Below are 57,671 nucleotides of genomic sequence, written 5' to 3'. Positions count from 1 at the left end.
CGCCAGTATAAACGGCGATATCCATTGTACCACCACCAATATCTACCACGCAGACACCCAGTTCACGTTCATCTTCCGTCAACACGGAATAACTGGCTGCCAGTCCGGCGAAAATCAGTTGGTCAACTTTCAGACCACAACGTTCAACGGCTTTGACAATATTCTTCGCCATGTCGTTGTGGCAGGTAATAAGATGCACTTTTGCCTGCATACGTACGCCGGAAAGACCTACCGGATTTTTGATACCTTCCTGGTAGTCAATGGCGTATTCCTGCGGAATAACGTGCAGAACACGATGTTCATCGCGCACGCGTACGGATTTTGCCGTATGTACGACGTTTTCCACATCTTCCTGCGTCACTTCCTCTTCGGAAATGGGCACCATACCAATTTCATTCTGACAGCTAATGTGTTTGCCGGAAAGCGCCAGATACACCGAGGATATCTGGCAATCTGCCATCAGCTCAGCCTGGTCAATGGCGCGCTGTACGCATTTCACCACTGACTCAAGGTCATTCACCCCGCCTTTATCCATACCTCGCGATGGGCAACTGCCCACGCCAATGATATTGACCATACCGTCGGGCAGAACTTCCCCTACTAAAGCGGCTACCTTCGCGGTGCCAATCTCCAGTCCAACTACCAGTTTTCTGTCCGTCGCCTTGATCATTGTTGTTCTGCCTGTGCCTGATTCTGTTGCTGATTAGATTCCTCAGGAGGCAAGGGAACCCAGCCTACTGCCGCTCCTGAGTCATAACGCAAATCAACGTAGCTAATCCGTTTGCCATCGGTTTGCGCCTGCTGCTGTAAAACCGGGTAGAGTTCCACAAAGCGAGCCAAACGTTTTATCGTATCGCCCCTGCCCAGATTGAGCTTAATATCGTTATTCAGCGTCAACTGCCAGGAACGACGCGCGGTCATCGCCGCTTCCTTCAGGGTGAATCTATCCTTAGCCAGCACCTGCCCCATATCGCGGAACCCTTGCAGCACTTCACTTGCGCTGCCTTCCGGTCCGTACAACATGGGTAATACCTGCTTATTGGCCCGACCGGATGGGACACTGAACGTATTGCCTTCAGCATCCACCATGTGCTGGTCATTCCAACGCGCAACTGGCACATATTCAACCAGATGAATCTTCAATTCATCAGGCCATTGCTTTCTGACGCTCGCCTGTTTAATCCACGGGAGGCGTTCAATCTGACTCTGGATGATGTTCACATCCTGGGTCATAAAGGTTCCCGGCGCGCCCAGCGCCAGAATGGACTGACGGATATCATCATTGCGCGTGTAATGCCGTTCGCCGGTTAACACCAGTTTTGACAACGGCAAACGCTGCGCATCTTCCATCCATCCCAACACGACCCAGCCGCTGACAAACACGGTGCACAGCACTGTCAGCAGGAACAGTATTCCTGCAAGACGCGTTCCATTATTGCGGCGTGAGGAGTTTACTTCTTCTTCATCACCGTTTCGCGTGTTCAGCGCAGCCTGCGACATATCAGTCCGCCAACTCCAGAATTCTTACCACCAACTGCGAGAAGCTCAGACCCGCCTGACGCGCCGCCATCGGCACCAGGCTGTGGCTGGTCATACCCGGAGAGGTATTGGCTTCCAGCAGATAAAACTGGCCATCGCTGTCCAGCATGACGTCAATGCGCCCCCAACCTTTACAGCCTAAGGCGGTCCACGCTTTCAGGACTAAATCCTGTAATTGGGCCTCTTGCTCGACTTCCAGACCTGCAGGGCAGAAATATTGTGTCTCATCAGAGAGATACTTCGCCTCATAATCATAGAAGGTTCCCGCGGGTTGGATACGTATTGACGGTAAAATTTCTTCGCCGAGTATCGCAACTGTAAATTCCGGGCCACTGAGCCATTTTTCAATCAGTACTTCTTCATCATGCTGAAAAGCCAATGCTAATGCACCCTGCAAAGCATTTTCTTCTTCAACTTTTGACATCCCTACGCTGGAACCTTCACGGCTTGGCTTCACAATCAGCGGCAAACCTAACGCAGAAATTTTTGCAACTACCTCATCGCTAAGACCTTTTTCGAACTCAGCGCGGGTCAACGCAACCCATGGCGCGACGGGTAAACCTGCGCCCTGCCACAGCAGCTTGCTGCGCAGTTTGTCCATCGAAATCGCGGAAGCCATGACGCCGCTGCCGGTATAAGGCAGGCCAATTTGCTCCAGCATGCCCTGCAACGTGCCATCTTCACCGCCACGGCCGTGCAGCGCAATAAACACCTTCTGAAAACCCATTGATTTCAGAAGAGTGACATCAACCTCTTTAGGGTCAACCGGATGGGCATCCACGCCGCCTTCACGCAACCCGGCGAGCACAGCCGCGCCAGAGTTCAGCGACACGTCTCGTTCTGCGGAGGTGCCCCCTGACAGGACCGCGATTTTATCAGCCATGTTGTTCTTCCTCCGGATTTTGCGGCTTCAGTTTGATTTCAGCTAAGGAACGCGCAATTTTGCCGATATTTCCAGCGCCTTGCACCAAAATCAGATCGTTGCCGGTTAATACCGGTGCCAACATTTCTGCCACCTGGGCCGGATCGGATACCAGAATAGGATCGATCTTACCGCGACCACGAATAGTACGGCACAGCGAGCGGCTGTCAGCGCCTGGAATGGCGGCTTCGCCCGCGGCGTATACATCCAGCATCAACAGCGCATCAACCTGAGTCAGCACGTTGGCAAAGTCATCGTACAAATCGCGCGTACGCGTATACCGATGCGGCTGGAACAGCATCACCAGATTTTTGTCCGGCCAGCCTGCGCGCGCGGCTTTAATCGTGGCATCCACTTCCGTTGGATGATGGCCGTAATCATCAACCAGCATCGCGGTCCCGGCTTTACCGTTAACCGGCTCAAGCGGGAATTCGCCGAGGAAGTCAAAACGGCGTCCGGTCCCCTGGAAACTTTCCAGCGCGCGCAGGATCGCGTCGTCTTCAATACCTTCTTCCGTTGCGACCGCCACCGCAGCCGCGGCGTTCAGCGCATTGTGACGGCCCGGCGCGTTCAACGTTACGTGTAGTTCGGCCATCCCCTGACGCACCAGGGTGAAGTGACCCTGCGGGCCGATCTGCTGGTAATCTTCAACGCGTACATCGGCATCATCACTGAAACCATAGGTTGTGGTTTGACGGCCAACTCGCGGTAGCAGTTCGCGGATCACTGGATCGTCAACGCACATCACCGCACGACCATAAAACGGCAAGTTATGCAGGAAATTAATAAACGTCTGCTTTAAATTTTCGAAGTCGCCATGGTAGGTATCCATATGGTCGGCTTCGATATTGGTGACAATCGCCACCATCGGCTGCAAATGCAGGAACGACGCGTCGCTCTCGTCCGCTTCGGCAATCAAATAACGGCTATGACCCAGACGTGCATGAACACCTGCGGCCTTCACCAGACCACCGTTAACAAAGGTCGGATCCAGCCCCGCTTCCGCGTAAATACTGGAGACCATCGCCGTGGTCGTGGTTTTACCGTGCGTCCCGGCAATGGCGATGCCGTGACGAAAACGCATTAACTCCGCCAGCATTTCAGCGCGACGGATCACCGGAATGCGCGCTTCATGCGCCGCAACAATTTCCGGGTTATCCGCAGAAATGGCGCTGGAGACCACTACCACGCTCGCATCGCGTACGTTTTCCGGACGATGGTTGAAGAAAATCGTGGCGCCGAGATTCGTCAACTGCTGCGTCACCGGATTTGGCGCTAAGTCAGAACCGCTGATCTGATAACCTTCATTGGCCAAAACTTCGGCAATACCGCCCATACCAGCACCACCGATGCCGACAAAGTGAATGTGCCGAACGCGACGCATTTCGGGCACGATGGAACGCAGTTTTGCCAGTTGTTGTGTATTCATTCTTTAGCCATTAACTTCTTAGTTCATGCGATGCAAAAGGCATCACCACAATTACGCCCGGGCAGCCCGGCTCACTTCATTTGCAACGCGTTCGGTGGCATCCGGTATGGATGCGGCGCGCGCACGTTCTGCCATGGTTAATAAAGTTTCTCGCGACCACCCGGCAAGGGTGCTGGCGACGGCATCCACAGTAAACTGTGGTTGCTCTAAAATTTTGGCGGCGCCCGCTTTTTCCAGCGGCAACGCATTCCAGTACTGCTGTCTGTCTTTGTGCTGGAACGGCACAAACAGCGCAGGTAAGCCTGCGGCGGCAATCTCACTCACCGTCAGCGCGCCGGAACGGCACACTACAACATCCGCCCATGCATAAGCGGCGGCCATATCATCAATAAACTCAGTGACCTTATGCTGCGGTTGTCCGACCTCGGCATAAGCGTGTTCAACGGTTTGTTGCGCACCTTTACCGCTCTGGTGCCAGATAGTCACCGCCTCGCCAAGCTTTGCGGCAACCTGCGGCATCGTCTGGTTGAGAACGCGCGCGCCCTGAGAACCACCGACCACCAGCACACGAACCGGGCCTTCACGTCCAGCCAGACGCGCTTCGGGTAATGGCAGCGCCAGCACGTCCGTGCGTACCGGGTTCCCGACCACTTCCGCATTCGGGAAAGCGCCGGGGAAAGCCTGCATAACCTTCGTTGCAATTTTTGCCAGCCATTTATTGGTTAATCCCGCAATGCCGTTCTGCTCATGCAGTACGACCGGAATACCTAATGACCATGCGGCCAAGCCGCCAGGACCTGACACGTAGCCGCCCATACCGAGCACCACATCAGGCTTGAATTGCTTCATGATGGCGCGCGCCTGACGCCAGGCGTTAAAAATACGCACGGGTGCAGCAAGCAGTGCGTTAACGCCTTTGCCACGCAGACCGGAGATGCGAATAAAGTCAATTTCAATGCCATGCTTCGGCACTAAGTCCGCTTCCATACGATCGGCGGTGCCCAGCCAACGAACCTGCCAGCCCTGGGCCATTAAATGGTGCGCGACCGCCAGTCCCGGGAACACATGCCCGCCGGTACCGCCTGCCATCACCATTAACCGCTTCGGTTGACCACTCATCGTGCACCTCGTGTAAACGCCTGGGCTTTTTCCAGACGCGTTTCATAATCAATACGTAACAAAAACATGATGGCCGTCGACATTATCAACAAACTGGAACCACCATAACTAATAAGCGGCAGCGTCAGGCCTTTGGTTGGCAGCATACCTGCCGCCGCGCCGACGTTTACTAACGCCTGGAAGCTAAACCAGATCCCGATGGAGCAGGCTAAAAAGCCTGAAAAACGGTGGTCAATTTCCAGCGCTTTACGGCCAATCGACATCGCGCGAAAAGCGACGAAGAATACTATTAAAAGTGCCAATACCACACCGATATAACCCAGTTCTTCCCCAATGATGGCGAAGATGAAGTCGGTGTGCGCTTCCGGTAAATACTCCAGTTTTTGGACTGAGTTGCCTAACCCTTGCCCCCAAACCTCACCACGGCCAAACGCCATTAGCGATTGCGTCAACTGGTATCCGCTGCCGAACGGATCTTCCCATGGATTCCAGAAAGAGGTTACGCGACGAATACGATACGGTTCGGCAAGGATCAGCAGCACGACCGCCGATATCCCCATGCCGATAATCGCAATGAACTGCCACAATTTAGCCCCGGCAAGAAACAGCATCGCCAGCGTGGTGACAAACAGCACCACTACCGTACCGAGGTCAGGCTGCGCCAGCAGTAATACGGCCAGCACCAGGATCACGCCCATCGGTTTCAGGAAGCCGCGCAGGTTGTTTCGCACTTCATCCACCTTGCGTACCAGGTAGTTGGCGAGATAACAGAACAGCGACAGCTTGGTAAATTCCGCAGGCTGAATACGCAGCGGCCCCAGAGCAATCCAGCGCGATGCCCCGTTAACGGAGCTCCCCACCACCAACACGATCAGCAGCATGATGATCGAGGCGATGAGCATCGTAGTGCTGTACTTCTGCCAGAACGCCATCGGCAGACGCAGCGTGACCATCGCCAAACAGAACGCCAGGAAGATGTACAGCGCGTCACGTTTAGCAAACAGGAAGGGGTCGCCCGCCAGACGTTGTCCTACCGGCATTGATGCCGATGTCACCATGATGAAACCAATTGCCGCCAGACCGAAGGTCAGCCACAGCAGCATGCGGTCATACATGATCAGGCTGTCCGCGTCTTTATCGCGCGAAGCCATCACCCAACCTTTGAGTGCCGCGAAGATCCACGCCAGGACACCCAGTCCCGGTAAGCGCGGCATTCTCAGGCGAGGGAGAGATAAACGCATCAACCCAACTCCTTCGCCAGACGCGTAAAGACGTCACCGCGTTGCTCAAAGTTCTTGAACTGATCGAGGCTGGCACACGCTGGCGACAGCAGCACCATATCACCCGGCTTCACGCGCGGCGCGAGCAGACGCATTGCCTGCTCCATGGTTTCGGTTTGTTCGGCAACCTCAGGTCGCAGCACCGCAAGCTGCGCGCCATCACGGCCAAAGCAGTACAGACGGATATTGTCGCCGGTGAGGTAACGTTGCAGCGGCATAAAGTCAGCGGATTTCCCGTCGCCGCCCAGCAGCAGGTGCAACGTACCGTCAACATGCAGGCCATTGAGCGCTGCTTCGGTACTGCCGACGTTGGTCGCTTTTGAATCGTTGATCCAACGCACACCGTTATGATTCAGTACCAACTGGAAACGATGCGCCAGTCCGGTAAAGGTGGTCAGCGCTTTCAGGCTTGACGCCCGCGGCAGACCCGCAGCATCAGCCAGCGCCAGCGCTGCCAGAGCGTTGGTATAGTTATGCTGGCCGCTAAGCGTCATCTCTTTCACGTTGAGAACTTTTTCACCCTTCACCCGCAGCCAGGTTTCGCCCTGCTGACGATTAAGGTGATAGTCCCCCATGTTGACACCGAAGCTCACACAACGCTCATCTGCGCCACGAACCGGCATGGTCAGCGCATCATCCGCATTGACCACGCAGACTTTCGCATTCTCATAAACGCGCAATTTGGCCGCACGATACTGCTGCAAGCCAAACGGATACCTGTCCATATGATCTTCGGTGACATTCAAAATGGTGGCGGCTACGGCCTGTAAGCTGGAGGTCGTTTCAAGCTGGAAGCTGGATAGCTCAAGCACATATAGCTCACGCTCGGCATCCAGTAACATCAGTGCTGGCAGGCCAATGTTACCGCCTACGCCGACGTTAACGCCTGCTGCTTTTGCCATTTCGCCAACCAGCGTGGTAACCGTGCTCTTACCGTTAGAGCCGGTGATCGCGACGATCGGCGCCTGTGCTTCGCGACAGAACAGCTCGATGTCCCCGACAATTTCAATCCCCGCATCGGCGGCGGCGCTCAGTGAAGGGTGCGCCAGGGCAATACCAGGGCTGGCGACGATGAGATCGGCGTCCAGCAGCCAGTCATCATTCAGGCTGCCAACATGACGCTCAACCGCTTCCGGTAATTTATCCAGGCCCGGCGGCGTCGCGCGGGTATCCATCACGCGCGGCGTCACGCCACGCGCCAGGAAGAAATCCACGCAGGACAGCCCGGTCAAACCCAGACCGATAATGACGACTTTTTTACCCTGGTAATCAGCCATGATTAACGTACCTTCAGCGTTGCCAGGCCAATCAGCACCAGCATCAGCGAAATAATCCAGAAGCGCACAATCACGCGCGGTTCCGGCCAGCCTTTCAGTTCATAGTGGTGGTGAATCGGCGCCATACGGAAGATGCGCTGTCCGCGCAGCTTAAAGGAACCGACCTGCAGAATGACCGACAGCGTTTCTACGACGAATACGCCGCCCATGATCACCAGCAGGAACTCCTGACGCAGCAGCACGGCAATAATGCCCAGCGCGCCGCCCAGCGCCAGCGATCCGACGTCGCCCATAAAGACCTGCGCCGGATAGGTGTTAAACCACAGGAAGCCTAACCCCGCGCCGACAATCGCCGTACAGACGATCACCAGTTCGCCGGCATGGCGTAAATACGGAATGTGCAGATAGTTAGCGAAGTTCATGTTCCCGGTCGCCCATGCCACCAGCGCAAAACCCGCAGCCACGAACACGGTCGGCATAATCGCCAGGCCATCCAGACCATCGGTGAGGTTGACCGCGTTACCGGTGCCCACAATGACGAAGTACGCCAGCAGGACGTAGAACAGTCCCAGTTGCGGCATCACGTCTTTAAAGAACGGCACGACCAGTTCGGTCGCCGGGGTATCTTTCCCCGCCAGGTACAGCGCAAAGGCTACGCCCAGCGCAATCACCGACATCCAAAAATATTTCCAGCGCGCGATCAGACCTTTAGTGTCTTTGCGTACCACTTTGCGGTAGTCATCGACAAAACCAATAATCCCGTAACCGACCAATACCACCAGCACGCACCAGACGTATGGGTTCGACGGGTATGCCCACAGGAGCACGGAGATAACAATCGCGGTGAGGATCATAATCCCGCCCATGGTCGGCGTACCGCGTTTACTAAAATGTGATTCCGGGCCGTCGTTACGTACGACCTGTCCAAAGGACATTTTTTGCAGGCGGGCGATCATGCGCGGGCCCATCCACAAAGAGATGAACAGCGCGGTCAGCAGGCTGACGATGGCGCGAAACGTCAGATAGGAAAAGACGTTAAAGCCGGAATAATATTTGACCAAATGTTCGGCCAGCCAAACTAACATGTCCCATTCTCCTGTAATGCGCGTACTACCTCTTCCATGGCGGCACTACGTGAACCCTTCACTAAAATCGTCATGATCTGATGTTCCGCAATCAGCGCCTTGAGATGAGCGACCAGCGCGGTTTTATCCGCAAAATGCTCACCAACGCCGCTGGCGTCGCTAATTGCCTGACTCAGTTTCCCTGTACTCAGTACACGGTCGATGCCCGCGTTTTTCGCAGCAACACCTACCTGTACGTGACATGCTTCGCTTTCCGCGCCAAGCTCTGCCATATCGCCCACCACCAGCACGCGGTAGCCCGGCATTTCGGACAGCACCTGTACCGCTGCGGTCATCGAGCCGACGTTAGCGTTGTAGGAGTCGTCCAGCAGCAGCTGATTTTCTGCCAGTTGAATCGGGAACAGACGCCCCGGTACCGCTTGCAGATCCTTCAGGCCCGCTTTGATCGCCTCAGGCGTCGCGCCTACCGCCATAGAGAGCGCGGCCGCCGCCAGGGCGTTGGCAATGTTGTGACGACCCGGCAACGGCAGCAGAACATCAATGCTTCCGGTTGGCGTGCGCAGCGAAAACTCCGTACCGCGCGAGGTCACGTGAACGTTAGCCGCCGAAAAATCGCTGTTGGCCGCATTCGGGGAGAAGCGCCAGACTTTGCGATCGCCAATGATGCTCTGCCAGTTCAGCCAGTCGTTGTTATCAGCGTTCATGATGGCGATGCCATTCGCTGACAGACCGCCAAAAATCTCACCTTTAGCCTTCGCAACGCCCGCAAGAGAGCCGAAACCCTCCAGATGCGCAGCAGCAAGATTGTTCACCAGCGCCGCTTCCGGACGCGTCAGGCCAACGGTCCAGGCGATTTCGCCCTGATGATTGGCGCCGAGCTCAATCACGGCATAGTCGTAATCGTTGTTTAAGCGCAGCAACGTCATCGGTACACCGATGTCGTTGTTCAGATTGCCCGCGGTGTATAGGGTGTTGCCACACTTGCTCAGAATGGATGCCGTCATCTCTTTAACAGACGTTTTGCCGGATGAGCCGGTTAGCGCGACCACGCGCGCCGGAACCTGGGCGCGAACCCACGCTGCCAGTTCGCCGAACGCCAGACGGGTGTCTTTTACAATAACCTGCGGTAAATCAATATTGAGTGGACGGCTGACTAACAGCGCGCCTGCTCCCCCGTCTTTCGCCTTGTTGGCAAAATCGTGGGCATCAAAGCGTTCGCCTTTCAGCGCCACAAACAGGCATCCCGGCGTCACTTTACGCGTATCGGTTGTCACTGCATCGAGGGTCAGGTCGCCCCCTTTTAGTTCGCCACGGAGGATCTCCGCCAGTTGACTGAGCGTTACGCTAATCATGCGATCACCCCCAGCAGACGCGCTGCCGTGACGCGGTCAGAATAGTCGAGACGCTGTGAACCAACGATCTGGTAGTCTTCGTGCCCTTTCCCGGCCACCAGCACCACGTCGTTTTCTTTCGCCTGCATGATGGCGTTAGTCACTGCTTCGGCGCGACCTTCCATCACCTTCGCCTGTCCGGCATCCAGCATCCCCGCCAGAATGTCGTTGATGATGGCGCGCGGTTCTTCGGTACGCGGGTTGTCATCGGTCACCACGACCACATCAGCAAATTGTTCGGCAATCGCGCCCATCAGCGGACGTTTGCCTTTGTCGCGATCGCCACCGCAGCCAAAGACGCACCACAGTTTGCCGGTACAGTGCAGACGCGCCGCCTGCAGCGCTTTTTCCAGCGCATCCGGCGTATGGGCATAATCAACCACCACGGTGGTTTTGCCCGGCGCGCTGAATACTTCCATGCGCCCGCAAACCGGTTGCAATTGTGTCGCTGTTTTTAGTAAATCAGCTAACGGATATCCCAGCGCCAGCAGCGTTGCCAGCGCCAGCAGCAGATTGCTGACGTTAAACGCGCCCATCAGGCGGCTTTCAATTTCGCCTTCCCCCCATGAGGAGGTAAAGCGAATCGTTGCCCCGCTGTCGTGATACTTCACCTCAACGGCTTTTAACCAACGACCATGACAGTTCGGGTTGATGTGGTCTTCCATCGAAACAGCCACCGCATCCGGAAGTTTGGCCAGCCAGCGACGACCGACCTCATCATCCGCATTGACGATGGCCTGACCGCAATGGTGCGTAGAGTACAGCAGCCATTTCGCGGCTTCGTAATGTTCCATGTCACCGTGGTAGTCGAGATGGTCACGGCTTAAGTTAGTAAACACTGATGCGGCAAACTTCAGCGCCGCGACGCGATGCTGAACCAGACCGTGGGAAGAGACTTCCATCGCGCCAACCGTGGCGCCCTGTGCAACCAGTCCCGCCAGCACATGCTGGACATCAACGGCTGAACCGGTGGTATTTTCTGTCGGGATCACTTTGCCCAACAGACCATTGCCAACGGTTCCCATCACCGCGCTGGTTTCACCCAGCAGTTGGCTCCACTGCGCCAGCAATTGAGTAGTGGTCGTTTTACCGTTGGTCCCGGTCACGCCAACCAGACGCATTTTTTCAGAAGGCTCGTGGTAAAAACGGCCCGCCAGTGCAGATAAACGCTCATTAAGCTGGCTGAGATAGATAACCGGAACGCCGTGCATTTCACGGATTTCACCATCAGTCGCTTCATCTTTTGCTTCTGCAATAATGGCAGCCACACCTTGCGCTATCGCCTGCGGGATATACCGACGCCCGTCCGCCTGATGACCCAATATTGCGACAAAGAGATCGCCCGATGCAGCCACACGGCTGTCGAGCGTCATCTCCCGCAGTACTCGCTCCGGTGCACCCGGCACCCATGGAGCAAGAAGGTCGCGCAAATTACGATCTGCCACCTGTTGCCTCGCCTTGATTATTCACAAATTCACTTTTATCGCCCGTTGCCAGCGCATCCGGTTCGATGTTCATGGTACGCAGTACGCCGCCCATGATGGCACCGAAGACCGGCGCGGAAACAGCGCCACCGTAGTATTTACCCGCCTGCGGATCGTTGATAACAACAACCAGCGCGAAGCGCGGCTGACTCGCAGGCGCAACGCCTGCGGTATAAGCAATGTATTTGTTGATGTAGCGACCATCCGGCCCTACTTTTTTCGCCGTACCGGTTTTGATGGCGATGCGATAGCCTTTAATCGCCGCCTTCACGCCGCCGCCACCGGGCAGCGCCACGCTTTCCATCATGTGCACCACGGTACGAACGGTCGCTTCCGGGAAAATACGCTCGCCCGGGACTGGAGGGTCAACTTTGGTAATCGACAGCGGGCGATAAACGCCATAGCTGCCGATCGTTGCGTAGACTCGCGCTAACTGTAACGGGGTTACCATTAGCCCATAGCCGAAAGAGAAGGTGGCCCTCTCTATGTCAGACCACCGTTGTTTTTGAGGAAATAAGCCACTGCGTTCTCCGACCAACCCCAAATTGGTCGCTTTTCCCAGCCCAAAACGTGAGTAAGTATCTACTAACGCTGAGGACGGCATCGCTAACGCCAGCTTAGAAACACCGACGTTACTCGACTTCTGCAAAACCCCGGTAAGGGTCAATTCGCTATAACGCGCCACGTCTTTGATTTCGTGACCATTAATTCGGTAAGGAATCGTATTGAGTACGGTATTTTCGCGTACCACTCCACGCTGCAGCGCCGTCATTATCACCATTGGTTTGACGGTAGAACCCGGTTCAAACACGTCGGTAATGGTACGGTTACGCATGACATCTTTTTGCGTACCGGAGAGATTATTGGGGTTGTAGGACGGGCTGTTCGCCATCGCCAGCACTTCACCGGTGTTGACATCTACCAGCACGGCGCTGCCGGATTCCGCTTTGTTGAACGCGACGGCATTATTCAGTTCACGGTAGACCAGCGCCTGTAAACGCTCATCAATGCTCAGCGCAAGGTTGTGCGCCGCCTGGCTGTCGGTAGAGGAGATATCTTCAATTACGCGGCCATAGCGATCTTTACGTACGATACGTTCGCCCGGCTGTCCGGTGAGCCACTTATCGAAGCTCTTCTCAACGCCTTCAATCCCCTGGCTATCAACGTTAGTAAAGCCAATGAGGTGAGCGGTCACTTCTCCGGAAGGATAGTAACGACGGGATTCTTCACGCAGGTGAATGCCTGGCAGCTTGAGTTTTTTGATGTAGTCGGCCATGTCAGGGTTAACCTGACGCGCCAGATAGATAAAGCGCCCTTTCGGGTTGGCGTTAATACGGGAAGCCAGCTGGTCGAGCGGGAGATTAAGCGCGGTCGACAGTGCTCTCCAGCGTTCACCAACGCTCACGCCGCCTGCGTCATGCACCTCTTTCGGGTCGGCCCAAATCGCCTTCACCGGAACACTCACCGCCAGCGGACGGCCCGAACGGTCGGTAATCATCCCGCGCGATGTAGAGACTTCCTGTACGCGCAGGGAGCGCATGTCGCCCTGACGCACCAGCATATCCGGCGCGATGATTTGCAGCCAGGCGACGCGTCCCAGCAGGAAACCCAGTGCCAGCAAAATACAGCCGCACAGTAACGCAAAACGCCAACTGACAAAGTTGGCTTGTTCTTCCTGGCGTTTTGGTTTGTGCGTTTTTGCCGCTGCTTTCATGCGTCGCGTTTATCCTTATTTTTGTACTACAATATTTTCTTGTGAGGGATCAACATGCTGCATTTGCAGCTTTTCCGTTGCGATCCGTTCAACACGGCTATGGTCGCCGAGCGCGTTCTCCTCAAGGATCAAGTTGCGCCATTCGATATCCAACGCATCTCGCTCCAGAACCAACTGCTCACGCTGCGCGGTCAGTAACCGCGTATGGTGGGCTGTTGTCACGACGGTAACCGCCGTCAAAATAATGCAAATGAACAGGCAGAGTGGCAGCTTCCCATACCGCAAAAGATCGTCACCGATCACGCCAGGCAAGGCATGGCGCTCGTTGCTTCCTATCGATCCTTTAACTTTGCTAAGGGCTTCTGTCACGCTGCTGATCATGCGTTCGTCCTCTCTGCAATACGCAGAACTGAACTACGGGCACGAGGATTTTCAGCTACCTCTTCTTCACCCGGCATCATCTTGCCTAGTGCTCTTAACTCACGGCCGCCCAGCTTTTTGATCTGCGCTTCCGTCATCGGTATTCCAGCCGGAACCTGAGGACCACGGCTTTGTTCGCGCATAAAGCGTTTCACAATACGGTCTTCAAGCGAATGGAAACTGATAATCGAAAGGCGACCACCTGGTGCCAGCACGCTGAGCGAGCTTTTTAGCGCCTGCTCTATCTCCTCCAGTTCACTGTTCACCCAGATGCGCACCGCCTGGAAGGTACGGGTCGCGGGATGTTTGAATTTGTCTTTCACCGGCATTGCCGCCGCAATCACTTCCGCCAGCTCTTTGGTGCGGGTCATCGGTTCGATGCGATTGCGCTCGACGATGGCGCGAGCAATGCGTTTACCAAAGCGCTCCTCGCCAAAGGTTTTAATCACCCAGGCAATGTCCGCTTCATCGGCGGTTTGCAGCCATTCGGCTGCGGACTGACCGCGTGTTGGATCCATACGCATATCCAACGGACCGTCACGCATAAACGAGAAACCGCGCTCCGCATCATCAAGCTGCGGTGAAGAAACGCCAAGATCGAGAAGAATCCCGTCGATCTTACCGGTAAGTCCGCGCTCGGCGACATAGTCAGCCAGCGCAGAGAATGGTCCATGAACGATGGAGAAACGGGGATCGGTAATCGTCTGTGCAACGGCAATAGCCTGCGGATCGCGATCGATAGCCAGTAAACGTCCCTCTTCGCCAAGCTGGGAGAGGATCAGACGTGAATGACCACCGCGACCAAATGTCCCGTCAATGTAGATGCCGTCTGGACGAATATTCAGGCCGTTGACGGCCTCATCCAGCAACACCGTTGTATGTTTATAATTTTCCATCATTTTATAGAGACAAATCCTGCAATCGTTCCGACAGCGCGCCGGTAACAGACTGCTCAGCGTCGATATCTTCCTTGACCTGTTGATACCAGGTCGTTTCATCCCACAGCTCAAACTTATTGAACTGCCCAACCAGCATCACTTCTTTCGTTAGCCCCGCGTGTTGCCGCAGAATCGGCGCTATCAATAATCGGCCAGCGCTATCCATCTGACATTCGCTGGCATGCCCCAACAACAGGCGCTGTACGCGACGCTCAACTGGATTCATGCTCGACAGACGCGATAACTTCTGCTCGATAATTTCCCATTCAGGCAGGGGGTACAGCAGCAGGCACGGGTGATGGATGTCAATGGTGCAAACCATTTGACCGGTAGCGCACTCGAGCAGTTGATCCCGATAACGGGTGGGCACCGATAAGCGCCCTTTACTGTCGAGATTAACTAACGTTGCTCCCCGGAACATGCCAGTCTCACCCCCGATTACCACTTTATCCCACAAAATCCCACTTAAAGGAGTTTACGGAGCGGAGGAAAACCTTGTCAAGCAAGTCACGGCGCTAAGCGGAGCAAAAAACACATTGTTTACAGCTAATATCAGCGTTGAACAAATTCCGTACAGCAAACGAAGCAAATTAACGTCATGAATATTTGTAAGAAAAAAATCCAACAACTCATGATTGTTTAAAACAACCGAATATCATCAAAAGAAAATATAAAGTGTCAGTTTGCGACGCGAGCGGCATTTTAGGACAATATGCAGCGAGATAACAGTACCAGTTAATCAGTCTGTATGCCGTGCAGGAGCGAGGTAAGCGTGAGGTTGTCGGCATAGGGCAGCAAAGTGTTTGTTAATTCGGCAAATCCCTACAAGCATGTAACAAAATAATACAACCGTAACGCATCTTTACGCTTCAATAACCCAAAAATGGAGAGTTGCATTTTTAATTCGGCATAATTCAAGAATCAATTTCAGATAATTCTAAAGAATATTCTTAATTATAATGAGGTTATTTCTGAGAATAGAATATTTGATGACGTCAGAGGCTTATCCCGTTGACGTCACCAAATGAGGCAACTTAGTTACGGCTCAGAATACCGCGACGGTACAGATTACGCCGTATACGCGTTAACCCAGGTTTGGGTTTACGCGGCTCATCCAGACTTGCCAGCACAATCTCCAGCACACGTTCAGCTACATCGCGATGGCGTTGCGCCACCGCGAGCACCGGACACTGCAGGAAGTCGAGCAGTTCGTGATCGCCAAAAGTCGCTATCGCCAAATCAGACGGCAACTGCCCATCGCGACGCAGGGTCACATCCATCACCCCCTGCAACAGAGCAAACGACGTGGTAAAAAGCGCCTGAGGCATGGGATGCGTTTCCAGCCATTTATCAAAGAGCTGCGCGGCCGCTTCCCGCTCATAGCTGTTGGCGTAAAGGAAATGAACGTCACGCGGATCGTCTTTCCACGCGGTACGGAAGCCCTGCTCACGCAGGAAGCTGACGGATAATTCAGGCAGCGCGCCCAGATAAAGTACGGTTTCTGCAGGGAATTTACGTAACTCCTGCGCCAGCATTTCCGCATCATCCTGGTCCGCGCCCACGACGCTGGTGAAATGTTCGCGATCCAGCGCACGGTCCAGCGCCACAATCGGGAATGAACTGTTTGCCCAGCGCTGATAGAACGGATGTTCTGGCGGCAAGGAAGTCGACACAATGATGGCATCAACCTGGCGTTGTAAAAGATGCTCAATACAGCGCATTTCGTTATCAGGCTGATCTTCAGAGCAGGCAATCAACAGTTGATACCCGCGCTGACGCGCCTGGCGCTCCAGATAGTTTGCAATCCGGGTATAGCTTGTGTTCTCAAGATCCGGGATCACCAGCCCGATAGAGCGTGTGCGTCCAGCACGCAGCCCGGCCGCCACGGCATTCGGGTGGTAATTATGCTCACGCACCACCGCCATGACTTTTTCAACCGTTTTGTCGCTTACGCGATATTGCTTTGCTTTGCCATTAATAACGTAGCTTGCAGTCGTTCGCGAAACGCCGGCCAACCGAGCGATTTCATCCAGTTTCACAATTGCCCCTTGCGTAAAATGTACAAACCATAACCTTTGTGATGGCATGGGTTAAGTTTCTTAACATCTAAGCGCAGAATAATGACTGCGGCAACCGCTTTTGTCTCTGGTTACTGCTGATTTCGCAAAAAAAAGCGCAACAGATAGCATCAGCGAAAACCCTCCATGCCGGATAAGGCGTTTACACCGTCATCCGGCATGGCCTCCGCGATGATGCCTGATGGCGCTGTGCTTATCAGGCCTACAGTCGACTATTAGCGCATGATTTTATCGCCGCGAGAAAGCCCCACCACGCCAGAACGGGCTACCTCTACAATTTTGGCGACTTCACGTAATGTTGCCAGGAACGCATCCAGCTTATCACTGGTGCCCGCCAACTGTACGGTGTAGATGGACGGCGTGACGTCGATGATTTGCCCGCGGAAAATCTCCGTGTTGCGTTTCACCTCCTCCCGACCATAGCCGCTGGCCTGGATTTTCACCAATATGATCTCGCGTTCAACATGGGCGCCCTGCCCCAGTTCGCTCACGCGCAGAACATCCACCAGTTTATGTAGCTGCTTTTCGATCTGCTCCAGGACTTTCTCATCCCCTACCGTTTGAATCGTCATTCGCGATAAGGTTGGATCGTCAGTGGGCGCGACGGTCAGGCTTTCAATATTGTATCCACGCTGGGCGAAAAGGCCTATCACACGCGACAAGGCACCCGACTCGTTTTCCAGCAATACCGATAATATCCGGCGCATAATCAGGTCCTCTCCGTTTTGCTTAACCACATTTCATCCATACCGCCCCCACGAATCTGCATCGGGTAGACATGCTCGCTGCCATCAACGGTGACATCGACAAACACCAGACGACGGTTGCGCACATGCTCCAGCGCTTCACTCAGTTTGCTTTCCAGTTCTTCAGGATGGTTAATCTGGATACCAATATGCCCATAAGCCTCGGCAAGGCGCACAAAATCGGGCAGCGACTGCATATAAGATTGTGAATGACGTCCAGAGTAGATCATGTCTTGCCATTGTTTGACCATGCCGAGATAGCGGTTGTTCAGGTTGAGCACCAGTACCGGCAGCTCGTACTGCAGCGCCGTCGACAGTTCCTGGATGTTCATCTGAATGCTGCCATCCCCGGTCACGCACACCACCGTTTCCTCAGGCAATGCCATTTTTACGCCTAGCGCCGCAGGTAAACCAAATCCCATGGTGCCGAGGCCGCCAGAGTTAATCCAACGGCGTGGTTTATCGAACGGGTAGTAGAGTGCGGCAAACATCTGATGCTGACCCACGTCAGAAGTCACATACGCATCCCCTTTCGTCAGACGCCAGATGGTTTCAATCACCGCCTGTGGCTTAATGCTTTCACTTTGCGTGTCATATTTCAGGCACTGACGGGCGCGCCAGTGTTCAATCTGTTGCCACCAGTCACGGTTATCATCCAGCGGCTGCTGAGATTTTTCCTGCTCCAGCAGTTCGAGCATCTGATCAAGTACCAGACGAGCATCGCCGACAATCGGAATATCCGCAGTGACGGTTTTCGAAATAGAGGTCGGATCGATGTCGATATGCAGCACGGTCGCATTTGGACAATATTTTGCCAGATTATTGGTTGTTCGATCGTCAAAGCGCACGCCGACGGCAAAGATCACATCGGAATGATGCATGGTCATGTTTGCTTCGTAAGTTCCATGCATGCCCAGCATTCCCAACGCCTGGCGATGTGTTGCCGGAAACGCGCCTAACCCCATCAGCGAGGAAACAACAGGCAGGTTAAGAGCTTCAGCGATCTGGCACAACTGCTCATGGCAGGCGGCATTAACGGCGCCACCACCCACGTACACAACCGGTTTTTTAGCCGCGACTAACGTCTGCAGAGCACGTTTTATCTGCCCTTTATGTCCGGTAGTCGTCGGATTATACGAACGCATACTCACCGACTCCGGCCAGCTGTAAGGCAGTTTCCTGGCGGGATTCAGAATATCCTTCGGCAAATCGACCACAACAGGCCCCGGACGACCGCTTGCCGCCAACCAGAAGGCCTTTTTTAGCACCTGTGGGATGTCTTCTGTTTGTTTGACCAGGAAGCTGTGCTTCACCACCGGGCGGGATATGCCCACCATGTCGCACTCCTGGAAGGCATCGTAGCCAATCAGCGACGTTGCGACCTGCCCGGAGAGGATCACCAGCGGAATGGAATCCATGTAAGCCGTTGCAATCCCGGTAATCGCGTTGGTAGCGCCGGGTCCTGAAGTGACTAATACGACGCCCACCTCCCCCGTGGCGCGCGCAAGGCCATCAGCCATGTGTACCGCGGCCTGCTCATGACGAACCAGCACATGATCAATACCACCGACCGTATGCAACGCATCATAAATATCGAGGACGGCCCCCCCGGGATAACCGAATACCTGCTTTACACCCTGATCGATGAGCGATCGGACGACCATCTCGGCTCCAGACAACATCTCCATGGCTTGCCTCACTCTTATAATGAATAACGGTTTAACAACACATTAACCGCTGACGATGACGCATGGCAATTGACTCCGCTGGAGTAGCCTCAGAGCAAATAAGAATAAAACGGAGGAAAGCGTCGATTTAATGGAGAATTAAACCAGGATAAGTAAATGATATGATAAATAATCGCTTAAAAAGGGAGACTTACAGCTATTACTCTATTTTTTTACACGGTTAGCTAATCCTGGAAAGTGGATTTCAGCATAAAATTTTGCATACAAATAAAAAAGCAGAACAAACCAGATGTATTATCCGGCTTGTTCTGCTGAATGCTATTGCTTACAGATGGAGACTAACAGCTCTTCCATCCATTGATGTCCTTTATCCCGGCCTGCAGCTTCATGCCAGGAAAGATAACATGTACGGCTGTTCAATTTTAAAGGTAAAGGTAATATCTGAAGTTCTAAAGAATCAGCGAACTCTTCTGCCAACCAACGTGGCGCAATAGCGACCAGATGCGTTTGCGACACAATATTAAGAACGCTAATTAATGCCATGCCCTGGTAAGCGACGCAGGATTGTTTATCCGGCGTGTCATACCACGGCTGACTGAAAGATGCGAAGCGATCCAGCGAAACCACCGCGTGTTGCTCATTATAAACATCGTTTTCCAATAATGGACCACTAATGCGCGGATGCTTTTTGCTTACCACTAATACCATTTCATCATTGAATAACGGAATACTTGAGAATTCTGGACGACGGAATTCTTCATAGCTAATAACAAACTCTGTTTCCTGATAACGCAGCTGATGCTCGGTATTTTGATTAAGTGAAGATTTAAATATGACATTAATGTTTGGCGCGACCTGTTCAACCCGATTATAAATCAACGATGTCAGGATATTATCTAATGGGCTGCATACGCAGAGATTGAAAACACGTTCACTGCTGGCTGGTTCAAAACCCGATCCAGGCAGTTCGTTTTGCACTAATTGCAATGCCTGACGAATGGAACCAAATAGCTGGAAAGCTCTTGCTGTCGGCTGGATCCCCCGACCATAACGAACAAAAAGCTCATCATTAAACATGACTTTGAGGCGCGCTACCGCATTACTGACCGCTGGTTGCGACATTCCCAGGGTATGCGCAGCGCGGGTAATATTCTGTTCCTGCATCACCGCATCAAAAACGGTTAAAAGATTAAGGTCAACCATGCGAAGTTGCGGTTTTCCTGGCTCTAAAAGATTGGGTTTATCTATTATTTTTACTTCTGGCATAGTTAACTCCACTGTCACTCTAAACTCCCTTTTCCCAGACGGAGTAAAGAAATAACCTCCGCTAATATGATTTACCATGCATATAAAATAAGAAAAAGGAAAAACATTAAAATTAGGAAAACATAAAGGTACAAACCTAAATGAACAAAACAGCAATGCGAGCGCAGTGTGGCAGAGGTCACTGCACGATGATTCATATGTTTAAATTTCAAAAACAATATAACCATAAGCATGGCGAATATACAATCATACACATCATGAATGTATATTTAAGTTTTAATTAAATGTTTATATTATTAATACATTAAAAGTTAACATTAATTTATCAATCATGTCCTTCCGCTGTGCCCCGATCTATTCAGTATTGCTATAAAAACAGACAAATCATAAAGATATAAAATCTTAATCGCGCCATCGACTTCAACGAACCGTTACAATAAATGCGAATAAATATGCTTAAATATGTCAAACCATGAAAATTATGTACAAGCATCAGCAGATTAATTTTATATACGCCAACAAATTCAGCACAATTCGCTTAAGTTTTGCCTAAACTTTTATCTGCTACAGGGGCATTTACAAGGGATGGGGTTGACATCGGAGTTCATATCCAGTACCACTAAAAGCATATCGCATTCGCCTGGAGCTTAATTGATGACTTACATTGCTCGTTTCAACGGTCTACTACTACTAAACGCATCTTCGTTGCGCGGTAGACTGGTGAACGACATTCAGCATTAAGTCAGCTCCAGTTAAGACAGAAACCCGCGCCGTTGCGCGGGTTTTTTTATGCTCGAAGCAAGGCGCCCTAAAGACCAAGGACCTAAACCATGAGCCAGCAAGTCATTATTTTCGATACCACCTTACGCGATGGAGAACAGGCGTTACAGGCAAGCCTGAGTGTGAAAGAAAAACTGCAGATTGCGCTGGCCCTTGAGCGTATGGGCGTTGACGTGATGGAAGTGGGTTTCCCAGTCTCTTCACCAGGTGACTTTGAGTCGGTTCAAACCATCGCTCGTCAGGTTAAAAACAGCCGCGTTTGCGCCTTAGCCCGTTGCGTTGAAAAAGATATTGATGTTGCAGCTGAATCCCTGAAGGTCGCTGAAGCTTTCCGCATTCATACGTTTATCGCCACCTCGCCGATGCACATCGCGACCAAATTGCGCAGTACGCTGGATGAGGTGATCGAGCGGGCTATCTATATGGTTAAGCGTGCGCGTAATTACACGGATGACGTGGAATTCTCCTGCGAAGATGCTGGCCGTACCCCTATCGCAGACCTGGCTCGCGTAGTAGAAGCCGCCATTAACGCCGGTGCCAAAACCATCAATATTCCCGATACCGTCGGCTACACCATGCCTTTCGAATTTGGCGCAATCATTTCCGGTCTGTACGAACGCGTACCGAATATCGATAAAGCCATCATCTCCGTACACACCCATGATGATTTAGGCCTGGGCGTCGGCAACGCGCTGGCTGCCGTTCACGCCGGAGCGCGCCAGGTGGAAGGCGCAATGAACGGTATCGGCGAACGCGCTGGTAACTGCTCCCTGGAAGAAGTGATCATGGCGATCAAAGTACGCAAAGATATCCTGAACGTACAGACCCGCATTAATCATCAGGAGATCTGGCGTACCAGCCAGTTAGTGAGCCAAATCTGTAACATGCCCATTCCGGCTAACAAAGCGATTGTCGGTAGCGGCGCCTTTGCTCACTCCTCCGGCATTCATCAGGACGGCGTACTGAAAAATCGTGAAAACTACGAAATCATGACGCCTGAATCCATCGGCCTGAATCAGGTACAGTTGAACCTGACCTCCCGTTCCGGACGCGCCGCGGTGAAACACCGCATGGATGAGATGGGCTATAAAGAGAGTGAATATAATCTGGACAACCTGTACGACGCTTTCCTGAAGCTGGCGGATAAAAAAGGTCAGGTATTTGATTACGACCTGGAAGCGCTGGCCTTTATTAACAAACAGCAGGAAGAGCCAGAACATTTCCGTCTGGATTACTTCAGCGTGCAATCCGGCTCAAATGACATTGCTACTGCCTCCGTCAAGCTGGCCTGCGGTGAAGACGTCAAAGCCGAAGCGGCGAACGGTAACGGCCCGGTTGATGCCATTTATCAGGCCATCAACCGCGTGACGGAATACAACGTCGAACTGGTGAAATACAGCCTGACCGCCAAAGGGCACGGTAAAGATGCGCTGGGTCAGGTGGATATCGTCGCCAACTATAACGGTCGCCGCTTCCACGGCGTCGGTCTGGCAACGGATATTGTCGAGTCTTCCGCCAAAGCGATGGTCCATGTGCTGAACAATATCTGGCGCGCCGAAGAAGTCGAAAAAGAATTGCAACGCAAAGCTCAGAACAACGAGAACAACAAGGAAACCGTGTGATGTCGAAGAATTACCATATTGCTGTTTTGCCGGGTGACGGTATTGGCCCGGAAGTGATGGCGCAAGCCTTGAAAGTACTGGACGCAATTCGCCACCGTTTTAACATGCGCATTACCACCAGCCACTACGACGTGGGTGGCGCCGCCATTGATAACCACGGTCAGCCGCTGCCGCCGGCTACGGTTGAAGGCTGTGAGCAAGCTGACGCCATTCTGTTTGGCTCCGTTGGCGGTCCGAAATGGGAAAACCTGCCGCCAAACCAGCAGCCTGAACGCGGTGCGCTGCTGCCATTGCGTAAGCACTTCAAATTATTCAGCAACCTGCGTCCGGCAAAGCTGTACCAGGGGCTGGAAGCGTTTTGTCCTCTGCGCGCCGATATCGCCGCTCACGGTTTCGACATCCTGTGCGTGCGTGAACTGACCGGCGGGATCTACTTCGGTCAGCCAAAAGGCCGCGAAGGCAGCGGGCAACATGAAAAAGCATTTGATACCGAGGTATATCACCGTTTCGAGATCGAACGTATTGCCCGTATCGCGTTTGAGTCAGCTCGCCAGCGTCGCCGTAAAGTGACGTCAATTGATAAAGCTAACGTGCTGCAAACCTCTATTCTGTGGCGTGAAATCGTCAATGAAATTGCCAATGAATATCCGGACGTTGAACTGGCGCATATGTACATCGACAACGCGACAATGCAGTTGATCAAAGATCCTTCCCAGTTCGACGTCCTGCTGTGCTCCAACCTGTTTGGCGACATTCTGTCTGACGAGTGCGCCATGATCACCGGTTCAATGGGGATGTTGCCATCCGCCAGCCTGAACGAGCAGGGTTTTGGTCTGTACGAGCCTGCTGGCGGCTCCGCCCCGGATATCGCCGGGAAAAACATTGCTAACCCTATCGCCCAGATCCTGTCGCTGGCGCTGCTGCTGCGCTACAGCCTGGATGCCAACGATGCGGCAACCGCAATTGAGAGCGCCATTAACCGCGCATTAGAAGAAGGCATTCGCACTGGTGATTTGGCCCGTGGCGCTGCCGCAGTCGGTACCGATGAAATGGGCGACATCATTGCCCGTTACGTCGCAGAAGGGGTGTAATCATGGCCAAAACGTTATACGAAAAATTATTTGATGCGCACGTAGTCTTTGAGGCGCAAAACGAAACCCCGCTGCTGTATATCGACCGCCATCTGGTGCATGAAGTCACCTCCCCGCAGGCGTTTGATGGTCTGCGCGCGCATGGCCGTCAGGTGCGCCAGCCGGGTAAAACCTTCGCCACCATGGACCACAACGTCTCAACGCAGACCAAAGACATTAACGCCTCCGGTGAAATGGCGCGTATTCAGATGCAGGAACTGATCAAAAACTGCAATGAATTTGGCGTTGAACTGTACGACCTGAATCACCCGTATCAGGGTATTGTCCACGTGATGGGGCCTGAGCAAGGCGTGACCTTGCCGGGAATGACCATCGTCTGTGGCGACTCCCACACCGCCACCCACGGCGCATTCGGCGCGCTGGCGTTCGGTATTGGCACTTCAGAAGTTGAACATGTGCTGGCAACGCAAACCCTGAAACAGGGTCGCGCCAAAACCATGAAGATTGAAGTCAACGGCAAAGCCGCGCCGGGCATCACGGCGAAAGATATCGTGCTGGCGATTATCGGTAAAACCGGTAGCGCGGGCGGTACCGGGCATGTGGTTGAATTTTGCGGCGAAGCCATCCGTGCGCTGAGCATGGAAGGCCGTATGACCCTGTGTAACATGGCCATTGAAATGGGGGCCAAAGCGGGTCTGGTCGCACCGGATGAAACCACCTTTAACTATGTGCAAGGTCGTTTACATGCGCCGAAAGGCGAGGATTTTGCCCACGCGGTTGAGTACTGGAAAACGCTGCAAACCGACGACGGCGCAACGTTTGATACCGTCGTCACTCTGCAAGCAGAAGAGATCGCGCCGCAGGTCACCTGGGGAACGAATCCGGGTCAGGTGATCTCGGTGAACGATTATATTCCCGATCCGGCATCATTTACCGATCCCGTTGAGCGCGCATCGGCGGAAAAAGCGCTGGCGTATATGGGGCTGAAACCTGGCATTTCGTTAACAGAAGTGGCTATCGATAAAGTGTTTATCGGTTCCTGCACCAACTCGCGCATTGAAGATTTACGCGCCGCGGCGGAAATCGCCAAAGGGCGCAAAGTCGCGCCGGGCGTACAGGCACTGGTGGTGCCGGGTTCTGGTCCGGTGAAAGCGCAGGCGGAAGCGGAAGGTCTGGACAAGATCTTTATCGAAGCAGGATTTGAATGGCGCTTACCGGGCTGTTCCATGTGCCTGGCCATGAATAATGACCGCCTGAATCCAGGCGAGCGCTGCGCATCCACCAGCAACCGTAACTTTGAAGGTCGTCAGGGCCGCGGTGGCCGCACGCATTTAGTCAGCCCGGCGATGGCCGCCGCCGCCGCCGTTACCGGCCACTTCGCCGACATTCGCAGCATCAAATAAGGAAACTACCATGGCAGAGAAATTTACCCAGCATACCGGCCTGGTTGTCCCACTGGATGCCGCCAACGTCGATACCGATGCAATTATCCCGAAACAGTTTTTGCAGAAGGTCACACGCACCGGTTTTGGCGCCCATCTGTTTAACGACTGGCGTTTCCTGGACGAAAAGGGTCAACAGCCAAATCCAGAATTTGTGCTGAACTTTCCGGAATATAAAGGCGCGTCGATTCTGCTGACGCGGGAAAACTTTGGCTGCGGCTCTTCACGCGAACATGCGCCGTGGGCGCTGACCGACTACGGCTTTAAAGTAGTGATCGCGCCAAGCTTCGCCGATATCTTCTACGGCAACAGTTTCAACAACCAACTGCTACCGGTAACCCTGAGCGACGCGCAGGTCGATGAAATGTTTACCCTGGTGAAAGCCAATCCGGGGGTTACATTTGAAGTGGATCTGGTGGCGCAGGTCGTCAAAGCGGGCGATAAGTCCTACAGCTTTAAGATCGATGACTTCCGTCGCCACTGCATGCTGAACGGTCTGGACAGCATCGGGCTGACGCTGCAGCACGAAGCCGCCATCACCGAATACGAAGACAGGCAGCCCGCGTTTATGCGCTAGTCATTGTGACGCCGGATGCGCTGCGCATCCGGCAACATGATTAGACGTCCTTCACCCGCCCGGTCATCACCAGCGTGGCCACCGAAATCGCCGCAATCACCCAGTAAACGGCAAAATGCCCGTAGCTTTGCGCCACCGCTCCCTGAATCACTCCCGCCAGAATCACGCCCGTTGAAATACTGTTGGTAAACAATGTGGTCGCCGATCCCGCACGCCCCGGCATCAGATCCTGAAACCACAGCATTCCTATTCCGGCGATAATGCCGATAAATACCGCGTTAAACAGTTGCAGGACCAGCAGCGCCGTGCGGCTGTGAAAGAAGATCAGACCAAGATAAAACAGTACGCCCGCCGCTACGGCCGCGATCATCATGCGCCGCTTACCAAAGCGTTTCACGTAGTAGCCCGCCAGAATCATCGCCGGAATTTCCAGCCCGGCCGCGGTGCCCATCAGGATCCCGGCCAGCTTGTCCGGCAAGCCCAGCTCAAGGCTAATCCACAGCGGCATATCAATGATGTACATGGTATTGCAGGTCCACATCAGCGTGGAGGCAATAAACAGCATGCGTACATTTTTGTCCTGCCAACCGCTGGCCTGTTCCAGCGGCACATCGACAGGTTGCTCCACCCGAGCCACAGATGGCAGTATCATCGCGATCAGCACCAGGCTAATGGCAAAAATGCCTGCGGCAATGGAAAACATCGCCGTGAAGCCGTAATTCAGCGCCAGCATAAAAGCCAGCGGCGGCCCTATCACCCACGCCAACGAAAGCTGCGCACGCATCACCGAGCTAAACATCACCACTTCACGCGCCGAGCTATCGGCATATTCCCGCGCCAGCGCAAACAGCTGCGGCATGGCGGTATTTGCCAGCGAAGCCAGCAGCACACCGCAGGTGATCAGCGTGAGATAGTGGCGATTAAAGGCAAACAGCAGCGCGTTGCCGATTGCCATCAGACAACAGAACATGATCAGTTTTCGCCGATCGCCCTGACTATCGGATCGTTTCGCCAGACCAAGGCTGACCCCGATCCCGGCAATAGCGTTGACGGTATAAAACAGCCCGACCCAAAATGGCTGCGCCCCGACTTCACGGCTCAGAAACAGGCTCAGCGTGGGGGCCTGCAACGCCCCGGCCACACCCATCATAAAAGCGACCAGCATAAATGCCGCGTAAACGCCGTTAAGGCGCCGTCCCATGGTCATAATCCAGAGCATATCTTTCCTTTTAAGCGCAGCTGAAACGAAAAAAGCCAGCAGATAATACCTGCTGGCGCGGCGATTAACACCAATACTCAGTCACACATGATGTCTGCAACTCGCAATTCGGAGGTCAGGCTGTCACCTCCCACTGCATCAGTTCTTCAAGCATCTTTAAGCGCTGCGGTGCGCTCAGGCAAGCCAACCAGGACGATTTTTCCGTCGCAGTAAAGTACTTCAACCAGAACTGACGCATAGATGACCCCTTCGTTGTCTCATCGCTTCATCGGAATCTATTATTGGCTTAATATAGGGATAATAAAATTGCTGAGTTTTCCGCAGGAGTTCCCCTTTTATGTCTTCTGGTCGTTTGCAACAACAGTTCATCCGTCTGTGGCAATGCTGTGACGGCAAAACGCAAGACACGACGCTAAACGAACTGGCGGAGCTGCTGAGCTGCTCGCGCCGTCATATGCGCACCCTGCTTAATACCATGCAGGATCGCGGCTGGTTAACGTGGGAAGCCGAAGTTGGGCGGGGTAAACGCTCGCGCCTGACATTTCTCTATACCGGGCTGGCGCTCCAGCAGCAGCGGGCAGAAGACCTGCTGGAACAGGATCGTATCGATCAACTGGTGCAACTGGTCGGTGATAAAACGGCCGTCAGACAAATGCTGGTTTCCCACCTGGGACGCAGTTTTCGCCAGGGGCGGCACATCATGCGCGTCCTCTATTATCGCCCTATGCGCAATCTGCTCCCCGGCACGGCGTTACGCCGCTCCGAAACCCATATTGCCCGACAAATCTTCAGTTCCTTAATTCTGGTAAATGAGGAAAATGGGGAACTGGAAGCCGACATTGCGCATCATTGGCAGCAGATTTCGCCTTTACACTGGCGATTCTTCCTGCGCCCGGGGATCCATTTTCATCATGGCCGTGAGCTGGAAATGGAGGATGTCATTACCTCGCTACAGCGCATCAACGCACTGCCGCTGTACTCGCACATTACGCAAATCGTCTCGCCCACCGCCTGGACGCTGGATATCCATCTTGCCCAACCGGACCGCTGGCTTCCCTGGCTACTGGGGCAAGTCCCCGCCATGATCCTGCCGCGAGAATGGGAAACGCTAAATAACTTTTCCAGCCATCCGATTGGCACCGGCCCATATGCCGTGATGCGCAATACTAATAACCAACTGAAAATTCGCGCATTTGATGATTACTTCGGCTACCGGGCGCTGATCGATGAAGTTAACGTTTGGGTATTACCTGACATCGGCGAAGAGCCGGGCGGCGGGTTGACGCTAAAAGGTCCCACGGAGGATGAAAAGGCGATTGAAAGTCGACTGGAAGAAGGCTGCTACTACCTGCTGTTTGATACACGCACCCATCGTGGTGCTAATCAGGAGGTTCGCGAGTGGGCAAGCCGGGTTCTCTCGCCAACCAATTTAATCTGTCACGCCGACGAACAGTACCAGAGACTGTGGTTTCCCGCCTATGGGTTACTCCCCCGCTGGCACCACGCCAAACCCGGGCATGGTGAAAAACCGGCCGGGCTGGAAACGCTAACGCTCACTTACTATCGCGATCACATCGAACATCGGATTATCGCGCAGATCATGAAAACGTTGCTGGCGCAGCATCAGGTACAGCTAAACATTCAGGAGATCGACTACGATCAGTGGCATGCAGGTGAAATAGTCAGTGATATCTGGCTCAACAGCGCCAACTTTACCCTCCCGCTGGATTTCTCGCTGTTCGCTCATTTGTGCGAAGTCCCGCTACTGCAAAACTGTATCTCGCGCGACTGGGAAAACGATGCGGCCCGCTGGCGAACCGGTGAAATGAGCCTGGCGGCATGGTGCCAACAGCTGCTCGCCACAAAGGCTATTGTGCCGTTGATCCACCACTGGCTGATCATTCAGGGCCAGCGCAGTATGCGCGGGCTACGCATGAATACCCTCGGCTGGTTTGATTTTAAATCGGCATGGTTTGCGCCGCCGGATCCCTAAGAGCCAGCTCTTAATTGCTGCCCGGCAACAAAATCACTACACTAACGCCGTTCTCAACGGGGTGCTATGCAATATGCTGGCTGAGAGATACCCGTCGAACCTGATCCGGATAATGCCGGCGAAGGGATTTGAGGCTTATCTCAAGTCCTTTGCCACCCAACTCTTGAGGTGCAAAGTGTTTAAAAAATGTCTTCCGCTTTTGCTGCTGTGCGCAGCGCCTGCCTTCGCCAAACCGGTGCTGACCGTCTATACCTACGATTCGTTCGCTGCGGACTGGGGGCCTGGCCCGACAATCAAAAAAGCCTTTGAAGCTGACTGCAACTGCGAACTGAAGCTGGTCGCGTTGGAAGATGGCGTCTCGCTGCTTAACCGCCTGCGCATGGAAGGAAAAAACAGCAAAGCCGACGTCGTGCTGGGACTGGATAACAACCTGCTGGAAGCCGCTACGCAAACCAAACTGTTCGCCAAGAGCAATGTCGCAAACGACGCCGTTGACGTACCCGGCGGCTGGAAAAATGACACCTTTGTTCCGTTTGATTACGGCTACTTCGCTTTTGTCTATGATAAAAACAAGCTGAAAAATCCGCCAAAGAGCCTGAAAGAACTGGTCGAAAGCGATCAGAAATGGCGCGTCATTTATCAGGATCCACGCACCAGCACGCCAGGGCTGGGCCTGCTGTTATGGATGCAAAAAGTCTATGGCGACAAAGCACCGGAGGCGTGGCAGAAACTGGCAGCCAAAACCGTCACCGTCACTAAGGGCTGGAGCGAAGCCTACGGCCTGTTCCTGAAAGGTGAAAGCGATCTGGTACTGAGCTACACCACCTCTCCGGCGTATCACATCATTGACGAGAAAAAAGATAACTACGCCGCCGCCAACTTTAGTGAAGGTCACTATTTGCAGGTGGAAGTCGCCGCCCGCACCGCGGCCAGCAAGCAGCCGGAACTGGCTGAGAAGTTCCTCAAGTTTATGGTTTCTCCGGCATTCCAGAATGCCATTCCGACCGGCAACTGGATGTATCCGGTGACGCAGGTTGCTCTCCCATCAGGATTTGAGCAACTGAAGAAACCGGCCACCGCGCTGGAATTTACCCCGCAGCAGGTTGCGGCTCAGCGTCAGACATGGATTAGCGAATGGCAACGCGCCGTCAGCCGTTAATTCCCGGCTGGCTGGTTCCAGGGCTTTCTGCCGCCACGCTGATGGTCGCAGTAGCCCTGGCCGCGTTTCTGGCGCTATGGTTTAACGCCCCACAAGGAGAATGGCTCTCGCTGTGGCGAGACGACTACCTGTGGCACGTGGTGCGTTTTTCTTTCTGGCAGGCTTTTTTATCCGCAGTGTTGTCGGTTGTCCCGGCAATTTTCCTTGCCAGAGCACTTTATCGCCGCCGTTTCCCCGGACGTCTGGCGCTGCTACGCCTGTGCGCGATGACGTTAATCCTGCCGGTGTTGGTCGCGGTCTTTGGCATTCTCAGCGTGTATGGCCGTCAGGGCTGGTTAGCCTCACTCTGGCAGATATTCGGGCTGGAGTGGACGTTTTCGCCGTACGGTTTGCAGGGTATTCTGCTGGCGCACGTTTTTTTCAATCTGCCGATGGCCAGCCGTCTGCTGTTGCAGTCGCTGGAAAATATTCCCGGTGAACAGCGACAGTTAGCCGCTCAGTTGGGTATTCGCGGCTGGCATTTCTTCCGCTTTGTCGAATGGCCATGGTTACGCCGTCAGATCCTTCCCGTCGCCGCGCTCATCTTTATGCTGTGCTTCGCCAGCTTCGCCACCGTTTTGTCGCTGGGTGGCGGGCCGCAGGCCACCACCATTGAGCTGGCTATCTATCAGGCGCTGAATTTCGATTACGATCCCGCCCGTGCCGCTATGCTGGCGTTGATCCAGATGCTGTGTTGTTTAGCGCTGGTGCTCCTCAGTCAACGCCTGAGCCGCGCTATTGCGCCCGGCACCACGCTGGTTCAGGGCTGGCGCGATCCCGACGATCGTCTGCACAGCCGTCTGGCAGACTCCTTGCTGATTTTCCTGGCCCTGTTGCTGTTGCTGCCGCCGCTGTTGGCAGTGATTGTCGATGGTCTTAACCGCCAGGTTCTGGATGTGCTTATGCAGCCGGTTCTGTGGCAGGCGTTGGGAACTTCACTGCGCATCGCGCTGGCGGCAGGGGCATTATGCGTGATACTCACCATGATGCTGTTATGGAGCAGTCGCGAACTGCGCGCCCGACAGCAGGTGCTGGCAGGCCAGGTACTGGAGCTTAGCGGCATGATGATCCTCGCCATGCCGGGCATCGTGTTGGCAACCGGCTTCTTTCTGCTGCTCAATAACACCGTTGGTCTCCCCGAATCCGCCGACGGCATTGTGATTTTCACCAACGCGCTGATGGCGATCCCTTACGCGCTGAAGGTACTGGAAAACCCAATGCGTGACGTGACCGCACGCTACAGTATGTTGTGCCAGTCGTTGGGAATTGAGGGATGGTCGCGGCTGAAAGTGGTTGAACTGCGGGCACTGAAACGTCCGCTGGCGCAGGCGATGGCTTTTGCCTGCGTACTGTCGATTGGCGATTTTGGCGTGGTGGCGTTATTTGGCAATGAGGATTTCCGCACCTTGCCGTTTTATCTATATCAGCAGATTGGATCTTATCGCAGTCAGGATGGCGCGGTTACGGCGCTCTTGCTGCTGATCCTGTGTTTTACGCTGTTTACCGTTATTGAGAAATTGCCGGGTAGAAATGTTAAAACTGATTGATATCACATGGCTTTACCACCATTTGCCCATGCGCTTTACGCTGTCAGTCTCGCGCGGTGAGCAGGTCGCAATACTCGGGCCCAGCGGCGCCGGGAAAAGTACGCTATTGAATCTGATTGCCGGCTTTCTTGCGCCTGCCAGCGGCACAATGATGATTGAAGGTGAAGATCACACCGCAACGCCTCCTTCGCGTCGTCCCGTCTCCATGCTGTTTCAGGAAAACAATCTGTTCAGCCATCTGAGCGTGTGGCAAAACATCGGTCTGGGTCTTGATCCGGGATTAAAACTGAACGCATCGCAGCGGGAGAAAATGCACCACATCGCCCGGCAAATGGGGCTCGATTCACTGCTGGAGCGACTCCCCGGTGAGCTTTCCGGCGGGCAGCGACAACGTGTGGCGCTGGCGCGTTGTCTGGTGCGGGAGCAACCCATTTTGCTGCTCGATGAACCGTTCTCTGCGCTCGATCCCGCGCTGCGTCAGGAGATGTTAACCCTGGTCGCCGAGGTCTGCCGTGATAAGCAGCTTACGCTGCTGATGGTATCCCACAGCGTCGAAGATGCGGCGCGAATTGCGCCCCGGTCAATCGTGGTCGCCGACGGACGCATTGCGTGGCAAGGCAAAACAGACGAGCTACTAAGCGGTCAAGCCAGCGCCTCAGCGCTGTTAGGCATCAAGCCTCATATTTCGTAGGCCGGATAACGTGAAGCCGCCATCCGGCAAAGGAATCGCTAGTAACCCACAACTTTGCGCAGAATATCGATATATACCGGCATCAGTGGGTGACGCAACAGCGCCACCAGCGCGACCACGCCGATCCCGAGCGTCAACGGCGCCAGATACAGTAAACGGCTGCGGGGGAAATACGCAGTTAAACGATCGACTGCCGCTTTGCCGCTGCGCCACAGCCGCCAGCATAACCAGCCGCCAACCCACAGCAGCAACGCCGTCGCCAGCAGCAGCCATTTGAAATCTCCACTCTGCATATCGGAAGGAATATCGATTGCCGCGCCCGCCAAAATACCCGGCAGGAAATAGAACGGCGGCCACAGCACGCAGCCAATAATATTGGGGACTATAAATTTTGCGACAGGCAGATCCAGCATACCCGCCACCATCGGCACCAGCGGACGCGTTGGGCCGACAAAACGGCCCACCAGAATGGTAAACATGCTGTGCTGATGCAGCGCATGCTCGGTTTTATCCAGCAGCGCCTTGTTCTTTTTCATGAACGACCAACGGTGCAGCGGCTTTTTAAAGCGCCAGCCCAACCAAAAGGAGATCCAATCCCCCAACAGGCAACCGACGATGCCCGCAAGCCAGGCATGCCAGAAATTCAGTTCGCCACTGCCAATCAGCGCCCCCAGCCCCGCCATCATCACGGTGCCAGGCAGAATCAGACCAACCAGCGCCAGAGACTCCAAAAAGGCCACCAAAAGTACGGCGATCAGAGAGTACAGGGCGGACTGGAGAATAAAGTGTTCCAGCAATGCTTGCATAATGTGTCCGTCAGATTTACGAAGCAGGGATTTTGATAACCCTTCTCAACTTCGTCAAGCCATCAATTGTCTGAATAGATTGCCAGTTATGACAACTTTCAGGACACATCATTCACTTTTTATTCACATCCAGCACGGAACTCGCTCGGACTGGCGCCGGTACATTTTTTGAAAACGCGAGAGAAATAGAGCTGGTCATCAAAGCCGACGTTGCGACCCACCGTGGCGATAGGCATTCGTGTGGTACTCAGCAGTAGCTTCGCCTGACTGATTCGCTGATCCTCACGCCAGCTTAATACGCTGATGCCCAATTGCTGGCGGAACAGGTGTGACAAACGGGAAGGCGACAGGCAGACATGCTGTGCGACGCTGGCAATATCAAAATTGCTGTCCGCCAGATGATCGCTAATGTACTGACAGGCATCACGAACGCGGTTGTCCATTGGCGGGTGCAGCGACTCATTAATGGCTTCCATACGTCGGAGTAACAATTGCTCCAGCAAATTAATCGCCAGCAGTTCGGAATAGCGTCCCTCTCCCTGCCCAGCATTGATGATCTGCCCAAACAGTTCGTTGAAATGCGGTTGATGCGCTTCATCAGGGCGAAAGAAACCGGTCTGGGCAAAAATGGCCGGCCAGGCCAGCCACTCCTGCCAGTAAGCGCGTGGCCGGAAGTAGACCCACTGGTGATACCACTCGCTGGCGTCAGGATGGCGTCCGTAGTGGTGAATTTCGCCAGGCGGAAACAGCAAAATATCGCCAGGTCGACAGACAAACTGCTTGCCCTGATTGTTAATGACCCCTTCCCCACGAATAGTGAGATTGAGGATATAGCCTTTCATCCCCAGCGGCCTGTCGATAAAAAAATCCAGGTATCCGTTCGCCTCAATGGGGGTCAATCCAGCCACCAAATGTGCGTTAAACGAATAGCCCGGCAGGAGGGGATCGTTTTGCGTTTCAGCCATAATTTCAATACTCCCTGGGTTCTGCTAAGAAACAATTTGTCCATATTACGCCAGACATCATCGCCGTCGTCCCGGCGGGCCACAGTTGTTTGCGGTAATGGACCATCAACCCCGCTTGTGAAAAGCAATTTGTAAAAAACATGTACCACGCCAACGTCAAAATCGGCTAACAAAAGTGTCTATAACTACGGCAGAAATGTCCACATTGATTATTTGCACGGCGTCACACTTTGTGATGCCACAGCATTTTAGTCCATAAGATTAGCGAATCCTGCCTGACGGTTTTTATCCCTGGTCACTACTGTTTATCCATACCCGTATTTTTGGATGGAGTAAGACGATGGCGATTGCAATTGGCCTCGATTTTGGTAGTGATTCGGTACGCGCTTTGGCGGTGGAATGTGCCACTGGTGAAGAAATCGCCACCAGCGTTGAGTGGTACCCACGTTGGCAGGAAGGGCAGTTTTGCGACGGCCCAAACAACCAGTTTCGCCATCATCCGCGCGACTACATTGAATCCATGGAAGCGGCGCTGAAAACCGTACTCGCCGAACTGAGCGCGGAACAACGCGCAGAAGTGGTCGGGATTGGCGTTGACAGTACCGGCTCAACCCCGGCGCCTATCGATGCCGACGGCAACGTACTGGCGCTGCGCCCGGAGTTCGCGGAAAACCCGAATGCGATGTTTGTTCTGTGGAAAGATCACACTGCGGTAGAAGAAGCCGAAGAAATTACTCGCCTGTGCCACACGCCAGGCAAGATCGATTACTCCCGCTATATTGGCGGTATTTATTCCAGCGAATGGTTCTGGGCAAAAATCCTGCACGTGACTCGCCAGGACCACGCGGTCGCCGAGGCGGCGGTCTCATGGATTGAGCTGTGTGACTGGGTTCCGGCCCTGCTCTCCAATACTGTGCGCCCCCAGGATATTCGTCGCGGTCGCTGCAGCGCCGGGCATAAATCCCTGTGGCATGAAAGCTGGGGGGGGCTGCCGCCAGCCAGTTTCTTTGACGAACTCGACCCCATCCTCAACCGCCATCTGCAATACCCAATGTTTAGCGACACCTTCACGGCGGACCTGCCGGTTGGCACTCTGTGTGCCGAGTGGGCGCAGCGCCTGGGTCTATCGGAAAGCGTGGTGATTTCAGGCGGCGCTTTTGACTGCCATATGGGCGCGGTCGGCGCAGGCGCACAGCCCAATACGCTGGTGAAAGTCATCGGCACGTCTACCTGCGACATTCTGATTGCCGATAAACACAGCGTTGGCGAACGCGCGGTGAAAGGCATTTGCGGGCAGGTTGATGGCAGCGTGGTGCCGCATTTTATCGGTCTGGAAGCGGGGCAATCTGCTTTCGGCGACATCTATGCCTGGTTTAGCCGCGTGTTGAGCTGGCCGCTGGAACAGCTTGCCGCGCAGCACCCGGAACTGAAAACCCAGATTAAAGCCAGCCAAAAACAGCTGCTGCCAGCGCTCACCGAAGCCTGGGCGAAAAATCCGTCGCTGGATCACCTACCGGTGGTGCTTGACTGGTTTAATGGTCGTCGTACGCCGAATGCCAATCAGCGTCTGAAAGGCGTCATTACCGACCTGAATCTGGCAACCGATGCGCCAGCGCTGTTCGGTGGTCTGATTGCCGCCACGGCCTTTGGCGCGCGCGCCATCATGGAATGCTTCACCGAACAAGGCATTGCGGTTAACAACGTCATGGCGCTCGGCGGTATCGCGCGTAAAAACCCGGTTATCATGCAGGCCTGCTGCGACGTGCTAAACCGTCCGCTGCAGATTGTCGCTTCAGACCAGTGCTGCGCGCTCGGTGCGGCTATCTTCGCCGCCGTTGCCGCGCAGGTCCATGCAGACATTCCAGCCGCCCAGCAACACATGGCGAGCGCAGTAGAAAAGACGATGCAACCTCGCCCAGAACAGGCTCAACGTTTTGAACAACTTTACCGCCGCTACCAGCAGTGGGCGGTAAGCGCTGAACAACAATACCTTCCGACTGCCGCTCCGGCGCAACAAGCCCCGGTAGACCTGGCAACCCTGACTCATTAAGGACACGACAATGACAATTTTTAATAACTATGAAGTGTGGTTTGTGATTGGTAGCCAGCACTTGTATGGCCCGGAAACCCTGCGTCAGGTAACCCAACATGCCGAGCACGTTGTTAACGCACTGAATACGGAAGCTAACCTGCCCTGCAAACTGGTATTAAAACCGCTGGGTACTTCACCTGACGAAATTACCGCTATCTGTCGTGATGCCAACTATGACGATCGCTGCGCAGGTCTGGTGGTCTGGCTGCACACCTTCTCTCCAGCCAAAATGTGGATTAACGGTCTGACTATCCTCAATAAGCCGCTGATGCAGTTCCACACCCAATTCAACGCCGCCCTGCCGTGGGACAGCATTGATATGGACTTTATGAACCTGAACCAGACCGCACACGGTGGTCGCGAATTCGGCTTCATCGGTGCGCGTATGCGTCAGCAGCACGCCGTGGTCACCGGCCATTGGCAGGATAAGCAGGCGCACGAGCGTATTGGCTCCTGGATGCGTCAGGCGGTGTCCAAACAGGATACCCGCCATCTGAAAGTCTGCCGTTTTGGCGACAACATGCGTGAAGTAGCGGTCACTGACGGCGATAAGGTTGCCGCACAGATCAAATTCGGCTTCTCGGTAAATACCTGGGCCGTGGGCGACCTGGTGCAGGTAGTGAACGCAATTAGTGACGGCGAAATCAACGCGCTGATCGACGAGTATGAAAGCACCTACACCATGACGGCGGCCACACAAGTCCATGGTGAGAAACGTCAGAACGTACTGGAAGCCGCCCGAATTGAACTGGGAATGAAGCGCTTCCTTGAGCAGGGCGGATTCCACGCCTTCACGACGACATTTGAAGATTTGCACGGCCTGAAACAACTTCCGGGTCTGGCCGTACAGCGTCTGATGCAGCAAGGCTACGGCTTTGCGGGCGAAGGCGACTGGAAAACCGCCGCTCTGCTTCGCATCATGAAGGTGATGTCAACCGGTCTGCAGGGCGGCACCTCATTTATGGAGGATTACACCTACCACTTCGAGAAAGGCAACGATCTGGTGCTCGGCTCGCACATGCTGGAAGTGTGCCCGTCAATCGCTGTGGAAGAGAAACCGATCCTCGACGTTCAGCACCTCGGTATTGGCGGTAAAGACGATCCTGCCCGTCTGATCTTCAACACCAAAACCGGCCCGGCAGTGGTTGCCAGCCTGATCGATCTCGGCGATCGCTACCGCCTGCTGGTTAACTGCATCGACACGGTGCAAACGCCGCACGACCTGCCGAAACTGCCGGTGGCTAACGCATTGTGGAAGGCCCAGCCGGATCTACCAACCGCATCTGAGGCCTGGATCCTTGCCGGCGGCGCGCACCACACCGTCTTCAGCCATGCGCTGGATCTGAACGATATGCGCCAGTTCGCTGAAATGCACGATATCGAGATCGCAGTGATCGATAACGAGACCCGTCTGCCGGCCTTTAAGGACGCGCTGCGCTGGAACGAAGTGTATTACGGGTTCAAACGTTAATTGGTGAAACGGATTGCCCGGTGGCATTTCATTTACCGGGCCTATAAATCACCGTAGGCCGGATAAGCGAAACGCCATCCGGCATTCAGGAGTTTACATGCTAGAAGATCTTAAACGTCAGGTACTGGAAGCGAATCTGGCACTGCCCAAGCACAACCTGGTGACGCTGACCTGGGGTAACGTTAGCGCCGTCGATCGCGAACGCGGCGTGTTTGTGATTAAACCTTCCGGTGTCGATTACAGCGTCATGACCGCAGACGATATGGTTGTTGTCAGTATCGCCACCGGGGAAGTCGTTGAAGGCACGAAAAAGCCCTCCTCCGATACCCCAACGCACCGTTTGTTATATCAGGCATTCCCGACCATTGGCGGCATTGTTCATACCCACTCGCGCCACGCGACAATCTGGGCGCAGGCGGGTCAGTCGATCCCGGCCACGGGTACCACCCATGCGGACTATTTCTACGGCGCCATTCCCTGCACACGTAAAATGACCGACAGCGAGATTAACGGGGAATACGAGTGGGAAACCGGGAATGTGATCGTCGAAACCTTTGAGAAAAAAGGGATTGACGCAGCGCAGATGCCAGGCGTACTGGTGCACTCTCACGGTCCGTTCGCCTGGGGAAAAAATGCCGAAGATGCGGTGCATAACGCCATCGTGCTGGAAGAAGTCGCCTATATGGGGATATTCTGCCGCCAACTCGCGCCGCAGTTGCCGGATATGCAACAAACCCTGCTGGATAAACACTACCTGCGTAAACATGGCGCAAAAGCCTATTACGGTCAGTGAAATGACGCCAGGCGCGTCCGGAAACAATGACGCGCCTTCTTATTATTGAGTTATATATTCCGCAAACGTACTTCGATACACACAATTATTAGCACAAACGTATTTAATCACATTATCATAATGTCCCAGCGCCTCTTCGCCATCCAGAGAATGAAAGAAAATATAATCTGCAATTGTTGACTGCCAGCGTTGGCCGTTCAACAGATAATTAATAACCGTATCACGATGCCCATTTATTCTGTCCTGTCCTTGCCAGTGAAAGAAGGCATTCCCACGATCAATAATCTCAGAGCGCCAGATTTGACCTGACCATGTTCTATACTCAATGTATTGACTTACCGACTTAATAGTCGGGTTACATAGCTGAGTATTAACAAATAAATAGTGGTCATATCCTACCTGTAACGCCTGAGTATAAACATTCATAACACCTCTCCATTTCACAACACACCCAAGCTATTGATATAAAACACCCGAGCCGCCAGATGAATAAAAATTACATCAGGAGATAAAAATCAAATTATGCAGAGAGATATTCCCGACGAAATCGTACCGAAAATCTGTTTTTATCCAGACAATAGTAATCCAATAATATATATTATATTCAACCTGACAACCCGAATGCTTCGATTAAAATAGTTACACTAACCATGAATAAAAACAAATTAAAAAAAGTGTAATTTTTTCTGAACCGAGGGGTAAGTAGCAGAATGGGTTGAGCACTATTCTGAAAATGTGAAAAAACTCCTGAAGCAGACTATCAATTTATGGAAAACACATAATCGAAAAGCAGTAATTTAAATAAATAATCAAAACAGACTAATCAAATAATTTACGGAAGTATAACCAGAAACTGTATTCATAAATTAAATAGTTCGACACTGAAATTTTGTACCCGAAAAGAATTTTACTGTCACTGCGACTGCGTCTTACCGCGACTTTTATCTTACAACTGTACAAAATAACAGTACAATCGTGCAATCCAGGCTATAATCATGCCTGGTTTTTTAATGGATACACAGCGTGGCGCAGGCAGGCTTTATTTTAACCCGGCACTGGCGGGACACCCCGCAGGGAACTGAGGTCTCATTCTGGCTGGCGACAGACGACGGGCCGCTGCTGGTCACGCTCGCGCCTCAGGAATCCGTCGCGTTTATACCTGGCAGTCAGGTTCCGCGCGTTACATCATTATTACGTACAGAGAACGGCTATCGCCTGACGCCGCTTCAGCTACAAGATTTCCACCGCCAGCCCGTTTCGGGTCTGTATTGCCGCTCCCACCGCCAGCTTATGCGGCTGGAAAAACTCCTGCGCGAAAACGACATCACCGTTTATGAGGCTGACGTACGCCCGCCAGAGCGATATCTGATGGAGCGCTTTATCACGTCCCCGATCTGGGTCGAAGGCGACAAACATAACGGCACGCTGATTAATGCCCGCCTGAAGCCAAACCCGGACTATCGACCGCCGCTAAAATGGGTATCGCTGGATATCGAAACCACGCGGCATGGTGAACTCTACTGCATCGGTCTTGAAGGCTGCGGGCAGCGTATTGTCTACATGCTCGGCCCGGCAAACGGCGATGCCTCGGCGCTGGATTTTGAACTTGAGTACGTGGCTAGCCGACCGCAGTTGCTGGAAAAGCTCAACGACTGGATTGCCCGTCATGATCCCGATGTCATCATTGGCTGGAACGTGGTGCAATTCGATTTACGCGTCCTGCAAAAGCATGCCGAACGTTATCGCATCCCCCTGCGTTTTGGTCGTGATAATAGCGAACTAGAGTGGCGCGAGCATGGCTTCAAAAACGGCGTGTTCTTCGCGCAGGCCAAAGGTCGACTGATCATTGACGGCATTGAAGCGCTCAAATCCGCATTCTGGAATTTCTCGTCATTCTCGCTGGAAACGGTGTCGCAAGAATTGCTGGGCGAAGGAAAATCGATTGATAACCCGTGGGACCGAATGGACGAAATTGACCGTCGGTTTGCCCAGGATAAACCCGCGCTCGCCACCTACAATCTCAAAGACTGTGAGCTGGTCACGCGCATTTTTCATAAAACCGAGATCATGCCTTTTCTGCTGGAGCGCTCAACGGTCAACGGTCTGCCGGTCGACCGTCACGGTGGTTCGGTTGCCGCCTTCGGCCACCTCTACCTTCCGCGCATGCACCGGGCGGGTTACGTGGCGCCAAATCTGGGAGAAGTTCCCGCGCACGCCAGCCCCGGCGGCTATGTGATGGACTCGCGCCCGGGATTGTACGACTCCGTTCTGGTGCTGGATTACAAAAGCCTGTACCCCTCAATTATTCGTACATTTTTGATCGATCCGGTGGGGCTTATCGAAGGGATGGCGCACCCGGATCGGGAGCACAGCACCGAAGGTTTTCTTGACGCCTGGTTCTCACGCGAAAAACACTGCCTGCCGGAGATCGTTACTCAGATCTGGCACGGGCGTGAAGAAGCAAAACGCCACGGGAATAAACCGCTCTCGCAGGCGCTGAAAATTATCATGAATGCGTTTTACGGCGTACTGGGTACTACCGCCTGTCGCTTTTTCGATCCGAGACTGGCCTCATCAATCACGATGCGCGGCCATGTGATCATGCGCCAGACCAAAGCGTTAATTGAGGCTCAGGGTTACGACGTCATCTATGGTGATACCGACTCGACCTTTGTCTGGCTTAAAAAGGCGCACTCAGAAGATGATGCCGCCCGGATTGGCCGGGAGCTGGTGAGCCATGTCAACTCGTGGTGGGTGCAATCGCTAAAGCAACAAAATCTGACCAGCGCGCTGGAGCTGGAGTTTGAAACCCACTTTTGTCGCTTTCTGATGCCGACTATTCGCGGTGCGGATACCGGTAGTAAAAAGCGTTACGCCGGGATGATTCAGGAAGGGGCTGAACAACGCATGGTGTTTAAGGGGCTGGAAACGGTTCGCACCGACTGGACACCGCTGGCGCAACAATTCCAGCAGGCGCTGTACCTGCGAATTTTTCGTAACGAGCCGTATCAGGAGTTTGTCCGCGAGACCATCGACCGTCTGATGGCAGGTGAACTGGATGCACAACTGGTGTACCGCAAACGCCTGCGCCGCCCGTTAAGTGAATACCAGCGTAATGTTCCGCCACACGTCCGTGCGGCACGACTGGCTGATGAGCAGAATATAAAACGAGGTCGCGCGCCACAGTACCAAAACCGTGGCACCATTAAATATGTCTGGACAGTAAACGGCCCTGAACCTGTGGATTATCAGCAATCTGCTCTCGATTATGAGCACTATCTGACCCGTCAGATACAACCGGTTGCCGAGGGAATACTTCCCTTTATCGATGATAACTTTGCTACACTACTCACAGGGCAACTGGGGTTATTTTGACGCGTGACGAAACCGCCGCCATCCAGTACCATAGCGCCCTTTCCATTCCTGGACCCATTTAACACCACTACCACTGATTTATTAGCCTGGTAGCGGGGTCGTATGCTCTCAAAAACCGGGTTAGCCCGGAAAATGACGAGTATTGCCTGCAATTAAAGATATAGAGCCGAACATATATGCCTTTTACACTTGGTCAACGCTGGATCAGCGATACAGAAAGCGAACTGGGACTTGGTACTGTTGTCGCCATGGATGCGCGAACCGTCACTTTACTTTTCTCATCGACGGGCGAAAACCGTCTGTATGCGCGCAGTGATTCTCCCGTGACCCGCGTGATGTTCAATCCTGGCGATACGATAACGAGCCATGAAGGCTGGCAACTGCATGTCGATGAAGTAAAAGAAGAAAACGGCCTGCTTGCCTATATCGGAACCCGCCTTGATACCGAAGAAACCGGTGTAACGCTGCGTGAAGTGCTGCTCGACAGTAAACTGGTATTCAGCAAACCACAGGATCGCCTGTTTGCCGGTCAGATTGACCGTATGGACCGCTTTGCGCTGCGCTATCGCGCGCGTAAATTTCAGAGCGAACAGTACCGTATGCCATGGAGTGGTTTGCGCGGCCAACGTACCAGCCTGATCCCCCACCAGCTCAACATTGCTCATGATGTTGGTCGTCGTCACGCCCCGCGCGTTTTGCTGGCTGACGAAGTGGGTTTAGGTAAAACCATTGAGGCCGGGATGATCCTGCATCAGCAACTGCTTTCTGGCGCCGCTGAACGCGTACTGATCATCGTCCCGGAGACGCTACAGCACCAGTGGCTGGTCGAAATGCTGCGCCGTTTCAACCTGCGTTTTGCGCTGTTCGATGATGAGCGTTATGCAGAAGCGCAACACGACGCCTACAACCCATTTGAAACCGAACAGTTAGTTATCTGTTCGCTGGACTTTGCCCGTCGCAGTAAACAGCGTCTGGAGCACCTGTGTGACGCCGAATGGGATCTGCTGATTGTCGACGAAGCCCATCACCTGGTGTGGAGCGAAGATGCGCCCAGCCGGGAATATATGGCCATTGAACAGCTGGCTGAACGCGTACCGGGTATCCTGCTGTTGACCGCTACGCCAGAACAACTGGGTATGGAAAGCCACTTTGCACGTCTGCGCCTGCTGGATCCAAGCCGTTTCCACGATTTCGCCCAGTTTGTTGAAGAGCAAAAAAATTACCGTCCGGTCGCTGATGCCGTCGCCATGCTACTGGCTGGCAATAAACTGAGTAACGATGAGCTGAACATGTTAGGCGACATGATTGGCGAGCAGGATATTGAGCCATTATTGCAGGCAGCAAACAGCGACAGCGAAGACGCCCAGAGCGCGCGTCAGGAACTGGTTTCGATGCTGATGGACCGCCATGGCACCAGCCGTGTACTGTTCCGTAACACCCGTAACGGTGTGAAAGGCTTCCCGAAACGCGAACTGCATACCATCAAATTACCGTTGCCGACCCAATACCAGACCGCGATAAAAGTCTCCGGCATTATGGGCGCGCGTAAGAGTGCGGAAGACCGGGCTCGCGACATGCTCTACCCGGAACAGATTTATCAGGAATTCGAAGGCGATACCGGCACCTGGTGGAACTTTGATCCGCGCGTGGAATGGCTGATGGGCTACCTGACCAGCCACCGTTCGCAAAAAGTGCTGGTTATCTGCGCGAAAGCGACTACCGCGCTGCAACTGGAGCAGGTCCTGCGCGAACGCGAAGGGATCCGCGCCGCCGTGTTCCATGAAGGAATGTCGATTATTGAACGTGACCGCGCGGCGGCCTGGTTTAGCGAAGAAGATAGCGGCGCCCAGGTGATGCTGTGTTCTGAAATCGGCTCCGAGGGGCGTAACTTCCAGTTCGCCAGCAATCTGGTGATGTTCGACCTGCCGTTCAACCCGGACCTGCTGGAACAGCGTATTGGTCGTCTGGATCGTATCGGCCAGGCACATGATATTCAGATCCACGTACCGTTCCTGGAAAAAACCGCGCAATCCGTGCTGGTGCGCTGGTACCACGAAGGTCTGGATGCGTTCGAACACACTTGCCCAACCGGACGTACTATCTATGACACGGTATACAACAATCTGATCGGCTTCCTGGCCGAACCGGAAAATACCGATGGCTTTGATGACCTGATCAAAACCTGCCGTGAGCAGCACGAGGCGCTGAAAGCCCAACTGGAGCAAGGCCGCGATCGCCTGCTGGAAATTCACTCCAATGGCGGTGAAAAAGCTCAGCAACTTACCGAAAGTATTGAAGAGCAGGATGACGACACCAGCCTGATCGCCTTTGCCATGAACCTGTTTGATATCGTCGGTATTAATCAGGATGACCGTGGCGACAATTTAATCGTACTGACGCCGTCCGATCATATGCTGGTACCGGATTTCCCTGGCCTGCCGGAAGATGGCTGCACCATTACGTTTGAACGTGATGTCGCCCTGTCGCGTGAAGACGCGCAGTTTATTACCTGGGAGCATCCGCTGATCCGCAATGGTCTGGATCTGATCCTGTCCGGCGACACCGGAAGCAGCACTATTTCTTTATTGAAAAACAAAGCGTTACCGGTCGGCACTCTGCTGGTTGAACTGGTTTACGTTGTAGAGGCGCAAGCGCCGAAACAGCTGCAGTTGAACCGCTTCCTGCCGCCAACGCCGGTACGCATGCTGCTGGATAAAAACGGCAATAACCTTGCCGCGCAGGTTGAATTCGAAACCTTTAACCGTCAGCTCAGCGCCGTTAACCGCCACACCGGCAGCAAACTGGTCAACGCCGTGCAGCAGGATGTTCATGCCATCCTGCAGTTGGGTGAAGCGCAGGTGGAAAAATCCGCCCGTGCGCTGATCGACGCGGCGCGCAAAGAAGCGGATGAGAAGCTGACAGCAGAACTGTCGCGTCTGGAAGCCCTACGTGCCGTTAACCCGAACATCCGTGATGACGAACTGAGCGCCATTGAAAGCAACCGCCAGCAGGTGTTGGAAAGCCTGGAGCAGGCGGGCTGGCGTCTGGATGCCCTGCGTCTGATCGTCGTGACGCACCAGTAACGGAGCCATACATGGGGATGGAAAACTACAATCCGCCGCAGGAACCCTGGCTGGTTATCCTGTATCAGGATGAGCACATTATGGTGGTCAACAAGCCGAGCGGCTTGTTGTCCGTGCCGGGTCGTCTGGATGAGCACAAAGACAGCGTGATGACGCGTATTCAACGCGACTACCCACAGGCTGAATCCGTACATCGTCTGGATATGGCAACCAGCGGCGTGATTGTAGTCGCGCTAACTAAAGCGGCAGAGCGTGAACTCAAACGCCAGTTTCGCGAGCGCGAACCGAAAAAGCAGTATGTCGCACGCGTATGGGGACATCCGGCGCCTGCCGAGGGACTGGTTGATTTACCGCTGATTTGCGACTGGCCGAACCGACCAAAGCAGAAAGTGTGTTATGAGACCGGGAAATCCGCGCAGACCGAGTATGAAGTGGTCGAGTTCGCGGCGGATAACACCGCCCGGGTGGTGCTCAAACCCATAACCGGACGCTCCCACCAGTTGCGTGTGCATATGCTGGCATTAGGACATCCGATCCTCGGCGACCGCTTCTACGCTCCGCCAGAAGCCCTGGCGTTAGCGCCACGCCTGCTGCTGCACGCAGAGATGTTAACCATCACCCATCCCGCATACGGCAACAGCATGACGTTTAAAGTCCCAGCGGATTTTTAAAACGTTGCTGGGGACGCATTTCGTTTTTGCTGTGTTTCTCTATTTATAGACACAAATCATTCGAGATGCATCGAGGCGGCAAACGAAGAAATCCCCAGGAGCATAGATAACTATGTGACTGGGGTTTCACAGTGCAGCCAACAAAGAGGCAGCTTGAAGGATGCCGTGTATATTTACTTGAAGCCTTTCTGCTCTTTAATCAGCTCGTACGCCTTCTGAATTTCCTGCGCCTTCTGCTTGGCCATCTCCATCATTTCTGGCGGTAAACCTTTCGCCACCAGTTTGTCCGGATGGTGTTCGCTCATTAGTTTACGATAAGCGCGCTTAATGGTGGTCGCATCGTCGGTTGTTTTTACACCGAGAACATTGCAGGCGTCTTCCAGCGTCGGGCCTCGTTGCGCCTGCTGCCAGCCGCCACCACCGGACTGCTGCTGATATCCGCCGCCGAACTGTGCCCCGCCCTGCATCATGCGCAGAAACTGATCAAACTGGGTGCGCGAAATCCCCAACTCTTCAGCAATCACATACAGCACTTCACGCTCGTTAGGGTGCAATGACCCGTCGGCAAATGCCGCCTGGATCTGAATCTCCAGAAACATGCGGATCAGATCGAATCGACCAAAACAGACGCTGCGAAACTGACGCATCTTTTCACGTAACGGGTAATTGTCTGATTTTCCCACCCGGAAGGCGTGTTGCGCGGCAGTACGGGAATCACCGTGCAAATTCATCCGATCCATCAACTGGCTGGCGATATGAATATCGGCTTCCGTGACGCGACCTTTGGATTTGGTCAGATGTCCCATCACCTCAAAAGTGGTGGCAAAAAAAAGCGCCTGGCGTTCACGTTGGTTGGCAAACCACGCCATTTTGCGCATGCGGGCTTTGTCGAACATGTGGCCGACTAACAGGCCCAGAACCACACCCCAGAAGCCGCCGCCCATCATTAAAGCCACGGCTACACCAATTATCTTTCCCCAATACTGCATAGACTCCCCAAATCTTTGTGCTCTCAGCCAGGCTATGTCCCACAATATAAGCTGCTTTTACCGTTTTACGGCTGCGGTCAATTGTGGGACATCGCCTATAATTTGCATTATCATACCTGTCATTCAATGCCGTGCCTAACACCACGGATGCCTAAATGGGCAGGATTAACACTAGCGCAGTGAAGATGAGATAAGTTAGGCTGTGACCGTTTGTCACGCGCGACGCTACCGATGATGGAACAATAAATACAACGTATGAAAAAACGTATTCCCACTCTTCTGGCCACCATGATTGCCAGTGCCCTTTATAGCCAACAGGGCCTGGCAGCCGATCTCGCCTCACAGTGTATGCTGGGCGTGCCGAGCTATAACCGTCCTCTGGTGAAGGGCGAAACCAATGAATTACCCGTCACCATTAATGCCGACAATGCGAAAGGGAATTACCCGGATGACGCGGTGTTTACCGGCAACGTGGATATAGCGCAGGGTAATAGCCGCCTGCAGGCCGACGAAGTTCAGCTTCACCAGAAGCAGGCAGAAGGTCAGCCGGAGCCAGTACGAACCGTCGATGCGTTGGGTAATGTCCATTACGATGACAATCAGGTGATTCTGAAGGGACCGAAGGGCTGGTCTAATCTGAATACCAAAGATACCAACATCTGGGAGGGGGATTACCAGATGGTAGGTCGTCAGGGACGCGGGAAAGCCGACCTGATGAAACAGCGTGGGGAAAACCGTTATACTATTCTGGAAAACGGTAGTTTTACCTCCTGTCTGCCCGGTTCCGATACCTGGAGCGTCGTCGGTAGCGAAGTCATCCACGATCGTGAAGAACAGGTCGCGGAAATCTGGAACGCCCGGTTTAAACTGGGTCCGGTTCCGGTCTTTTACAGCCCCTATTTACAGTTGCCCGTCGGCGATAAGCGCCGTTCCGGTTTCCTGATCCCGAACGCAAAATACTCTACTAATAACTATTTTGAGTTCTACCTCCCGTACTACTGGAACATTGCGCCCAATATGGACGCCACCATCACGCCGCATTATATGCACCGTCGTGGCGGCATCATGTGGGAGAACGAATTCCGCTACCTCACCCAGGCGGGCGCAGGCCTGATGGAGTTCGACTATCTGAACTCCGATAAAGTGTACGAAGATGAACATCCGAAGGATGACAATTCGCGCCGCTGGCTGTTCTACTGGCAGCACTCAGGCGTCATGGACCAGGTATGGCGTTTCAACGTCGACTACACCAAGGTCAGCGACACCAGTTACTTTAATGATTTTGATAACAAATACGGCTCCAGTACCGACGGCTACGCCACGCAGAAATTCAGCGTCGGCTATGCGGTACAGAACTTTGACGCCACGGTTTCGACCAAGCAGTTCCAGGTCTTCGATTCCGCAAACAGTAACAGTTACTCTGCGCAGCCGCAGTTAGACGTCAACTATTACCAGAATGACGTCGGTCCGTTTGATACCCGTATTTATGGCCAGGCGGTCCATTTCGTTAACACCAATGACAACATGCCAGAAGCAACGCGTGTTCACCTTGAACCGACCATCAACCTGCCGTTGTCGAATAACTGGGGCAGTATCAATACCGAAGCGAAACTGCTGGCTACGCACTATCAGCAGACCAATCTGGATTGGTACAACAGTAACCCGCAAAACACCAAGCTGGATGATTCCGCCAACCGCGTCATGCCGCAGTTTAAAGTTGACGGCAAGATGGTATTCGAGCGTGATATGCAAATGCTGGCGCCGGGATATACCCAGACGCTGGAGCCGCGCGCCCAGTACCTGTACGTCCCGTATCGCGACCAAAGCCATATCTATAACTATGACTCGTCCCTGCTGCAATCTGACTACAGCGGCCTGTTCCGCGACCGTACTTATGGCGGTCTGGACCGTATTGCTTCCGCTAACCAGGTAACGACCGGGGTCACATCTCGCGTTTATGATGACGCGGCCGTTGAACGTTTTAATATTTCTGTGGGTCAAATCTACTATTTCACTGAGTCTCGCACTGGCGATGACAACATTAAATGGGAGAATGACGACAAAACGGGTTCGCTGGTCTGGGCGGGAGACACCTACTGGCGCATCTCCGATCGCTGGGGTTTGCGTAGTGGGATTCAGTACGACACGCGTCTGGATAGCATCGCCACCAGCAGCAGCAGTATCGAATACCGCCGCGACGAAAACCGTATGCTGCAGTTGAACTACCGTTATGCCAGTTCAGAGTATATCCAGGCAACCCTGCCTTCTTACTACTCGACGGCCGATCAGTATAAGAACGGGATTTCGCAGGTGGGCGCAGTGGCAAGCTTCCCGATCGCCGATCGCTGGTCGATTGTTGGTGCTTACTACTTCGATACCAACGTGAACAAAGAAGCAGACTCCATGCTGGGCTTACAGTACAACTCCTGCTGTTACGCCATTCGCTTCGGCTACGAACGTAAGCTGAACGGTTGGGATAACACCCAGCAACATGCAATTTATGACAACACGATCGGCTTTAATATCGAACTCCGCGGCCTGAGCTCCAACTACGGTCTCGGCACCAACCAAATGTTGCGTTCGAACATTTTGCCGTATCAAAGCTCTTTGTGATCTGATTAATTTACACGTAATCCGCATTGCGGTTAATTGAAATGGAAAAAGTATGAAGAACTGGAAAACGCTGCTTCTCGGTATCGCCATGATCGCGAATACCAGTTTCGCTGCCCCACAGGTAGTCGATAAAGTCGCAGCCGTCGTCAATAACGGCGTCGTTCTGGAAAGCGACGTCGATGGCTTAATGCAGTCAGTAAAACTTAATGCGGGTCAGGCTGGTCAGCAGTTACCAGACGACGCCACGCTGCGTCATCAGATCCTGGAACGTTTGATCATGGATCAAATCATCCTGCAGATGGGTCAGAAGATGGGTGTGAAAATTTCTGACGAGCAGTTGGATCAGGCTATCGCCAACATCGCCAAGCAGAACAACATGACGCTGGATCAGATGCGCAGCCGTCTGGCACAGGATGGTTTAAGCTATTCGACCTATCGGAGCCAGATCCGCAAAGAGATGACCATCTCCGAAGTGCGTAACAACGAAGTTCGCCGTCGCGTCACCATTCTGCCGCAGGAAGTGGATGCCCTGGCGCAGCAGGTTGGCAACCAAAACGATGCCAGCACCGAGCTGAACCTGAGCCACATTCTGATCCCATTACCGGAAAACCCAACGTCAGAGCAGGTAAACGCGGCTGAAAGCCAGGCACGCTCTGTTGTTGATGAAGCGCGTAACGGTAGCGATTTCGGCAAACTGGCCATCACTTACTCCGCCGATCAGCAGGCGCTAAAAGGCGGCCAGATGGGTTGGGGACGTATTCAGGAACTGCCGGGCATCTTTGCTCAGGCGTTAAGCACCGCGAAGAAAGGCGATATCATCGGCCCTATTCGTTCAGGCGTGGGTTTCCACATCCTGAAAGTCAACGACATGCGTGGTCAAAGCCAGAGCATCTCCGTGACTGAAGTGCACGCCCGCCATATTCTGCTGAAACCATCGCCGATCATGACCGATCAACAAGCGCGTCTGAAGCTGGAACAAATCGCGGCAGATATTAAGAGTGGTAAAACCACCTTCGCGGCAGCAGCAAAAGAGTTTTCTCAGGATCCCGGTTCTGCCAACCAGGGCGGCGATCTGGGCTGGGCTGCAGCGGATATTTTCGATCCTGCTTTCCGCGATGCGCTGACCAAACTCAACAAAGGCCAGATGAGCGCCCCGGTGCATTCCTCTTTCGGTTGGCATCTGATCGAACTGCTGGACACGCGTAATGTGGATAAAACTGACGCAGCGCAGAAAGACCGTGCCTACCGTATGCTGATGAACCGTAAATTCTCGGAAGAAGCAGCGACCTGGATGCAGGAACAGCGCGCCAGCGCATACGTTAAAATTCTGAGCAACTAATGACTCGTATTCAACGCGTTGTCATCACTCCCGGCGAACCCGCCGGGATTGGCCCAGACCTCGTGGTTCAGCTCGCACAGCGTGAGTGGCCCGTAGAACTCGTCGTCTGTGCGGATGCCGCTCTTCTCAGTGACCGGGCAGCGATGCTCGGTTTACCGCTTTCACTCCTCCCCTACTCTTCAGATACTCCAGCCAGACCGCAATCAGCAGGTACGTTGACGCTGTTACCGATTGCGCTACGAGCACCTGTAGTCGCAGGTCAGTTGGCGGTAGAAAATGGGCAATATGTCGTGGATACGCTGGCTCGCGCCTGTGATGGTTGTCTGCAAGGTGAATTTGCGGCGCTGATTACCGGTCCGGTCCACAAGGGTGTAATCAATGACGCTGGCGTGCCGTTTACCGGGCATACCGAGTTTTTTGAAGAGCGCTCACAGGCGAAGAAAGTGGTGATGATGCTGGCGACGGAGGAGCTGCGCGTGGCGCTGGCCACCACGCATTTGCCGCTCAGAGCCGTTGCCGACGCCATTACGCCTGCCCTGTTGCAGGAAGTGATCGGCATTCTGCATCATGATTTGCGCACCAAATTTGGCATTGCCGATCCGCATATTCTGGTGTGCGGTCTTAACCCGCATGCTGGTGAAGGCGGTCATATGGGGACGGAAGAGATAGACACCATCATTCCGGTCCTCGATGCACTGCGTACGCAGGGGATGAAACTAAACGGCCCACTGCCAGCAGATACGCTGTTTCAGCCCAAATATCTCGACCATGCGGATGCCGTATTGGCAATGTACCACGATCAGGGCCTCCCCGTGCTAAAATACCAGGGATTTGGTCGCGGGGTGAATATCACGCTGGGCCTGCCCTTTATTCGCACATCTGTCGATCACGGCACCGCGCTTGAACTTGCGGGTCGTGGGCAAGCAGATGTCGGCAGTTTTATTACGGCGCTTAATCTCGCCATCAAAATGATTGTTAATACTAATGAATAATCGAGTCCATCAGGGCCACTTAGCCCGTAAACGTTTCGGGCAAAACTTCCTTAACGATCAGTTTGTGATCGAAAGTATTGTCTCTGCTATCAATCCGCAGAAGGGTCAGGCAATGGTCGAAATCGGCCCGGGCCTGGCAGCATTGACCGAGCCAGTAGGCGAACGTCTGGACAAGCTCACGGTCATTGAACTGGACCGGGACCTTGCCGCGCGCCTGCAAACTCACCCGTTTTTAGGGCCAAAGCTGACGATTTATCAGCAAGATGCCATGACGATGAACTTCGGCGAACTCGCACAAACGATGGGCCAGCCGCTGCGCGTTTTCGGCAACCTGCCGTACAACATCTCCACGCCGCTGATGTTCCATCTTTTTACCTATACTGATGCCATTGCCGACATGCATTTCATGTTGCAAAAAGAGGTGGTCAATCGTCTGGTTGCAGGGCCAAACAGTAAAGCGTATGGTCGATTAAGCGTCATGGCGCAATATTATTGCAATGTGATCCCGGTACTCGAAGTACCGCCATCCGCATTCACGCCTGCGCCTAAAGTCGATTCCGCCGTTGTGCGTCTGGTTCCTCATGCGACGATGCCGTATCCGGTTAAAGATGTCCGCGTGCTGAGCCGTATTACCACCGAAGCGTTTAATCAGCGCCGTAAAACGGTACGTAACAGCCTCGGCAACCTGTTTAGCGTTGAGGTCCTGACCGAGCTGGGTATTGATCCGGCGATGCGAGCGGAAAATATCTCTGTCGCGCAATACTGCCGGATGGCTAACTATCTGTCAGAAAACGCGCCATCGAAGGAGAGTTAAAGATGATCAATTCGCCCCGAGTGTGCATTCAGGTACAAAGCGTCTACATTGAGGCGCAATCCTCACCTGATGATGAACGTTACGTTTTTGCTTATACCGTGACTATCCGCAATTTGGGGCGAGCGCCTGTGCAGCTGTTGGGGCGTTATTGGTTGATCACTAATGGTCATGGCCGCGAAACCGAAGTTCAGGGCGAAGGTGTGGTTGGCGTTCAGCCCCACATCGCACCTGGAGAAGAGTATCAGTACACCAGCGGAGCGGTAATTGAAACACCGCTGGGCACCATGCAGGGTCATTACGAAATGATCGATGAACAAGGCATCGCCTTTACCATCGACATTCCCGTGTTTCGGCTCGCCGTTCCAACACTCATTCACTAAAACAATAACTATGGCGACATACCTTATTGGCGACGTTCACGGTTGTTACGATGAACTGATCGCCTTGCTGCACCAGGTAGACTTCAACCCCGAACAAGACACCCTATGGCTCACTGGCGATCTGGTCGCGCGTGGGCCGGGCTCTCTGGACGTTTTACGCTACGTGAAATCGCTGGGCGATAGCGTGCGGTTAGTCCTTGGCAATCACGATTTGCACCTGCTGGCCGTATTTGCCGGTATCAGTCGTAACAAACCGAAAGACCGGCTCACACCGCTGCTCGAAGCACCGGACGCGGATGAGTTGCTTAATTGGTTACGCCGCCAGCCGCTCTTGCAGATTGATGAAGAGAAGAAGCTGGTGATGGCGCATGCCGGTATTACCCCACAATGGGATCTGCAGACAGCGAGGAATTGCGCCCGCGATGTTGAAGCCGTATTGTCGAGCGACTCTTATCCCTTCTTCCTCGACGCCATGTATGGCGACATGCCAAACAACTGGACACCGGAACTCACGGGGCTGGCGCGCCTGCGTTTTATTACCAACGCATTTACCCGCATGCGCTACTGCTTCCCCAACGGTCAGTTGGATATGTACAGCAAAGAGTCGCCAGAAGATGCGCCAGCCCCACTGAAGCCCTGGTTTGCCATTCCTGGACCTGTCAGTGAAGCCTATAGCATTGCTTTCGGGCACTGGGCATCGCTGGAGGGGAAAGGCACGCCTGAAGGTATCTACGCGCTGGATACGGGATGTTGCTGGGGGGGAGACCTCACCTGTCTGCGCTGGGAAGACAAACGGTACTTTGTACAGCCATCAAATCGCCATCTGAATCTGGATCCCGGCGAGGCGGTCAACGCCTGATAGTCGTTTGCCGGATGCGGTGCTCGCACCTTATCCGGCCTACATTAGCTGGATGATAAGGCGTTTCGCCGCCATCCGGCACTTACAGTATTAACGACGTTCCAGAATCTCGAAGCAGTAGCTGTGGGAGTTTTGTGCGTCGGCATCGTGAAATTCGCTAAACACCGATTCCCAGTCGTCCGGTTCGTAGTCCGGGAAATGCGTATCCCCTTCAACTTCCGCATCAATGTGTGTCAGATACAGTTTTTGCGCTTTCGGCAGGAACTGCTCATACACGCGTCCACCGCCAATCACCATAATTTCAGGTTCATCGCCGCAGGCCGCTATTGCTTCATCAACAGACTTCACCCACTGCACGCGATCGTCGGTGCCTGGCTTGCTGCTGATGACAATATTTTTACGCCCTGGCAACGGTCGCCCGATGGATTCCCAGGTATGGCGTCCCATGACAACCGGCTTGTTTAAGGTATTACGTTTAAACCAGGCGAGATCGGCAGGTAGGTTCCATGGCATGGCGTTTTCCATACCGATGACGCGATCTACCGCTAACGCCGCAATCAGACTGATCATTGAATGTTTCCCGGATACAAAAAAATTGTCGCCACTATACGGAAAGCGCAATCTTTCGTCGACTGGCGGAAAGAGGATGAGCATGAAAATTTTCCGTTCTGCTGGCGAACCGACCTATTTAAGGTGGTACGCCAGCATTACAGTAGTTCAAAAACAGCCAATTAGCAGTAAAGTTTGCAGAACATCACATTTTTTACTCTATGCTGACGGTTTCACTTCCGGCTCATCGGCGACGTCGCCCGTATGTTTACCTTCATCCGTGCCTTGCCAACCATGGCGTTGAATTAACGATAAGTGTTGGCGATCTTCCGCAATAATTTCACTCAGCATTGCGCTGGTGCGTTTATAAACCGCTGCGCGGGAAATCGCGTCATTTTCCCCTTTCACCATCTCCTCAACCATGAGCATATTGAAGCGGCGGAATACGTCGGCCCGCTCACGCGCTTCATAGCGACCAAGCCCAAGACCTTCCAGCGCCAGACGCCCGGTCTTCAGCGCGCCTTCAAAGGTTTCACGTTCCGGCATTTCCACCCCTGCCTGGCGCAGGCGAATGTAATGATCCACATCGCGCGCGCGGGCAATAATTTGCAAATGAGGGAAATGCTCCTTCACCATTTCGGTTAATTGCAGGCTGGTTTGCGGATCGTCAATGGCGTTAATAATGACTTCAGCTTTAGCCGCCCCTGCAGACTCCAGCAGATCCATCCGGGTCGCATCGCCATAGAAAACCTTCATGCCGAATTTACGTAGCGTTTCGATATGGTCCGGGTCATGATCAAGAACCACCATTTTGACGCCGCTCGACAACAGCAAACGACCGGTAATCTGACCAAATCGCCCAAACCCGGCGATGATCACTCGCGGTTGTTCTTCGTCGATTTCATCCGCTTCCCGCTCTTCACCGGTCGCTGATTTTTCCTGTCGAGTCAAAATCACCAGTAAAATCGGCGTCGCCGCCATCGACAACGCGACAGCCAGGGTCAGCGATTTCGCCCAATCAGGATCAAGCACGTCTGCCATTTGCGCCGCGCCAAACACCACGAAGGCAAATTCACTGCCTTGCCCTAATAATACGGCAAACCAGCGACGTTGCTTATTCGGCACCTGCAACGGTTTCGCTATCAGCCACAGCATGACGGTTTTGATAACCAGGAAACCGACCAGCAGAATAACGATGCGTAATGGGTTATCTACCAGCGTGCCAAAATCGATAGACATCCCCACGCCGATGAAGAACAGTCCCAGCAACAGTCCTTTGAACGGTTCAATATCGCTTTCCAGCGCGTGGCGATACTCAGAACTGGCCAGCAGCACACCGGCCAGGAACGCCCCCATCGCCATCGACAGTCCGACCTCTTCCAACAGCAGACCGAAGCCAAAAACGAGGAATAGCGCGACGGCGCTAAACACTTCCCGCAGGCCTGAACGGGCAACAAAACGTAAGGCGGGACGCGTCACATAGCGACCTAACAGCACCACCAGCACCAGTGCCCCCGCCACCTTAAGCGCAGAGAGCGCAAATGCCCCAAGCGTTGTCGATGCGCCGCTCGCCGCGAGTAATGGGATCATCGCGACCAGTGGAATAGCGGCGATATCCTGGAACAGCAGCACGGCAAATGTGCTGCGTCCGAGTTGCGACACCATCAGGTTACGTTCATTCATCGCCTGCATAGCGATGGCCGTTGAGGAAAGCGCCAGCGTCATGCCGATCAGTTCCGCTACCTGCCAGCGCAGGCCGAGGAACATACAGAACAGACCGATCAGCCCCCCGCAAACCACCATTTGTAATGCACCACCGCCAAACACCGAGGCTCGCAGCTTCCACAAACGTTGCGGATCCAGTTCCAGGCCGATGACAAACAACATCAGCACCACGCCGATCTCGGCAAAATGGAGGATTGATTCGGCATCTGTCACCAGCCTCAAGCCCCAAGGACCGATGATGCACCCGGCGATGAGATAGCCCAGAACTGACCCTAAGCCCAGCCGTACGGCGATGGGGACAATCAGCGCCGCCGAACCGAGGTAAATCAGCGCCTGTATCAGCGTATGACTATCCATGATGCACCTCCTGCCACTCCAGCAGACGCTGTTTATAGTGGCGCGCCTGCGCCTGCAGCGTTTCATCATCACAAATAAACGTACAGTGCATCGCAAACGGCGGCAGCCATTTGAGGCCGCAATATAAAGCCGTTGCCTGTAGGGGCTGAGAAAGTACATCAAAGCCAGGATGAGAGCCGATATCAAAGTGGTTTTCACCGCCGCCGGTCGTCACAGCCCACAGCAGATGTTTACCGTGCAGCGCTGTTCCGCCATGGCCATAGGCCCAGCCGTGAGAAAGGACTTTATCCATCCACAATTTGAGTAACGGAGGCGTGCTATACCACTGCATAGGATGCTGCCAAATAATTAAATCAGCGCGTGCCAACGCATCCTGTTCAGCGGCAATATCGATATTGAAATCGGGGTAGAGCTGGTAGAGCGAGCGGATCTCCACGCCCTCCAGCGTCCTTGCCTGATCAAGCATCCGCTTATTCGCATGCGAATGCTGCGGATAGGGATGCGCATAAATGATGAGAATCATGATTAGCCTGTGTCACTGCATTATTGTAATAACAGTGAGTTTAGTCAGTTAATCCACAGGCTAACAGTCAATATTATTGAGTAGATAAATGGAAAAATCTGAGTTAGTTGTCCAGCTCACTCATATCTTTAACCTGGTCGCGGTTAATCTGCTCCGTCTTACCTGTTTGCGCATTTTTATACGACACCAGGCCAGTATCATCATCCACTTGCGGTTTGCCGTCGGTAACGATGGTTTTGCCATCGGTGGTTTTCACCGCCTGGTTTGAGGAACAACCGGCGACGGTAAACAGAGCTGCTGCAGTAAAAATAGAGGTGATCAGGATATGTTTTTGCATGGTGTTCTCCCTGCTTTTCAGTCGTTTTCAGTGAAATATAGATTAACTGTAGGCTAACTGACTGAGTTACAGGGAAAATACAGAACACTCCTAATAACCTGCCCTGGTCACGGGCTTACTGCGAATCGTCATCTGACTGGTTTGAGACAACGTCAGGCCGCGTGTTTCTGGTGCAAAAGCAATGGACACGAGCAGGCCAATCAGCGAAATCCCGGCCCCCATCAGCATGACATTACTGATGCCGTATTTGCTAATGAACACCGGTAGCGCCCAGGTGGAAACAATGGTCCCGATGCGGCTTAACGACATAATCACCCCGACGGCAGACGCGCGAATATCGGTAGGAAACAGTTCGTTGGGATATAGCCACTGCAGATTCCCCGGACCACCAGAGAAAAATGC

General features: G+C 53.7%; 50 protein-coding genes and 1 riboswitch (2 of these 51 running past the window's edge). Of the genes, 21 read left to right on the top strand and 29 right to left on the bottom strand.

All coding sequences use genetic code 11. The features are described 5' to 3' along the window. From ftsA to leuO, 18 genes are all read right to left on the bottom strand, one after another. Window positions 1-670 carry the 5' portion of a cell division protein FtsA gene (gene ftsA / locus OGV69_RS10685; protein ID WP_003018755.1) on the bottom strand. 593 nt of this gene lie to the left of the window's left edge, so 670 of the gene's 1,263 nt are visible here — the first part of the coding sequence; the start codon lies at window positions 668-670; the stop codon falls past the left edge of the window. Beyond that, entirely contained in the window at window positions 667-1,500 is an 834-nt protein-coding gene (gene ftsQ, locus OGV69_RS10680) for a cell division protein FtsQ (RefSeq protein WP_069324054.1), read from the bottom strand. Before ftsQ ends, ftsA begins: the two co-directional genes overlap by 4 nt. Before the next feature lies 1 nt (window position 1,501). Further along, a complete protein-coding gene (locus OGV69_RS10675) occupies window positions 1,502-2,422 on the bottom strand; it encodes a D-alanine--D-alanine ligase (RefSeq protein ID WP_069324055.1) in 921 nt (306 codons plus the stop codon). Next, window positions 2,415-3,890, bottom strand: a complete 1,476-nt coding sequence (murC, locus tag OGV69_RS10670) for a UDP-N-acetylmuramate--L-alanine ligase (protein WP_038637219.1) — start codon at window positions 3,888-3,890, stop codon at window positions 2,415-2,417. Before murC ends, OGV69_RS10675 begins: the two co-directional genes overlap by 8 nt. A gap of 51 nt (window positions 3,891-3,941) precedes the next feature. Further along, window positions 3,942-5,009, bottom strand: a complete 1,068-nt coding sequence (gene murG, locus OGV69_RS10665; protein WP_038637216.1) for an undecaprenyldiphospho-muramoylpentapeptide beta-N-acetylglucosaminyltransferase — start codon at window positions 5,007-5,009, stop codon at window positions 3,942-3,944. After that, the gene (gene ftsW, locus OGV69_RS10660) at window positions 5,006-6,250 is read right to left on the bottom strand and encodes a cell division protein FtsW (protein WP_069324056.1); all 1,245 of its coding nucleotides are present in this window, start codon (window positions 6,248-6,250) and stop codon (window positions 5,006-5,008) included. Before ftsW ends, murG begins: the two co-directional genes overlap by 4 nt. Beyond that, window positions 6,250-7,566, bottom strand: coding sequence for a UDP-N-acetylmuramoyl-L-alanine--D-glutamate ligase (gene murD / locus OGV69_RS10655; protein ID WP_038637211.1), 1,317 nt, complete (start codon window positions 7,564-7,566; stop codon window positions 6,250-6,252). Before murD ends, ftsW begins: the two co-directional genes overlap by 1 nt. A 2-nt stretch (window positions 7,567-7,568) precedes the next feature. Next, entirely contained in the window at window positions 7,569-8,651 is a 1,083-nt protein-coding gene (gene mraY, locus OGV69_RS10650; RefSeq protein ID WP_016151694.1) for a phospho-N-acetylmuramoyl-pentapeptide-transferase, read from the bottom strand. After that, window positions 8,645-10,003, bottom strand: coding sequence for a UDP-N-acetylmuramoyl-tripeptide--D-alanyl-D-alanine ligase (gene murF, locus OGV69_RS10645; protein ID WP_069324057.1), 1,359 nt, complete (start codon window positions 10,001-10,003; stop codon window positions 8,645-8,647). Before murF ends, mraY begins: the two co-directional genes overlap by 7 nt. After that, complete coding sequence (gene murE, locus OGV69_RS10640) at window positions 10,000-11,487, bottom strand: UDP-N-acetylmuramoyl-L-alanyl-D-glutamate--2,6-diaminopimelate ligase (RefSeq protein WP_069324058.1); 1,488 nt, start codon at window positions 11,485-11,487, stop codon at window positions 10,000-10,002. The genes murF and murE overlap by 4 nt, the downstream gene beginning before the upstream one ends. Beyond that, on the bottom strand, window positions 11,474-13,240 hold the full coding sequence (gene ftsI, locus OGV69_RS10635) for a peptidoglycan glycosyltransferase FtsI (RefSeq protein WP_069324059.1): 1,767 nt from the start codon (window positions 13,238-13,240) through the stop codon (window positions 11,474-11,476). The genes murE and ftsI overlap by 14 nt, the downstream gene beginning before the upstream one ends. A 15-nt stretch (window positions 13,241-13,255) precedes the next feature. Further along, complete coding sequence (gene ftsL, locus OGV69_RS10630; RefSeq protein ID WP_069324060.1) at window positions 13,256-13,621, bottom strand: cell division protein FtsL; 366 nt, start codon at window positions 13,619-13,621, stop codon at window positions 13,256-13,258. Continuing rightward, window positions 13,618-14,559 (bottom strand): 16S rRNA (cytosine(1402)-N(4))-methyltransferase RsmH, encoded by a 942-nt coding sequence (gene rsmH / locus OGV69_RS10625; RefSeq protein WP_042312345.1) that lies wholly within the window; start codon window positions 14,557-14,559, stop codon window positions 13,618-13,620. Before rsmH ends, ftsL begins: the two co-directional genes overlap by 4 nt. A 1-nt stretch (window position 14,560) precedes the next feature. Then, window positions 14,561-15,019, bottom strand: a complete 459-nt coding sequence (mraZ, locus tag OGV69_RS10620; RefSeq protein WP_038637194.1) for a division/cell wall cluster transcriptional repressor MraZ — start codon at window positions 15,017-15,019, stop codon at window positions 14,561-14,563. Between the two features lie 613 nt (window positions 15,020-15,632). Continuing rightward, a complete protein-coding gene (gene cra / locus OGV69_RS10615; protein ID WP_038637189.1) occupies window positions 15,633-16,637 on the bottom strand; it encodes a catabolite repressor/activator in 1,005 nt (334 codons plus the stop codon). Between the two features lie 254 nt (window positions 16,638-16,891). Beyond that, complete coding sequence (gene ilvN, locus OGV69_RS10610; protein ID WP_069324061.1) at window positions 16,892-17,383, bottom strand: acetolactate synthase small subunit; 492 nt, start codon at window positions 17,381-17,383, stop codon at window positions 16,892-16,894. Between the two features lie 2 nt (window positions 17,384-17,385). Beyond that, the gene (ilvI, locus tag OGV69_RS10605; protein WP_071888094.1) at window positions 17,386-19,110 is read right to left on the bottom strand and encodes an acetolactate synthase 3 large subunit; all 1,725 of its coding nucleotides are present in this window, start codon (window positions 19,108-19,110) and stop codon (window positions 17,386-17,388) included. A 318-nt stretch (window positions 19,111-19,428) separates the two neighbouring features. Next, window positions 19,429-20,376, bottom strand: a complete 948-nt coding sequence (gene leuO / locus OGV69_RS10600; protein ID WP_038637183.1) for a transcriptional regulator LeuO — start codon at window positions 20,374-20,376, stop codon at window positions 19,429-19,431. Window positions 20,377-21,030: 654 nt separating this feature from the next. Here leuO and leuL point away from each other — a divergent pair. The 5 genes from leuL (at window position 21,031) to leuD (ending at window position 25,888) form a co-directional block, all read left to right on the top strand. Then, window positions 21,031-21,117 (top strand): leu operon leader peptide, encoded by an 87-nt coding sequence (gene leuL / locus OGV69_RS10595; RefSeq protein ID WP_049002746.1) that lies wholly within the window; start codon window positions 21,031-21,033, stop codon window positions 21,115-21,117. Window positions 21,118-21,206: 89 nt separating this feature from the next. Then, window positions 21,207-22,778, top strand: a complete 1,572-nt coding sequence (leuA, locus tag OGV69_RS10590) for a 2-isopropylmalate synthase (RefSeq protein WP_038637181.1) — start codon at window positions 21,207-21,209, stop codon at window positions 22,776-22,778. Continuing rightward, complete coding sequence (gene leuB / locus OGV69_RS10585; RefSeq protein ID WP_038637178.1) at window positions 22,778-23,869, top strand: 3-isopropylmalate dehydrogenase; 1,092 nt, start codon at window positions 22,778-22,780, stop codon at window positions 23,867-23,869. Before leuA ends, leuB begins: the two co-directional genes overlap by 1 nt. 2 nt (window positions 23,870-23,871) lie before the next feature. Then, window positions 23,872-25,272: a 3-isopropylmalate dehydratase large subunit gene (gene leuC / locus OGV69_RS10580; protein WP_069324062.1), complete on the top strand. Its 1,401-nt coding sequence runs from the start codon at window positions 23,872-23,874 to the stop codon at window positions 25,270-25,272. Window positions 25,273-25,282: 10 nt separating this feature from the next. Further along, a complete protein-coding gene (gene leuD / locus OGV69_RS10575; RefSeq protein ID WP_069324063.1) occupies window positions 25,283-25,888 on the top strand; it encodes a 3-isopropylmalate dehydratase small subunit in 606 nt (201 codons plus the stop codon). Window positions 25,889-25,928: 40 nt separating this feature from the next. On the opposite strand, the gene OGV69_RS10570 is transcribed toward leuD, so the two are convergent. Further along, entirely contained in the window at window positions 25,929-27,107 is a 1,179-nt protein-coding gene (locus OGV69_RS10570; RefSeq protein WP_069324064.1) for a sugar efflux transporter, read from the bottom strand. Between the two features lie 115 nt (window positions 27,108-27,222). Then, window positions 27,223-27,345, bottom strand: coding sequence for a glucose uptake inhibitor SgrT (sgrT, locus tag OGV69_RS10565; protein WP_016151681.1), 123 nt, complete (start codon window positions 27,343-27,345; stop codon window positions 27,223-27,225). Between the two features lie 99 nt (window positions 27,346-27,444). Here sgrT and sgrR point away from each other — a divergent pair, with 99 nt between their 5' ends. The 4 genes from sgrR to thiQ all read left to right on the top strand — a co-directional run bounded on the left by sgrR (window position 27,445) and on the right by thiQ (window position 32,536). Further along, on the top strand, window positions 27,445-29,100 hold the full coding sequence (sgrR, locus tag OGV69_RS10560; RefSeq protein WP_038637166.1) for an HTH-type transcriptional regulator SgrR: 1,656 nt from the start codon (window positions 27,445-27,447) through the stop codon (window positions 29,098-29,100). A gap of 47 nt (window positions 29,101-29,147) precedes the next feature. Further along, window positions 29,148-29,245: riboswitch (TPP riboswitch) on the top strand. A 30-nt stretch (window positions 29,246-29,275) separates the two neighbouring features. Beyond that, window positions 29,276-30,259: a thiamine ABC transporter substrate binding subunit gene (gene thiB, locus OGV69_RS10555; RefSeq protein WP_069324065.1), complete on the top strand. Its 984-nt coding sequence runs from the start codon at window positions 29,276-29,278 to the stop codon at window positions 30,257-30,259. Beyond that, complete coding sequence (gene thiP / locus OGV69_RS10550; protein WP_038637161.1) at window positions 30,235-31,845, top strand: thiamine/thiamine pyrophosphate ABC transporter permease ThiP; 1,611 nt, start codon at window positions 30,235-30,237, stop codon at window positions 31,843-31,845. The genes thiB and thiP overlap by 25 nt, the downstream gene beginning before the upstream one ends. Next, window positions 31,829-32,536, top strand: coding sequence for a thiamine ABC transporter ATP-binding protein ThiQ (gene thiQ / locus OGV69_RS10545; RefSeq protein ID WP_069324066.1), 708 nt, complete (start codon window positions 31,829-31,831; stop codon window positions 32,534-32,536). The genes thiP and thiQ overlap by 17 nt, the downstream gene beginning before the upstream one ends. 38 nt (window positions 32,537-32,574) lie before the next feature. Here the strand turns inward: thiQ and OGV69_RS10540 are convergent, their stop codons facing one another. Both OGV69_RS10540 and araC read right to left on the bottom strand, forming a co-directional pair. Then, window positions 32,575-33,342, bottom strand: a complete 768-nt coding sequence (locus OGV69_RS10540; protein WP_038637157.1) for a DedA family protein — start codon at window positions 33,340-33,342, stop codon at window positions 32,575-32,577. Window positions 33,343-33,461: 119 nt separating this feature from the next. Next, window positions 33,462-34,307 (bottom strand): arabinose operon transcriptional regulator AraC, encoded by an 846-nt coding sequence (araC, locus tag OGV69_RS10535; protein ID WP_006686679.1) that lies wholly within the window; start codon window positions 34,305-34,307, stop codon window positions 33,462-33,464. Window positions 34,308-34,647: 340 nt separating this feature from the next. On the opposite strand from araC, the gene araB reads away from it, so the two are divergent. From araB to araD, 3 genes are all read left to right on the top strand, one after another. Next, entirely contained in the window at window positions 34,648-36,357 is a 1,710-nt protein-coding gene (gene araB, locus OGV69_RS10530) for a ribulokinase (RefSeq protein ID WP_069324067.1), read from the top strand. Between the two features lie 10 nt (window positions 36,358-36,367). Next, window positions 36,368-37,870: an L-arabinose isomerase gene (gene araA / locus OGV69_RS10525; RefSeq protein WP_069324068.1), complete on the top strand. Its 1,503-nt coding sequence runs from the start codon at window positions 36,368-36,370 to the stop codon at window positions 37,868-37,870. A 97-nt stretch (window positions 37,871-37,967) separates the two neighbouring features. Next, window positions 37,968-38,663 (top strand): L-ribulose-5-phosphate 4-epimerase, encoded by a 696-nt coding sequence (gene araD, locus OGV69_RS10520; RefSeq protein WP_069324069.1) that lies wholly within the window; start codon window positions 37,968-37,970, stop codon window positions 38,661-38,663. Window positions 38,664-38,705: 42 nt separating this feature from the next. Here araD and OGV69_RS10515 read toward each other — a convergent pair whose 3' ends face one another. Next, entirely contained in the window at window positions 38,706-39,089 is a 384-nt protein-coding gene (locus OGV69_RS10515) for a DUF4751 family protein (protein ID WP_069324070.1), read from the bottom strand. A gap of 597 nt (window positions 39,090-39,686) precedes the next feature. Here OGV69_RS10515 and polB point away from each other — a divergent pair. The 3 genes from polB to rluA all read left to right on the top strand — a co-directional run bounded on the left by polB (window position 39,687) and on the right by rluA (window position 45,792). Next, window positions 39,687-42,038: a DNA polymerase II gene (gene polB, locus OGV69_RS10510; RefSeq protein ID WP_069324071.1), complete on the top strand. Its 2,352-nt coding sequence runs from the start codon at window positions 39,687-39,689 to the stop codon at window positions 42,036-42,038. Between the two features lie 176 nt (window positions 42,039-42,214). Next, on the top strand, window positions 42,215-45,121 hold the full coding sequence (gene rapA / locus OGV69_RS10505; RefSeq protein WP_038637132.1) for an RNA polymerase-associated protein RapA: 2,907 nt from the start codon (window positions 42,215-42,217) through the stop codon (window positions 45,119-45,121). Window positions 45,122-45,132: 11 nt separating this feature from the next. Next, entirely contained in the window at window positions 45,133-45,792 is a 660-nt protein-coding gene (rluA, locus tag OGV69_RS10500; RefSeq protein ID WP_038637129.1) for a bifunctional tRNA pseudouridine(32) synthase/23S rRNA pseudouridine(746) synthase RluA, read from the top strand. A gap of 173 nt (window positions 45,793-45,965) precedes the next feature. Here the strand turns inward: rluA and djlA are convergent, their stop codons facing one another. Then, window positions 45,966-46,781 carry a co-chaperone DjlA gene (gene djlA / locus OGV69_RS10495; protein ID WP_003845702.1) on the bottom strand — a complete coding sequence of 272 codons (816 nt, stop codon included), beginning with the start codon at window positions 46,779-46,781 and terminating at the stop codon, window positions 45,966-45,968. Window positions 46,782-47,036: 255 nt separating this feature from the next. On the opposite strand from djlA, the gene lptD reads away from it, so the two are divergent. The 6 genes from lptD to apaH are packed head-to-tail and all read left to right on the top strand — an operon-like array spanning window position 47,037 to window position 53,778. Then, window positions 47,037-49,394 carry an LPS assembly protein LptD gene (gene lptD / locus OGV69_RS10490; RefSeq protein WP_069324072.1) on the top strand — a complete coding sequence of 786 codons (2,358 nt, stop codon included), beginning with the start codon at window positions 47,037-47,039 and terminating at the stop codon, window positions 49,392-49,394. 52 nt (window positions 49,395-49,446) lie between these two features. Then, window positions 49,447-50,733 carry a peptidylprolyl isomerase SurA gene (gene surA, locus OGV69_RS10485; protein WP_038637121.1) on the top strand — a complete coding sequence of 429 codons (1,287 nt, stop codon included), beginning with the start codon at window positions 49,447-49,449 and terminating at the stop codon, window positions 50,731-50,733. Continuing rightward, window positions 50,733-51,725: a 4-hydroxythreonine-4-phosphate dehydrogenase PdxA gene (pdxA, locus tag OGV69_RS10480; RefSeq protein ID WP_069324073.1), complete on the top strand. Its 993-nt coding sequence runs from the start codon at window positions 50,733-50,735 to the stop codon at window positions 51,723-51,725. The genes surA and pdxA overlap by 1 nt, the downstream gene beginning before the upstream one ends. After that, on the top strand, window positions 51,718-52,539 hold the full coding sequence (gene rsmA, locus OGV69_RS10475; RefSeq protein WP_005124503.1) for a 16S rRNA (adenine(1518)-N(6)/adenine(1519)-N(6))-dimethyltransferase RsmA: 822 nt from the start codon (window positions 51,718-51,720) through the stop codon (window positions 52,537-52,539). The genes pdxA and rsmA overlap by 8 nt, the downstream gene beginning before the upstream one ends. Before the next feature lie 2 nt (window positions 52,540-52,541). Beyond that, entirely contained in the window at window positions 52,542-52,919 is a 378-nt protein-coding gene (gene apaG, locus OGV69_RS10470) for a Co2+/Mg2+ efflux facilitator ApaG/CorD (protein ID WP_038637116.1), read from the top strand. A 10-nt stretch (window positions 52,920-52,929) separates the two neighbouring features. Further along, complete coding sequence (apaH, locus tag OGV69_RS10465) at window positions 52,930-53,778, top strand: bis(5'-nucleosyl)-tetraphosphatase (symmetrical) ApaH (protein ID WP_038637114.1); 849 nt, start codon at window positions 52,930-52,932, stop codon at window positions 53,776-53,778. 90 nt (window positions 53,779-53,868) lie between these two features. Here apaH and folA read toward each other — a convergent pair whose 3' ends face one another. The 5 genes from folA to OGV69_RS10440 form a co-directional block, all read right to left on the bottom strand. Beyond that, window positions 53,869-54,348, bottom strand: a complete 480-nt coding sequence (folA, locus tag OGV69_RS10460; RefSeq protein ID WP_003018873.1) for a type 3 dihydrofolate reductase — start codon at window positions 54,346-54,348, stop codon at window positions 53,869-53,871. Window positions 54,349-54,546: 198 nt separating this feature from the next. Further along, entirely contained in the window at window positions 54,547-56,409 is a 1,863-nt protein-coding gene (gene kefC, locus OGV69_RS10455) for a glutathione-regulated potassium-efflux system protein KefC (protein WP_069324074.1), read from the bottom strand. After that, complete coding sequence (kefF, locus tag OGV69_RS10450; RefSeq protein WP_038637110.1) at window positions 56,402-56,932, bottom strand: glutathione-regulated potassium-efflux system oxidoreductase KefF; 531 nt, start codon at window positions 56,930-56,932, stop codon at window positions 56,402-56,404. The genes kefC and kefF overlap by 8 nt, the downstream gene beginning before the upstream one ends. Before the next feature lie 103 nt (window positions 56,933-57,035). Beyond that, window positions 57,036-57,269 (bottom strand): YgdI/YgdR family lipoprotein, encoded by a 234-nt coding sequence (locus tag OGV69_RS10445; protein ID WP_003018880.1) that lies wholly within the window; start codon window positions 57,267-57,269, stop codon window positions 57,036-57,038. A 90-nt stretch (window positions 57,270-57,359) separates the two neighbouring features. Beyond that, window positions 57,360-57,671, bottom strand: the 3' end of a protein-coding gene (locus OGV69_RS10440; protein WP_069324075.1) for an MFS transporter. 1,032 nt of this gene lie beyond the right edge of the window; 312 of the gene's 1,344 nt are visible here — the last part of the coding sequence; its start codon lies beyond the right edge, outside the window — the gene reads right to left on this strand; its stop codon occupies window positions 57,360-57,362.

The organism is Citrobacter sp. Cc139 (assembly GCF_030334645.1).
GTDB classification, from domain to species: Bacteria; Pseudomonadota; Gammaproteobacteria; order Enterobacterales; family Enterobacteriaceae; genus Citrobacter; species Citrobacter werkmanii.
Note: the sequence above shows the minus strand (reverse complement) of the source record. Positions and strands in the feature narration are given on the sequence as shown.

Excerpts from the sequence above, each read along its gene's own strand:
- ftsQ (WP_069324054.1), bottom strand. The coding sequence starts at position 1,500 with ATGTCGCAGGCTGCGCTGAACACGCGAAACGGTGATGAAGAAGAAGTA.
- OGV69_RS10570 (WP_069324064.1), bottom strand. The coding sequence starts at position 27,107 with ATGCTCTGGATTATGACCATGGGACGGCGCCTTAACGGCGTTTACGCG.
- folA (WP_003018873.1), bottom strand. The coding sequence starts at position 54,348 with ATGATCAGTCTGATTGCGGCGTTAGCGGTAGATCGCGTCATCGGTATG.
- lptD (WP_069324072.1), top strand. The coding sequence starts at position 47,037 with ATGAAAAAACGTATTCCCACTCTTCTGGCCACCATGATTGCCAGTGCC.
- leuA (WP_038637181.1), top strand. The coding sequence starts at position 21,207 with ATGAGCCAGCAAGTCATTATTTTCGATACCACCTTACGCGATGGAGAA.
- rluA (WP_038637129.1), top strand. The coding sequence starts at position 45,133 with ATGGGGATGGAAAACTACAATCCGCCGCAGGAACCCTGGCTGGTTATC.
- rsmA (WP_005124503.1), top strand. The coding sequence starts at position 51,718 with ATGAATAATCGAGTCCATCAGGGCCACTTAGCCCGTAAACGTTTCGGG.
- ftsI (WP_069324059.1), bottom strand. The coding sequence starts at position 13,240 with ATGAAAGCAGCGGCAAAAACGCACAAACCAAAACGCCAGGAAGAACAA.
- kefF (WP_038637110.1), bottom strand. The coding sequence starts at position 56,932 with ATGATTCTCATCATTTATGCGCATCCCTATCCGCAGCATTCGCATGCG.
- murC (WP_038637219.1), bottom strand. The coding sequence starts at position 3,890 with ATGAATACACAACAACTGGCAAAACTGCGTTCCATCGTGCCCGAAATG.
- mraY (WP_016151694.1), bottom strand. The coding sequence starts at position 8,651 with ATGTTAGTTTGGCTGGCCGAACATTTGGTCAAATATTATTCCGGCTTT.
- thiQ (WP_069324066.1), top strand. The coding sequence starts at position 31,829 with ATGTTAAAACTGATTGATATCACATGGCTTTACCACCATTTGCCCATG.
- murG (WP_038637216.1), bottom strand. The coding sequence starts at position 5,009 with ATGAGTGGTCAACCGAAGCGGTTAATGGTGATGGCAGGCGGTACCGGC.
- leuC (WP_069324062.1), top strand. The coding sequence starts at position 23,872 with ATGGCCAAAACGTTATACGAAAAATTATTTGATGCGCACGTAGTCTTT.
- sgrT (WP_016151681.1), bottom strand. The coding sequence starts at position 27,345 with ATGCGTCAGTTCTGGTTGAAGTACTTTACTGCGACGGAAAAATCGTCC.
- araA (WP_069324068.1), top strand. The coding sequence starts at position 36,368 with ATGACAATTTTTAATAACTATGAAGTGTGGTTTGTGATTGGTAGCCAG.
- leuD (WP_069324063.1), top strand. The coding sequence starts at position 25,283 with ATGGCAGAGAAATTTACCCAGCATACCGGCCTGGTTGTCCCACTGGAT.
- araC (WP_006686679.1), bottom strand. The coding sequence starts at position 34,307 with ATGGCTGAAACGCAAAACGATCCCCTCCTGCCGGGCTATTCGTTTAAC.
- apaG (WP_038637116.1), top strand. The coding sequence starts at position 52,542 with ATGATCAATTCGCCCCGAGTGTGCATTCAGGTACAAAGCGTCTACATT.
- OGV69_RS10445 (WP_003018880.1), bottom strand. The coding sequence starts at position 57,269 with ATGCAAAAACATATCCTGATCACCTCTATTTTTACTGCAGCAGCTCTG.
- rsmH (WP_042312345.1), bottom strand. The coding sequence starts at position 14,559 with ATGATGGAAAATTATAAACATACAACGGTGTTGCTGGATGAGGCCGTC.
- ilvN (WP_069324061.1), bottom strand. The coding sequence starts at position 17,383 with ATGCGCCGGATATTATCGGTATTGCTGGAAAACGAGTCGGGTGCCTTG.
- apaH (WP_038637114.1), top strand. The coding sequence starts at position 52,930 with ATGGCGACATACCTTATTGGCGACGTTCACGGTTGTTACGATGAACTG.
- OGV69_RS10515 (WP_069324070.1), bottom strand. The coding sequence starts at position 39,089 with ATGAATGTTTATACTCAGGCGTTACAGGTAGGATATGACCACTATTTA.
- pdxA (WP_069324073.1), top strand. The coding sequence starts at position 50,733 with ATGACTCGTATTCAACGCGTTGTCATCACTCCCGGCGAACCCGCCGGG.
- rapA (WP_038637132.1), top strand. The coding sequence starts at position 42,215 with ATGCCTTTTACACTTGGTCAACGCTGGATCAGCGATACAGAAAGCGAA.
- leuB (WP_038637178.1), top strand. The coding sequence starts at position 22,778 with ATGTCGAAGAATTACCATATTGCTGTTTTGCCGGGTGACGGTATTGGC.
- ilvI (WP_071888094.1), bottom strand. The coding sequence starts at position 19,110 with ATGGAGATGTTGTCTGGAGCCGAGATGGTCGTCCGATCGCTCATCGAT.
- surA (WP_038637121.1), top strand. The coding sequence starts at position 49,447 with ATGAAGAACTGGAAAACGCTGCTTCTCGGTATCGCCATGATCGCGAAT.
- murD (WP_038637211.1), bottom strand. The coding sequence starts at position 7,566 with ATGGCTGATTACCAGGGTAAAAAAGTCGTCATTATCGGTCTGGGTTTG.
- murF (WP_069324057.1), bottom strand. The coding sequence starts at position 10,003 with ATGATTAGCGTAACGCTCAGTCAACTGGCGGAGATCCTCCGTGGCGAA.
- djlA (WP_003845702.1), bottom strand. The coding sequence starts at position 46,781 with ATGCAGTATTGGGGAAAGATAATTGGTGTAGCCGTGGCTTTAATGATG.
- leuO (WP_038637183.1), bottom strand. The coding sequence starts at position 20,376 with ATGCCAGAAGTAAAAATAATAGATAAACCCAATCTTTTAGAGCCAGGA.
- mraZ (WP_038637194.1), bottom strand. The coding sequence starts at position 15,019 with ATGTTCCGGGGAGCAACGTTAGTTAATCTCGACAGTAAAGGGCGCTTA.
- araD (WP_069324069.1), top strand. The coding sequence starts at position 37,968 with ATGCTAGAAGATCTTAAACGTCAGGTACTGGAAGCGAATCTGGCACTG.
- leuL (WP_049002746.1), top strand. The coding sequence starts at position 21,031 with ATGACTTACATTGCTCGTTTCAACGGTCTACTACTACTAAACGCATCT.
- ftsL (WP_069324060.1), bottom strand. The coding sequence starts at position 13,621 with ATGATCAGCAGCGTGACAGAAGCCCTTAGCAAAGTTAAAGGATCGATA.
- thiP (WP_038637161.1), top strand. The coding sequence starts at position 30,235 with ATGGCAACGCGCCGTCAGCCGTTAATTCCCGGCTGGCTGGTTCCAGGG.
- OGV69_RS10540 (WP_038637157.1), bottom strand. The coding sequence starts at position 33,342 with ATGCAAGCATTGCTGGAACACTTTATTCTCCAGTCCGCCCTGTACTCT.
- OGV69_RS10675 (WP_069324055.1), bottom strand. The coding sequence starts at position 2,422 with ATGGCTGATAAAATCGCGGTCCTGTCAGGGGGCACCTCCGCAGAACGA.
- sgrR (WP_038637166.1), top strand. The coding sequence starts at position 27,445 with ATGTCTTCTGGTCGTTTGCAACAACAGTTCATCCGTCTGTGGCAATGC.
- araB (WP_069324067.1), top strand. The coding sequence starts at position 34,648 with ATGGCGATTGCAATTGGCCTCGATTTTGGTAGTGATTCGGTACGCGCT.
- kefC (WP_069324074.1), bottom strand. The coding sequence starts at position 56,409 with ATGGATAGTCATACGCTGATACAGGCGCTGATTTACCTCGGTTCGGCG.
- ftsW (WP_069324056.1), bottom strand. The coding sequence starts at position 6,250 with ATGCGTTTATCTCTCCCTCGCCTGAGAATGCCGCGCTTACCGGGACTG.